The 57082-nt window shown below is 62.4% G+C and carries 53 protein-coding genes and 1 pseudogene (2 of these 54 cut by a window edge); 18 read left to right on the top strand and 36 right to left on the bottom strand.

Features of this window, described 5'->3' with window-relative positions; genetic code table 11:
* Both G3N95_RS11305 and G3N95_RS11300 read left to right on the top strand, forming a co-directional pair.
* Positions 1-359 carry the 3' end of an NAD(P)/FAD-dependent oxidoreductase gene (locus G3N95_RS11305; protein WP_205970069.1) on the top strand. It extends 1123 nt beyond the left edge of the window, so only the last 359 of its 1482 coding nucleotides appear in the window; the start codon falls outside the window, past its left edge; it ends in the stop codon at positions 357-359.
* A gap of 116 nt (positions 360-475) precedes the next feature.
* Positions 476-904: pseudogene (locus G3N95_RS11300) on the top strand (alpha/beta fold hydrolase); the annotation flags it as partial.
* On the opposite strand, the gene G3N95_RS11295 reads toward G3N95_RS11300, so the two are convergent.
* Positions 901-1674: a class I SAM-dependent methyltransferase gene (locus G3N95_RS11295; protein ID WP_205970068.1), complete on the bottom strand. Its 774-nt coding sequence runs from the start codon at positions 1672-1674 to the stop codon at positions 901-903. The pseudogene G3N95_RS11300 and the gene G3N95_RS11295 sit on opposite strands and share 4 nt — an antisense overlap.
* Positions 1675-2174: 500 nt before the next feature.
* On the opposite strand from G3N95_RS11295, the gene G3N95_RS11290 reads away from it, so the two are divergent.
* The gene (locus G3N95_RS11290; protein ID WP_205970067.1) at positions 2175-3587 is read left to right on the top strand and encodes a methyl-accepting chemotaxis protein; all 1413 of its coding nucleotides are present in this window, start codon (positions 2175-2177) and stop codon (positions 3585-3587) included.
* A gap of 86 nt (positions 3588-3673) precedes the next feature.
* Here the strand turns inward: G3N95_RS11290 and G3N95_RS11285 are convergent, their stop codons facing one another.
* The 4 genes from G3N95_RS11285 to G3N95_RS11270 form a co-directional block, all read right to left on the bottom strand.
* Positions 3674-4492: an ABC transporter permease subunit gene (locus tag G3N95_RS11285; protein WP_205970066.1), complete on the bottom strand. Its 819-nt coding sequence runs from the start codon at positions 4490-4492 to the stop codon at positions 3674-3676.
* Entirely contained in the window at positions 4492-5421 is a 930-nt protein-coding gene (locus G3N95_RS11280; protein ID WP_205970065.1) for an ABC transporter permease subunit, read from the bottom strand. Before G3N95_RS11280 ends, G3N95_RS11285 begins: the two co-directional genes overlap by 1 nt.
* A complete protein-coding gene (gene potA / locus G3N95_RS11275) occupies positions 5418-6581 on the bottom strand; it encodes a polyamine ABC transporter ATP-binding protein (protein ID WP_205970064.1) in 1164 nt (387 codons plus the stop codon). Before potA ends, G3N95_RS11280 begins: the two co-directional genes overlap by 4 nt.
* A gap of 104 nt (positions 6582-6685) precedes the next feature.
* Positions 6686-7786, bottom strand: coding sequence for a polyamine ABC transporter substrate-binding protein (locus tag G3N95_RS11270; RefSeq protein WP_205970063.1), 1101 nt, complete (start codon positions 7784-7786; stop codon positions 6686-6688).
* Positions 7787-8312: 526 nt separating this feature from the next.
* Between G3N95_RS11270 and G3N95_RS11265 the strand changes: the two genes are divergently transcribed.
* Both G3N95_RS11265 and G3N95_RS11260 read left to right on the top strand, forming a co-directional pair.
* Positions 8313-9614 (top strand): Nramp family divalent metal transporter, encoded by a 1302-nt coding sequence (locus tag G3N95_RS11265; protein WP_205970062.1) that lies wholly within the window; start codon positions 8313-8315, stop codon positions 9612-9614.
* A 118-nt stretch (positions 9615-9732) separates the two neighbouring features.
* Positions 9733-9936, top strand: a complete 204-nt coding sequence (locus G3N95_RS11260; protein ID WP_205970061.1) for a DUF1289 domain-containing protein — start codon at positions 9733-9735, stop codon at positions 9934-9936.
* Between the two features lie 125 nt (positions 9937-10061).
* Here G3N95_RS11260 and G3N95_RS11255 read toward each other — a convergent pair whose 3' ends face one another.
* From G3N95_RS11255 to G3N95_RS11235, 5 genes are all read right to left on the bottom strand, one after another.
* A complete protein-coding gene (locus G3N95_RS11255) occupies positions 10062-10706 on the bottom strand; it encodes an OmpW family outer membrane protein (protein ID WP_205970060.1) in 645 nt (214 codons plus the stop codon).
* Positions 10707-10798: 92 nt separating this feature from the next.
* Positions 10799-11989 (bottom strand): nitronate monooxygenase family protein, encoded by a 1191-nt coding sequence (locus G3N95_RS11250; protein WP_205970059.1) that lies wholly within the window; start codon positions 11987-11989, stop codon positions 10799-10801.
* Positions 11990-12175: 186 nt separating this feature from the next.
* A complete protein-coding gene (locus G3N95_RS11245) occupies positions 12176-13612 on the bottom strand; it encodes an aldehyde dehydrogenase family protein (protein ID WP_205970058.1) in 1437 nt (478 codons plus the stop codon).
* A gap of 168 nt (positions 13613-13780) precedes the next feature.
* A complete protein-coding gene (locus G3N95_RS11240) occupies positions 13781-15373 on the bottom strand; it encodes an ABC-F family ATPase (RefSeq protein ID WP_205970057.1) in 1593 nt (530 codons plus the stop codon).
* A gap of 97 nt (positions 15374-15470) precedes the next feature.
* A complete protein-coding gene (locus tag G3N95_RS11235) occupies positions 15471-16379 on the bottom strand; it encodes an NAD(P)-dependent oxidoreductase (RefSeq protein ID WP_241018379.1) in 909 nt (302 codons plus the stop codon).
* Between the two features lie 166 nt (positions 16380-16545).
* Here G3N95_RS11235 and G3N95_RS11230 point away from each other — a divergent pair, with 166 nt between their 5' ends.
* On the top strand, positions 16546-16755 hold the full coding sequence (locus tag G3N95_RS11230; protein ID WP_205970055.1) for a dodecin: 210 nt from the start codon (positions 16546-16548) through the stop codon (positions 16753-16755).
* 205 nt (positions 16756-16960) lie between these two features.
* Here the strand turns inward: G3N95_RS11230 and G3N95_RS11225 are convergent, their stop codons facing one another.
* The 4 genes from G3N95_RS11225 to G3N95_RS11210 form a co-directional block, all read right to left on the bottom strand.
* Positions 16961-18055 (bottom strand): BMP family ABC transporter substrate-binding protein, encoded by a 1095-nt coding sequence (locus G3N95_RS11225; RefSeq protein ID WP_205970054.1) that lies wholly within the window; start codon positions 18053-18055, stop codon positions 16961-16963.
* A gap of 66 nt (positions 18056-18121) precedes the next feature.
* The gene (locus tag G3N95_RS11220; protein ID WP_205970053.1) at positions 18122-19051 is read right to left on the bottom strand and encodes an ABC transporter permease; all 930 of its coding nucleotides are present in this window, start codon (positions 19049-19051) and stop codon (positions 18122-18124) included.
* Positions 19052-19082: 31 nt separating this feature from the next.
* The gene (locus G3N95_RS11215) at positions 19083-20183 is read right to left on the bottom strand and encodes an ABC transporter permease (protein ID WP_205970052.1); all 1101 of its coding nucleotides are present in this window, start codon (positions 20181-20183) and stop codon (positions 19083-19085) included.
* A gap of 59 nt (positions 20184-20242) precedes the next feature.
* Positions 20243-21829 carry an ABC transporter ATP-binding protein gene (locus tag G3N95_RS11210; RefSeq protein ID WP_205970112.1) on the bottom strand — a complete coding sequence of 529 codons (1587 nt, stop codon included), beginning with the start codon at positions 21827-21829 and terminating at the stop codon, positions 20243-20245.
* 328 nt (positions 21830-22157) lie between these two features.
* On the opposite strand from G3N95_RS11210, the gene G3N95_RS11205 reads away from it, so the two are divergent.
* Positions 22158-23087, top strand: coding sequence for a LysR substrate-binding domain-containing protein (locus G3N95_RS11205; protein WP_028370402.1), 930 nt, complete (start codon positions 22158-22160; stop codon positions 23085-23087).
* Positions 23088-23149: 62 nt separating this feature from the next.
* Here the strand turns inward: G3N95_RS11205 and G3N95_RS11200 are convergent, their stop codons facing one another.
* Entirely contained in the window at positions 23150-24559 is a 1410-nt protein-coding gene (locus tag G3N95_RS11200) for an 8-oxoguanine deaminase (protein WP_205970051.1), read from the bottom strand.
* Positions 24560-25178: 619 nt separating this feature from the next.
* Between G3N95_RS11200 and uraH the strand changes: the two genes are divergently transcribed.
* Together uraH and G3N95_RS11190 are read left to right on the top strand one after the other, a co-directional pair.
* A complete protein-coding gene (gene uraH, locus G3N95_RS11195) occupies positions 25179-25532 on the top strand; it encodes a hydroxyisourate hydrolase (RefSeq protein WP_205970050.1) in 354 nt (117 codons plus the stop codon).
* 228 nt (positions 25533-25760) lie between these two features.
* On the top strand, positions 25761-26951 hold the full coding sequence (locus G3N95_RS11190) for a urate hydroxylase PuuD (protein ID WP_205970049.1): 1191 nt from the start codon (positions 25761-25763) through the stop codon (positions 26949-26951).
* Positions 26952-27815: 864 nt separating this feature from the next.
* On the opposite strand, the gene G3N95_RS11185 is transcribed toward G3N95_RS11190, so the two are convergent.
* From G3N95_RS11185 to G3N95_RS11140, 10 genes are all read right to left on the bottom strand, one after another.
* Complete coding sequence (locus G3N95_RS11185; RefSeq protein WP_205970048.1) at positions 27816-28325, bottom strand: ureidoglycolate lyase; 510 nt, start codon at positions 28323-28325, stop codon at positions 27816-27818.
* The gene (alc, locus tag G3N95_RS11180) at positions 28322-29335 is read right to left on the bottom strand and encodes an allantoicase (protein ID WP_205970047.1); all 1014 of its coding nucleotides are present in this window, start codon (positions 29333-29335) and stop codon (positions 28322-28324) included. Before alc ends, G3N95_RS11185 begins: the two co-directional genes overlap by 4 nt.
* Before the next feature lie 77 nt (positions 29336-29412).
* Complete coding sequence (uraD, locus tag G3N95_RS11175) at positions 29413-29934, bottom strand: 2-oxo-4-hydroxy-4-carboxy-5-ureidoimidazoline decarboxylase (protein WP_205970046.1); 522 nt, start codon at positions 29932-29934, stop codon at positions 29413-29415.
* Positions 29931-30884, bottom strand: coding sequence for an allantoinase PuuE (gene puuE / locus G3N95_RS11170; protein ID WP_205970045.1), 954 nt, complete (start codon positions 30882-30884; stop codon positions 29931-29933). Before puuE ends, uraD begins: the two co-directional genes overlap by 4 nt.
* Positions 30885-31029: 145 nt before the next feature.
* The gene (locus G3N95_RS11165) at positions 31030-31887 is read right to left on the bottom strand and encodes an aspartate/glutamate racemase family protein (RefSeq protein ID WP_205970044.1); all 858 of its coding nucleotides are present in this window, start codon (positions 31885-31887) and stop codon (positions 31030-31032) included.
* 42 nt (positions 31888-31929) lie between these two features.
* Entirely contained in the window at positions 31930-33426 is a 1497-nt protein-coding gene (locus tag G3N95_RS11160; protein ID WP_205970043.1) for an NCS1 family nucleobase:cation symporter-1, read from the bottom strand.
* 385 nt (positions 33427-33811) lie between these two features.
* The gene (locus G3N95_RS11155) at positions 33812-34528 is read right to left on the bottom strand and encodes a GntR family transcriptional regulator (protein ID WP_205970042.1); all 717 of its coding nucleotides are present in this window, start codon (positions 34526-34528) and stop codon (positions 33812-33814) included.
* 330 nt (positions 34529-34858) lie between these two features.
* Positions 34859-35785, bottom strand: a complete 927-nt coding sequence (ldcA, locus tag G3N95_RS11150; RefSeq protein ID WP_205970041.1) for a muramoyltetrapeptide carboxypeptidase — start codon at positions 35783-35785, stop codon at positions 34859-34861.
* Positions 35786-35798: 13 nt separating this feature from the next.
* Positions 35799-36335 carry a tRNA adenosine(34) deaminase TadA gene (gene tadA / locus G3N95_RS11145; protein WP_241018394.1) on the bottom strand — a complete coding sequence of 179 codons (537 nt, stop codon included), beginning with the start codon at positions 36333-36335 and terminating at the stop codon, positions 35799-35801.
* Positions 36336-36460: 125 nt separating this feature from the next.
* Positions 36461-36862, bottom strand: coding sequence for a DnaJ family domain-containing protein (locus tag G3N95_RS11140; protein ID WP_205970039.1), 402 nt, complete (start codon positions 36860-36862; stop codon positions 36461-36463).
* 275 nt (positions 36863-37137) lie between these two features.
* On the opposite strand from G3N95_RS11140, the gene G3N95_RS40865 reads away from it, so the two are divergent.
* Both G3N95_RS40865 and G3N95_RS11135 read left to right on the top strand, forming a co-directional pair.
* Positions 37138-37272, top strand: a complete 135-nt coding sequence (locus tag G3N95_RS40865) for a hypothetical protein (RefSeq protein WP_277398006.1) — start codon at positions 37138-37140, stop codon at positions 37270-37272.
* Positions 37273-37428: 156 nt separating this feature from the next.
* The gene (locus G3N95_RS11135) at positions 37429-38121 is read left to right on the top strand and encodes a glycine zipper 2TM domain-containing protein (protein WP_205970038.1); all 693 of its coding nucleotides are present in this window, start codon (positions 37429-37431) and stop codon (positions 38119-38121) included.
* 78 nt (positions 38122-38199) lie between these two features.
* Here G3N95_RS11135 and G3N95_RS11130 read toward each other — a convergent pair whose 3' ends face one another.
* Positions 38200-39018: a helix-turn-helix transcriptional regulator gene (locus G3N95_RS11130; RefSeq protein ID WP_205970037.1), complete on the bottom strand. Its 819-nt coding sequence runs from the start codon at positions 39016-39018 to the stop codon at positions 38200-38202.
* A gap of 160 nt (positions 39019-39178) precedes the next feature.
* Between G3N95_RS11130 and G3N95_RS11125 the strand changes: the two genes are divergently transcribed.
* The 5 genes from G3N95_RS11125 to G3N95_RS11105 all read left to right on the top strand — a co-directional run bounded on the left by G3N95_RS11125 (position 39179) and on the right by G3N95_RS11105 (position 44983).
* Positions 39179-40024: a carbon-nitrogen hydrolase family protein gene (locus G3N95_RS11125; protein WP_205970036.1), complete on the top strand. Its 846-nt coding sequence runs from the start codon at positions 39179-39181 to the stop codon at positions 40022-40024.
* A 148-nt stretch (positions 40025-40172) separates the two neighbouring features.
* Positions 40173-41513, top strand: coding sequence for an APC family permease (locus G3N95_RS11120; protein ID WP_205970035.1), 1341 nt, complete (start codon positions 40173-40175; stop codon positions 41511-41513).
* Between the two features lie 205 nt (positions 41514-41718).
* Positions 41719-42930 carry a putative DNA modification/repair radical SAM protein gene (locus G3N95_RS11115; protein ID WP_205970034.1) on the top strand — a complete coding sequence of 404 codons (1212 nt, stop codon included), beginning with the start codon at positions 41719-41721 and terminating at the stop codon, positions 42928-42930.
* A gap of 16 nt (positions 42931-42946) precedes the next feature.
* Positions 42947-44419 carry a UdgX family uracil-DNA binding protein gene (locus G3N95_RS11110; protein WP_205970033.1) on the top strand — a complete coding sequence of 491 codons (1473 nt, stop codon included), beginning with the start codon at positions 42947-42949 and terminating at the stop codon, positions 44417-44419.
* Between the two features lie 51 nt (positions 44420-44470).
* On the top strand, positions 44471-44983 hold the full coding sequence (locus G3N95_RS11105; RefSeq protein ID WP_205970032.1) for a GNAT family N-acetyltransferase: 513 nt from the start codon (positions 44471-44473) through the stop codon (positions 44981-44983).
* A 53-nt stretch (positions 44984-45036) separates the two neighbouring features.
* Here G3N95_RS11105 and guaA read toward each other — a convergent pair whose 3' ends face one another.
* From guaA to guaB, 4 genes are read right to left on the bottom strand one after another with little or no spacing between them, the layout of a single operon-like run.
* Positions 45037-46620: a glutamine-hydrolyzing GMP synthase gene (gene guaA, locus G3N95_RS11100; RefSeq protein WP_205970031.1), complete on the bottom strand. Its 1584-nt coding sequence runs from the start codon at positions 46618-46620 to the stop codon at positions 45037-45039.
* On the bottom strand, positions 46613-46828 hold the full coding sequence (locus G3N95_RS11095) for a hypothetical protein (protein WP_205970030.1): 216 nt from the start codon (positions 46826-46828) through the stop codon (positions 46613-46615). The genes guaA and G3N95_RS11095 overlap by 8 nt, the downstream gene beginning before the upstream one ends.
* Positions 46821-47636, bottom strand: a complete 816-nt coding sequence (locus G3N95_RS11090) for a hypothetical protein (RefSeq protein WP_205970029.1) — start codon at positions 47634-47636, stop codon at positions 46821-46823. Before G3N95_RS11090 ends, G3N95_RS11095 begins: the two co-directional genes overlap by 8 nt.
* Positions 47637-47642: 6 nt before the next feature.
* On the bottom strand, positions 47643-49103 hold the full coding sequence (guaB, locus tag G3N95_RS11085) for an IMP dehydrogenase (protein WP_205970028.1): 1461 nt from the start codon (positions 49101-49103) through the stop codon (positions 47643-47645).
* A 295-nt stretch (positions 49104-49398) separates the two neighbouring features.
* Between guaB and G3N95_RS11080 the strand changes: the two genes are divergently transcribed.
* The gene (locus G3N95_RS11080) at positions 49399-50373 is read left to right on the top strand and encodes a DMT family transporter (protein WP_205970027.1); all 975 of its coding nucleotides are present in this window, start codon (positions 49399-49401) and stop codon (positions 50371-50373) included.
* A gap of 104 nt (positions 50374-50477) precedes the next feature.
* Here the strand turns inward: G3N95_RS11080 and G3N95_RS11075 are convergent, their stop codons facing one another.
* Both G3N95_RS11075 and G3N95_RS11070 read right to left on the bottom strand, forming a co-directional pair.
* Positions 50478-50810, bottom strand: a complete 333-nt coding sequence (locus G3N95_RS11075) for an RnfH family protein (RefSeq protein ID WP_205970026.1) — start codon at positions 50808-50810, stop codon at positions 50478-50480.
* Positions 50807-51244: a type II toxin-antitoxin system RatA family toxin gene (locus G3N95_RS11070; protein ID WP_041763392.1), complete on the bottom strand. Its 438-nt coding sequence runs from the start codon at positions 51242-51244 to the stop codon at positions 50807-50809. Before G3N95_RS11070 ends, G3N95_RS11075 begins: the two co-directional genes overlap by 4 nt.
* A 131-nt stretch (positions 51245-51375) precedes the next feature.
* Here G3N95_RS11070 and smpB point away from each other — a divergent pair, with 131 nt between their 5' ends.
* Positions 51376-51822 carry an SsrA-binding protein SmpB gene (gene smpB, locus G3N95_RS11065; RefSeq protein ID WP_201650230.1) on the top strand — a complete coding sequence of 149 codons (447 nt, stop codon included), beginning with the start codon at positions 51376-51378 and terminating at the stop codon, positions 51820-51822.
* A gap of 800 nt (positions 51823-52622) precedes the next feature.
* On the opposite strand, the gene G3N95_RS11060 is transcribed toward smpB, so the two are convergent.
* From G3N95_RS11060 to ppsA, 4 genes are all read right to left on the bottom strand, one after another.
* Positions 52623-53576 carry an IS5 family transposase gene (locus tag G3N95_RS11060; protein ID WP_205970025.1) on the bottom strand — a complete coding sequence of 318 codons (954 nt, stop codon included), beginning with the start codon at positions 53574-53576 and terminating at the stop codon, positions 52623-52625.
* A gap of 226 nt (positions 53577-53802) precedes the next feature.
* Positions 53803-54732, bottom strand: coding sequence for a stomatin-like protein (locus G3N95_RS11055; protein WP_205970111.1), 930 nt, complete (start codon positions 54730-54732; stop codon positions 53803-53805).
* Positions 54733-54834: 102 nt separating this feature from the next.
* Complete coding sequence (locus tag G3N95_RS11050; RefSeq protein ID WP_205970024.1) at positions 54835-55287, bottom strand: NfeD family protein; 453 nt, start codon at positions 55285-55287, stop codon at positions 54835-54837.
* Positions 55288-55406: 119 nt separating this feature from the next.
* Positions 55407-57082, bottom strand: partial view of a phosphoenolpyruvate synthase gene (gene ppsA, locus G3N95_RS11045; RefSeq protein ID WP_205970023.1) — the 3' portion only. It continues 730 nt past the right edge of the window; 1676 of the gene's 2406 nt are visible here — the last part of the coding sequence; the start codon falls outside the window, past its right edge; it ends in the stop codon at positions 55407-55409.

Below are 57082 nucleotides of genomic sequence, written 5' to 3'. Positions count from 1 at the left end.
CGTACCTTGGCACGAGCATCGCGGACTTTCCGAACTTCTTCATGATGGCCGGCCCGAACACGGGCCTCGGTCACAACTCGATGATCTACATGATCGAGTCCCAGGTGCAATACATTGCCGACTGTCTGCGCGAACTGCGGCGCCGCGGCGCGCGCACGATGAATCTGCGTGCCGACGTGCAGCGCGCATTCAATGAACGGCTGCAACTCGACATGCGGCAAACAGTTTGGGCCAGCGGCTGCCATAGCTGGTATCAGACGAAGAGCGGCAAGGTGACCGCTATCTGGCCGGGTTTCACGTTCAGTTTCCGCCGCCGCACGCGACGCGTGCGCGGCGGCGAATACATCTATTCACGTTAGGAGTGTGCACCACAGACCGGCAATGCCATGTTGCAAACAACGGGAGACAAACATGAAGAACGTCGACACGAGCCCGTCAATGCATGCACCGCTGCCGCCCCGCTCACTTGCGGCGCGCCTCGGCCGTGCGCTTCAGCGCGCCGTGGTGCTTGCCGGAAGCGATCATCACGAGCGCTGTGCACAACGTCTATGGCGACTCAAGCAAGATCGCGCCGGATGTCTTGCGCCGCTACGTCGATTTCTTTCACGGTGAAGGTACGCGTGAAGCGATCGGCAAGATGGTGCCGTCGCTCCACTTCGCCGATCTCGACACCACCGTGTTGAATGCACTCGATGTGCCGACGCTAATACTGTGGGGTGCAAAAGATCGCTGGATTCCGCCTGCACATGCAGCGGAGTTCACGCGCCGGATTCCTGGTGCACGATCGATCATGTACGATGGACTCGGACATATTCCGATGGAAGAGGCGCCGCAACGGGTACTACAGGACCTGCACGCGTTTCTCGGCACGCCCGATTCCGTACGCACTCCGTTTCACGTCTAGCGCCCGTTCTGCGGAAAACCAGCATATACGCGCGTCTCATAGACGAATTCGACTGTGCCGTCCTGTGCGGCATGGTCGAACAGTTCATGCAACGCCGCGAGCATCGGTTCATGATTCGGATGTCCGGCTTTCGGCGCGTAGGACGACGACAACAGCCTGCCCTTCAGCCCTTCGAAGTCCAGTTTCTGCGCGTTGGGCATCCGCGCGGTGTGAGCGAGACCGTCGCCGAACCAGCCAGCCATCGACGCGTCGTCTGCATAGCGTTCGGAGACGGACTGATAGTCGTCGCTGAAACGGCGCAGCAGTGCTTCGTAGCCTGCAAGGAACGCCGTGCCTTCGAGCAGCCGGCTATTCCAGATCAACGCGATCAACCCGTTCGGCTTCAGAATGCGTGCAAATTCGCGTCGCGCCGCAAGCGGATCGAACCAGTGAAACGCCTGCGCTGCGATCACGAGATCGACGCTCGCGCTATCCAGCGACGTCGATTCGGCTGTGCCGGCTACGCTGCGATAGCCTGCGTAATCCTTGAGCCACGCATCGGCGGCGGCGCGCATTGCCTGATTCGGTTCGACGGCGACGACGGGATGCCCGGCAGCGAGAAAAAGGCGTGAAGAGATTCCCGTGCCCGCGCCGATATCGGCGACCCGCGCACCGTCAGCCAGCCCGCAGCTCGAATGGAGGAACGTAACAAGTTCGCGCGGATAGTCCGGCCGGTATTTGACGTAGTCAGCGACGCGGTCAGTGAAGCGCTGGGTGGAATCATCGTTCATCTTGGACTGGCGCCGGCGAGGTGCGAAGAACGTCAGCTTACTGCAGTTCATCCTGCACTGCGTGACAGTGCATGGCATTGCGCTTCATGTTCAGCCGCCGCCCAGCAGGCGCAACAGCCCCCACAGGAACTTGCAGACCATCACGATCAGTTCCCACAGATACACCAGCTGTTCCCAGCCCGACACGCGCGCGAAGGTTTCAATCATCAGTCGTTGGTTGGAAGGATTCGAAAGACACGCAGCATCGTTTGCGCACGCGCATCGGCGATCCTACCCGATCCGGATGCGGGATAGTCCCTATCAAGTGCTCCCGTAAGGCGCCGTAGAGAATCCATCAGCGTGAACGACGGGTGCAATTCGTGTGCCGCCATTCATCCGCAGGATGCAGATCCATGAACCCGATTACCCGCAACATGCACTGACACGCATGCGTTGATACGCACATCAGACAGACATCGAGACAGCGCACGACAGTGCCGTGCCGCTCAGGAGACTTGATCATGACGGGCTTTTTCAATCGCCGCTCGCGCCGCAATGGCGGCACTTCTTCCGTGGTCGGTGAGATCGCCGCGCAGGCGGGCAAGCTCGGCATCGAAATCTGCGACGTGTCCGGTCATATCGAAGAAGTCGCCGCGCGGGTCAAACGGCAGGCCGACGTGTGCCACACGTTGCGCCGGTCGGCGGCGGCAACCCTCGCGGGCAACCACCGCATCGCCGCGGCGGCCCGCGAAATGAGCACGGTGACGGCACAAGCCGCGGGGGATGTCGAAAGCTCGCAGCAGACGCTCGACGGATCGCTGTCCGATATTCACGGACTGGTTGAAGGCGTGACCGTGATCGAGAGCCAGATCGGCGCATTGCGCGCCGCGCTCTCGCACGTGAGCCGCGTGTCTGAGGAAATTTCGCTGATCGCACGTCAAACGCACCTGCTCGCGCTGAACGCAGCGATCGAAGCCGCGCGCGCCGGCGATTTCGGCAAGAGCTTCGCGGTCGTCGCCGCCGAGGTGAAGACGCTGTCCGCCAAGACGGCGCAGGCAACCGGCCAGATCGAAACGACGCTCGCCCAACTCACCGAACAGACAGAACGTCTGATCGCCGAGGGCGCCGAAAACACCGCACGCGCGCAACGCGTGCGTGAAGGCACGCGGATGATCGGCGACGTCGTGCATTCAACCGGTCACGCGATCATGCAGTTGAATGCAGAGGCGAACCAGATTGCCACGTTGTCCGGTGAAATCGAAGAGCAATGCAATGCATTCGAATCTCAGGTATTGGAGATCGCGACGGACGTCGAGCACTCCGGCGAAAATTTCGTGCAGGCGAAGAACCAGCTAGGCAGTCTGCTCGGCGTATCGGAGAATCTGATCGAACTGACGGCGGCCACGGGCGTCGCCACCGCCGACACACGCTTCATCGACGCCGTCGTACAGGCCGCGGCAAAAGCCGGCAAACTGTTCGAAATGGCCATCGCGCGTGGCGAAATGACGATGAACGACCTGTTCGACGATCGCTACGTGCCCGTGCCCGGCACGAATCCGCCGCAGTTCGTCACGCGCTTCACCGAACTGAGCGACAGGATCCTGCCGCTCATCCAGGAGCCGATGCTCGAACTGGACCCGCGCGTCGCGTTCTGCGCAGCCGTCGATGTGCGCGGCTACCTGCCCACTCACAACCTCAAGTTTTCGCAGCCGCAACGCGACGATCCCGTCTGGAACGCCGCGAACTGCCGCAATCGACGGATCTTCAACGACCGGACGGGCCTCGCCGCCGGCAACAGTACGAAGCGCTTTCTGCTGCAGACGTACCGGCGCGACATGGGCGGCGGCGAGTATGCACTGATGAAGGATGCATCGGCACCGATCTTCGTGAATGGCCGGCATTGGGGCGGATTGCGCATCGGCTATCGGATCTGAGCCCGCACGCCCGTCCTCATCATGAAAAAAGCCGGCGTCCTCTCGGACGCCGGCCATCTGCATTGAATTTCCCGTAGCGGGCTGAACTAGATTGCCATCGCCAGACGCCGCTTCTCCGCGCGCTGCATGAAGTGATTCGCCACCACCACGCCCACCGTGACGACGGCAATGAACAGCGTGGCCAAGGCGTTCATTTCAGGATTCAGACCCAGACGCACGCGCGAGAACACAACCAGCGGCAGCGTCGTTGAACCCGGGCCTGACAGGAACGCGGACAGCACCAGATCGTCGATCGACAGCGTGAACGACAGCAGCCACCCGGCCACCAGCGCCTGCGAGATCAGCGGCAGCGTGATGAAGAAAAATACACGCAACGGTGTGGCGCCGAGATCCAGTGCCGCTTCCTCAAGCGACGGATGCAGGTCACGCACGCGCGACTGCACGATAATCGCGACGTAGGAAATACACAGCATCACGTGGCCGATCCAGATCGTGAAGATGCCGCGCCCCGCCGGCCAGCCTAGCCACTTGCCCATTTCGATGAACAGCAGCAGCAGCGAAATGCCCTGGATCACTTCGGGAATCACGAGCGGCGCGTTGATCATCCCGGTGTACAGCGTGAAGCCGCGAAACCGCCCCATGCGCGCGAGCACGAAGCCCGCCCACGTGCCGATGATCACCGACGCGAACGCCGTCAGCAACGCCACCCGCAGCGACAGCCAGGCGGCATTGATCAGCTCCTCGTCCTGCAGCAGTGCCGCATACCAGCGCGTCGAAAAGCGCGTCCACACTGTCACGAGCTGCGACTCGTTGAACGAATACACCACGAGGCTGATGATCGGCACATAGAGGAACGCAAAGCCGATCGCGAGCGCGATGAACTGCAATACACGATTGGGCTTCATCAGCGTTTCTCCTCCAGTTCCCTGGCCTGCGAGTACTGGAACAGCGCCATCGGCACGAGCAGAAGCAGCACCATCGCGCAGGTGACGGCGGATGCCATCGGCCAGTCGGCGTTGTCGAAGAACTCATTCCACATCACGCGGCCGATCATCAGCGTGTTCGCGCCGCCGAGCAGTTCAGGAATCACGTACTCGCCCACCGCGGGGATGAACACCAGCAGGCAGCCCGCGATGATGCCGTTCTTCGACAGCGGCAGCGTGATCCGCCAGAACGCGGTCCACGGCTTCGCGCCGAGGTCGTACGCGGCCTCGAGCAGCGTCAGGTCCATCTTCACGAGGTGCGCGTAGAGCGGCATCACGAGGAACGGCAGATACGAATACACCATGCCGATGTAGACGGCCGTGTTCGTGTGATACAGCTCGATGGGCGAATGAATCAGCCCGATCGACATCAGGAAGTTGTTCAGCAGCCCGTTGTTCTTCAGGATGCCGATCCACGCGTACACGCGGATCAGGAACGACGTCCAGAACGGCAGCATCACGGCCATCATCAGGATGTTGCGCGTGGCCGGGTTCGAGCGCGCGATGTAATACGCCATCGGATAGCCGAGCAGCAGACACAGCAGCGTCGAGATCGCCGCGACGACCACCGAGTTCACATAGGTCGCGAAGTACAGACTGTCGGTCAGCAGAAACGCGTAGTGCGACAGGTCGAGCGCGATGTGAATCACGCCTTCCTTGAACGTCGTCAGTTCCGTGTACGGCGGAATGCCGAGCTGCAGGTCGGCGAAGCTGATCTTCACGACCAGCAGGAACGGCACGAGGAAGAACAGCAGCAGCCAGATGAACGGCCCCGCGACGACAGCCGTGCGCCCCGTCAGATGGAAGCGGCGCACGGGCCACATCATGAAGGAATGCAGCGCGCTTTTCATGACGTCAACACCACGCCCGCCGACGCGCTCCAGCGTACATACACCTCATCGCCCCACGTCGGCGTTTCGATTTCGGACAGCGCAAGGCTCGACACGTTCGCGATCACGGTCTTGCCGCCGTCGAGCTTCACGTGATACAGCGAGTAGCCGCCCATGTACGCGATGTTCGTGACGGTGCCCTTGCCCCAGTTGAATGCGCCTTCGGGTGGCTTGCGCGTGAGCGCGATACGCTCAGGGCGCACCGAGATCGTCACGGGCATGCCGAGCGGGCCGGTGATGCCGTGACTCACATACAGGCGCACGGGCAGGTCCGGCGTTTCGATGTACACGTGATCCGGTTCGTCCTCGACGACATTGCCGTCGAACAGATTCGTCGAGCCGATGAACTCCGCCGAGAAGCGGCTGTTCGGATATTCGTAGACTTCGTTCGGCGTGCCGAGCTGCACGATCTCGCCTTCGCTCATCACGGCGAGGCGCGCAGCCATCGTCATCGCTTCTTCCTGGTCGTGCGTGACCATGATGCAGGTGACGCCGACCTTGTCGAGAATGTTGACGAGTTCGATCTGCGTGCGCTGGCGGATCTGCTTGTCGAGCGCGGACATCGGCTCGTCGAGCAGCAAGAGCTTCGGACGCTTGACGAGCGAGCGCGCGAGCGCAACGCGCTGCTGCTGCCCGCCCGACAGCTGATGCGGCTTGCGCTTCGCAAAGCGGCCCATCTGCACGAGTTCGAGCGCGGACTGCACACGGTCCTTGAGTTCGGCCTTCGCCACGCCTTCCTGCTTGAGGCCGAACGCAACATTCGATTCGACCGTCATATGCGGAAAGAGCGCATATGACTGGAACATCATGTTGACGGGACGCCGGTACGGCGGCATCTGCGCAAGGTCTTCGCCGTCGATCAGGATCTTGCCCGACGTGACCGTTTCCAGCCCTGCGAGCATGCGCAAGAGCGTCGACTTGCCGCAACCGGAACTGCCGAGCAGCGCGAACAGCTCGCCCTTTTTGACCGACAGGTTGACGCCCTTGACGGCGACCGTCTCGCCGAATTTCTTCACGACGTCGACGATCTGCACGAAGTTTTCCGCTGCATTCTGCGCAGCGGCGGAATTGCCCGAGGACGACACGCCGGCCCCTGCCAGCACGTTCGACTGGTCACTCATGATCTGCTGCTTCTCTCCCTGCATTTAGACGAACAAAGCCCCCGGCTGGATACCGAGGGCTTCATGATGATGCTTTCCTGCACGACCGCCTGCTTCAGACAGGCTTAGCGGCCGGACTTGAACTCGGTCCACAGCCGCGTCTGCAGACGCTGGATTTCAGGCGGCAGCGGCTTGAGCAGGAACAGCGTCTTGACGACGTCCGCCGGCGGATAGACGGCGGGATCGTTCGCGACATCCTTGTCCACGTACTTGCGCGCTTCCGCATTCGCGCTCGGGTAGTACACGGCGTTGGTGATGGCTGCGTGAACCTGCGGCGTCTCGATGTAGTTGATCCACTCCGCGGCCGCTTCCTTGTTCTTCGCGTCCTTCGGAATCGCCATCACGTCGAACCACACGGGCGCGCCGCCCTTCGGAATGTAATAGTCGATCTTGTACGGCTTCTTCGCTTCCGCTGCGCGATGCTTCGCGATCACGACGTCGCCCGACCAGCCGTACGCGAAGCAGACGTCGCCGCCGACCATGTCGTTGATGTAGCCCGACGAGTTGAACTGCGTGATGTACGGACGGATCTTCTTCATCATCGCGAGGGCTTCGCGATAGTCGGCGGGATTCGTGCTCATCGGATCCTTACCGATGTAATGCAGCGCGGCCGCGAACATCTGGTCCGGCGCGTCGAGCACGGAGACGCCGCATGCCTTGAGCTTCGAGATGTTTTCCGGCTTGAACAGGATGTCCCAGCTGTCGAGCGCAACGCCCTTGCCGAGGATCTGCTGTGCCTTCGTCACGTTGTAGCCGAGGCCCGTCGTGCCGTATGCCCAGGGCACCGTGAACTTGTTGCCCGGATCGGCGCCCGCGACGAGCGCCATCAGCGCGGGATCGAGGTACTTGAGGTTCGGGATCTTCGACTTGTCGAGCGGCGCGAAGATGCCCGCTGCGATCTGCTTGCCCGCGTAGTTGCTGGTCGGCACGACGATGTCGTAGCCGGAGTTACCCGTCAGCAGCTTGGCCTGCAGCGTGTCGTCGCTGTCGTAGTTGTCGTACTTGACCTGGACGCCCGTCTGCTTGGTGAAGTTCGGAATCGTGTCCTTGGCGATGTAGTCCGACCAGTTGTACACATTCAGTTGTGTATCTTTTGCCGCCGCCGTCATGAAAGGCGTCGCGCACAGTACCAGCGCAGCCAGTTGGCCCACCACCCGTTTCTTCATTCCGTTCTCCGTTCTGACCGGCGCGAAACCGGTCGCTAACCCCGCTTCAAGCCGCTGCGAACCCGCGGCGGCTACCCTTGAAAAACCCGAAAACTACCATCAATCACTGCACGATTCAAAAAAAACCGCCAGATGTCGCGCAAAGGGTACAGCGCGCGGCTTTCCGTGAGCCTGGTTCGGCTGCAATCCGGTTCCTGTCGGTGGTGCTGGCATCCGGTCAGGCATCGTCCGCCGCCGCGTTCCCGCCGACCTGCACTCTTCCGGGAAGGCTGTCACGCCGCTGCAAAATTTGGCCGCAATTTTATCGGGTTATCGCGTCCTGTCCACCCGAAAAAAACCTCGCTTCCTGCAACGGGACATCCGTGCAATGCAGGTCCGCTGAACCGGACTGCATCGCGCCGGAAACGCGCGGTCCATCATCACTATAGACTGTCAAATAAGCCCAGATGGTGGCGCATCGAGATGTAACCGATTGCATGGCATATGGCTTGCCCACGCGGACGGTGTCTTTCGCCGTCGAAGAGCGATGAACACGAACCCGTTCACATTGAATGCCTTCCGCCGCCGGCGCCGCCGCGGTGCGGGGTCGCCACGCCCCCAGAACCGGCTGTCGTTCGTCGGCGCGGGCGCGCTCGTCGCGGTGGGCTACATGGATCCCGGCAACTGGGCCACGGCGCTCGCAGGCGGTGCAAGTTACGGCTACACGCTGCTGAGCGTCGTGGTCGCATCGAGCCTGATGGCGATGCTGCTGCAGTGGGTGTCGTCGCGCCTGGGCGTCGTGACGGGTCTCGACCTCGCGCAACACTGCCGTGAACACACGAGCCGGCGCATGACACTGTTTCTGTGGGTAACGAGCGAGATCGCGATCATCGCCTGCGATGTCGCCGAGGTCGTCGGCAGCGCCGTCGCACTGCAACTGCTGTTCGGCGTGTCGCTGACCGCGGGCGTTCTGATGTCGGCCGTCGGCACCTTCGCGATGCTCGCGTTGCAACGGCATGGCCGCCGCACGCTGGAGACGGCCGTTATCGCGCTCATCCTGTTCGTCGGCTTGTGCTTCGTGATCGAACTCGCGCTGGCGCGGCCGGACTGGCGCGCGGCGCTGGCGGGCGCGGCGCCCAGCGCCCAGCTGCTGCGCAACGCCGGCATGGTCTGGCTGGCGGCAGGCATTCTGGGGGCGACCGTGATGCCGCATAACCTCTACCTGCATTCCGCGCTCGTCAAGACCCACGCGCGCTCGGCCAGCGACACCGATATCGGCGATGCGCTGCGCGGCGTCAACTTCGGGACCTTCAGCGCGCTTTCATTGGCTTTCGTCATCAATGCGGCCTTGCTGATCGTGTCGGCGGCCGTGTTTCATGCGAGCGGCCACCGCAACGTCACGGACCTCGCCGACGCGCACCGGCTGATCGCCCCCATCGTCGGCTCACACTGGGCAGCCATCCTGTTTGCGGCCGCGCTGCTTGCCTGCGGACTGAGCGCGACCGTCACGGGCACGCTCGCGGGCCAGGCGGTGATGGAAGGGTTCCTGCAGATCCGGCTGCCGCGCTGGCAACGTGCGCTGCTCACGCGCTCGCTCGCGATCGGGCCGGCGCTCGTGGCAGTCGGCCTGTTCGGATCGAACGGCTCGGCACAACTGCTGGTCGCAAGTCAGGTCGTACTGAGCCTTCAGTTGCCGCTCGCCGTCGTTCCGTTGATCCGCTTTGCATCGGATGCGCGACTGATGCGTAACTGGCGTGTGCGTGGCGTGCCGCTCATGCTCGCGTGGGCGTGTGCGGCGGGCATCGTCGCATTGAATGGCGCGTTGATCTGGGAAACGGCGACGGGTTGACCGCATCGCGCGATGAACGGCAATGCATGTCGCTTGAATGAAAATTGGGCGCCGGAAGCCGATTTCGCTTTTGGTTTACCATAGCGGACCGCACGCATCTCCCGCTCAAGGTATTCCGATGTCATCGAATCTGCACGACCTCCCCGACAGCCCCTGCATCGGCGTCTGCTCGACGCTCTTTGACGACGTCTGCAAAGGCTGTGGCCGTACGGCGGCGGAAGTGTCGAACTGGGTGTTTCTTACTGACGAGGAAAAACGCGCTGTCTGGACGCGCATCGAAAGCGAAGGTACCGCGATGCGATTCAAGTACGACAAGCTGTGATGCCACGCATCCGGACGAGGCTCCTTGCGTGCACTGACCTGATCAACAGGATGTGCAACGAAAAAAACGCCGGCTCATGACAAGGCCGGCGTTTTTTATTTCACATCCGTTCAGGCAAACGATACTCAGAACTTCATCCCGACACCCACGCCCACGATCAACGGATCGATATGCAGCGTGCCGAGCGACGTACCATTGAGCGATGCATCCGTTTTCATCCAGACCTTCTTCACATCGACGTTGGCGAACACCGATTTCGTCACTTGCACGTCGACGCCCATCTGCAATGCCGGACCGAAGCTGCTGCGCTTGACCGAAATCTGCTGGTCGCCCGCATGCAGTCCGTCGTTATAGAAGTACGTATAGTTCACGCCCGCGCCGACGTACGGTCGTACCTGTCCTTGATGATTGAAGTGATATTGCAGCAGCAGTGTAGGCGGCAGCACGTTGACGCCGCCGAGCCCGCCGAGGCTCGACGTCACCTGATGCCGAGATGTGCCGAGAATCAGCTCGACGCCGATGCTATCGCGGATCATGTAGGTGAAGTCGAGTTCAGGCACAGTCGCGTTGTTGACGCCGACGTTCAGCGCGGACAACGTGTCCGTGGTGCGTACCTGCGGCACGATGGAGATGGCTCGCAGGCGAACGAGCACGTCGCCGGCATGGATGCCCGACGTCGGGTCGCTGTCTGCGGCGAATGCGTGCGCGGAGATCAGCGCCAAGCCTGCCGTGCACAGTGCAGCCGCGATTGATCGGAGTGTGGTGTTCATAAGCTACCCTGATTTTTGTGTGATTGCGCGAGCTGCAAAGCATCGCGCGAGAGCATTGTCGAAGCTCCCCGACCTGATCTCCTTGACTCCCGTCAACCCAGGGAAAACGCAAGTCGCCCTGCGACCGCTGGTCGCGCCACACCCGTCAGCAGCAGTTCGAGCAGATCGCGCACGCTGCGGATCGCATTGCCGAACGGCAAGGCCTCACGCCCACGGAAAAAGAGGCCATTGTTCACATCGCCGCGCAGTGCAGCTGCAAGCCGCGTGTCGATGCAGAAATGCCCGAACTTTTCGATGCCGTCGCGCAAGCCGCATGCACTCAGGCATTCCAGTGCAGTGGGACAGGCCCGCTTGAGTGCACCGATCTTCGTGCGAATACGCGTTTCGTTACGCAGATAGCGTTCGAGCCACGGCGTCTTCACAGCACGCGCCGGCAAGCCCGTCACGCTGACGAATTCCACGATGTCGTCCGGCGTCGCGTCGGCCAGCACGCGCTTGAAGCGAGGATGCGCATCGCCTTCTTCCGTAACCGCGAACGGTGTGCCGATCTGCACGCCGTTCGCGCCGGCTTCGAGGCATGTCCGCACCGCCTCGTGACTGTTGATGCCGCCTGCAACGATCACAGGCACTTGAGTTCTGCTGATCTGCAGTGAAGTGAAGAGTTCGTCGACCTCCTGCAGGACACGTGTGAACTCGAAACGCGTGTCATGCATATCGTCGAGGTTCGTCACGCCGAGATGACCGCCCGCGTGCGCCGGATGTTCGATCACGATGGCGTCGGGCAAGCGGCCTTTCTTCATCCACTTTTTCAGCACCACGCCGACGCCACGACTGTCCGAAAGAATCGGAACCAGCGCGATATCGTGTCCTTGCGTGAGATCGGGCAAATCGAGCGGCAGACCTGCGCCCATCACGATCGCGTCCGCACCTTCTTCGCAGGCGATACGCACGTAGTCCGCGTGCGCGTTGACGGCCTTCATCACATTGACGGCGATCATGCCGCGCCCTTCACTGAGGTTTCGCGCGGCCCGGATTTCACGCACGAGCGCGGTGCGGTTTGCGTCTTCGAGCGTCGCGCGATCGGGCGTTGCGCGGCAGCGTTCGAGCAGGTCGTCGTGATGGTGGCGCAGATCGATGCTGGCGATCGTGCCGAGCGCGCCTTCGCGCGCCACGCTGCCCGCAAGCCGGTGCGCGGACACACCGACGCCCATACCGCCTTGCACGATGGGCAACAGCGAACGCCCGCGAATCACAAGCGGAGCGAAAGGATGAGAAGGAAACATAAGAGGCCTCCGTCGTCGACGGGTGTCGACGAAAAGCCTCGATGGTCGCAACTGGCGGGTGCAGTACCTTGCGTGAAATCAAACAAAAAGCGCGTGCCGTTTACCGACACGCGCTTTCATTGCGCTTCGTCATCCGTCGTGCGCGCCTTGTCAACGTGAACCGACTCGCGAAGCGCACATGCAAATTTATGCAGGCTTGCTAATCTTCAACTGCATCGACTTGTACTCGAGATACTCTTCGAGCCCGTAGGTGCCGTTCTCGCGGCCATGTCCCGACTGCTTGAAGCCGCCGAATGGCGCGACCATGTTCCATGCACCGCCGTTGATGTCGACCTGCCCCGTGCGCATCCGCCGCGCGACGCTCATCGCGCGCTCGTCGCTACCGGCCCACACGGCTCCCCCGAGTCCGTACACCGAGTCATTGGCGATCCGCACGGCTTCCTCTTCGTCCTTGTACGTGAGGATGGTCAACACCGGCCCGAAGATTTCCTCCTGCGCGATCGTCGCCTTCGGATGCACGCGGCCAAACACAGTCGGCTTCACGAAGAAGCCCTTCGAGATGCCATCCGGCATGCCGGTGCCGCCCGTAACGAGTTCGGCGCCTTCCTCGATGCCACGTGAAATATATTGCTGCACGCGAGACTGCTGCGCAGCCGAAGCAAGCGGACCGAGACGCGTCGTCTCGACGCGTGGATCGCCCGCGACGAATGCCTCAGCCGCTTTCTTCGCCAGTTCGCGTGCTTCGTCGTAGCGCGATTCCGGCACGATCATGCGTGTGTGCGCCGAACACGTTTGACCCGAGTTCAGGAAGCACGCGCTAACGGTACCCTTGATTGCAGCCGCGAAGTCGGCGTCGTCGAGAATCACCGATGCCGACTTGCCGCCCAGTTCCAATGCAATCCGCTTCACCGTCCCGGCCGCGAGTTCCGATACGCGTTTCCCGGCGCGTGTCGAACCTGTGAACGACACCATGTCGACGGACGGATGACTGGCGAGCACTTCACCGACCACCGGGCCATAACCGCTGACGAGATTGAACACGCCAGCGGGCAAGCCCGCTTCATGAATCGCTTCCGCGAGTACGAACGCATTGAGCGGCGCCACTTCCGACGGCTTCAGCACGATAGTGCAGCCAGCCGCAAGCGCGGCGGCAACCTTCAGCGTGATCTGATTCAGTGGATAGTTCCAGGGCGTAATCGCGGCGACCACGCCAACGGGTTCGCGCACGACGAGCGAATTACCGACCCGTTCCTCGAACTGGAATTCACCCGCGAGCTTTGCGTAGGTATTCCAGTTGTACACGGGACCGCCGACCTGGATGGCTCGCGCCAGCTTGATAGGCATACCGACTTCACCGCAGATGTAGCCTGCCAGTTCATCCGTACGTGCCTTGAGGTTGTCTGCAATCTTTTGCAGGTAAGCGCCGCGCTCTTTTGGCGGCGTCGCAGCCCAACCGTCGAAGGCAGCCCGCGCGGCGGCAATCGCGGCTTCAGCATCGGCCTCGATCCCCTCGGGGATGCGGCCCATCACTTCTTCCGTGCCCGAATCGATCACGTCGATCGTACCGGTGCCGCAAGGCTTGATCCATTTGCCGTCGATGTAGAAGTGCTCGAAGGTCTTCATTTCTTGCGTCCTGTCTCCTGGATAGTCCGTTTATTTTACTCACGGACCACAGACGGGATCGGACACATGCCAGAGACGTCCGTATGAGAAGGCGAACGAATCGGCGACATCCAATAAAAAACCCGCTTCTTGCGAAGCGGGTTTATAGAGAATTCGCGACCGTGGCGCTTACTGCAAGCCCTGGCTCGACAGGAAGTCTTCGTAGTTGCCGCCGAAGTCATTCAACGTGCCATCCGTCTTCACTTCGATAATGCGGTGAGCGAGGCCGCTCACGAACTCACGGTCGTGTGAAACGAAGATCAGCGTGCCGTCGTACTTCTCGAGTGCGATCTGCAGCGATTCGATCGATTCCATGTCCATGTGGTTCGTCGGCTCATCCATCAGCAGCACGTTGTGGCGGCCGAGCATCAGTTTGCCCCAGATCATGCGGCCCTTCTCGCCGCCCGACAGCACCTTCACCGACTTCCTGATGTCGTCTGCATTAAAGAGCAGGCGGCCGAGCGTGCCACGCACCATCTGTTCGTCGTCACCTTCCTTGCGGTACTGGTCGATCCAGTCCATCAGCGTGACGTCGCTCGGGAACTCTTCGTACGTGTCCTGCGGCATGTAGCCGACATTCGCGTTCTCGGCCCATTTGATCGTACCGTGCTCGAGCGCCAGATTGCCGAGCAGCGAGCGCAGCAGCGTGGTCTTGCCCGCGCCGTTTTCGCCGATGATTGCGATGCGCTCGCCCGGCTGCACGCTCAGGTTGAAGTTGTTGAAGATCGTGCGGTCGTACTTCTTCGTGATGCTGTCCGCGACCACTGCAATATTGTGCAGCTTCTTCTCGTACTCGAAGCGAATGAACGGATTCTGACGCGACGACGGCTTGAATTCCTCGATCTTGATCTTGTCGATCATCTTGAGACGGCTGGTCGCCTGCCGGGCTTTCGACTTGTTGGCCGAGAAGCGGCGCACGAAGTCCTGCAGATCGGCGACACGTTCCTTCGCCTTCGCGTTCGCAGCCTGCTGGCGCTCGCGCGCCTGCGTGCTCGCGAGCATGTAGTCGTCGTAGTTGCCCGGATAGACCTTCAGCGTGCCGTAGTCCATGTCCGCCATGTGCGTGCAGACCTGGTTCAGGAAGTGACGATCGTGCGAAATGATGATCATCGTCGAGTCGTACTCGTTCAGCACGTCTTCGAGCCAACGGATCGAGTTGATGTCCAGGTTGTTGGTCGGTTCGTCGAGCAGCAGCACGTCGGGCTTCGAGAACAGCGCCTGCGCGAGCAGCACGCGCAGCTTCCAGCCGGGGGCGACGTTGCTCATCGGACCATTGTGCAGGTCTATCGAGATGCCGATGCCGAGCAGCAGTTCGCCCGCGCGCGCTTCTGCCGTATAGCCGTCGTATTCGGCGAACTTTGCTTCCAGTTCGGCGGCGTGCATGTAGTCGTCGTCGGTCGCTTCCGGATTCGCGTAGATCGCGTCGCGCTCGGTCATCGCCGCCCACATCTCCGTGTGGCCCATCATCACGACGTCGAGCACGCGCACGTCTTCATACGCGAACTGGTCCTGACGCAGCTTGCCGAGACGGACGTTCGGCTCGAGCATCACGTTACCCGAACTCTGCTCGAGATCGCTGCCCAGGATTTTCATGAACGTCGACTTGCCGCAACCGTTCGCGCCGATCAGGCCGTAGCGGTTACCTTCGCCGAATTTGACCGAGATGTTCTCGAACAGGGGCTTCGGCCCGAATTGCATGGTGATGTTGGCAGTAGACAGCACGGCGCGTCCCTTTGAATGATAGATCGGCGAAAAACCAAGTATTTTAGCAGGTTATCGCGTCACGCGCGCCGCGCTCCGGGCGGCTGCGATAGCCCCGCTATCCGTTTTTACGTGGCGTCTGCAACACGTCGATGAAACCGGACAGATCCGCGTCCGCGAGTCCCATCGCTGCTCCGAGACGCAGCAATTGCTGCACCGCGCCCGAAACCGGCATTGGAGTGCCTGTTTCGTATGCGGCCGCTGCAATCGTGTCAACGTCCTTCTGGAACGTACTTAGTGCACCGATGGGAGGCTGGCCGGCCTGCGTCATGCGAGGCACGAAGGTCTGCAGCAGCACCGAGTCGGCCCAGCCGCCCGCGAGCGCCTGCGTCAGCCGCGCGGCATCGATGCCGCTGCGCTGCGCAAGACTGACGGCCTCGGCAATGGCCGCCACCGTCGACGTCACGATCGCCTGATTGCATAACTTGGTGGTCTGTCCAGCGCCCGCGTCACCCATATGCGTGACGCGGACCGCATAGGCCTCTATCACGGGCGTCACGGCGGCGACATCGGCCGGCTCGCCGCCCGCCATCACGGCGAGCGTTCCCGCAATCGCGCCCGCCACGCCGCCCGAGACGGGCGCGTCGATCCAGCCGATGCCCGCTTCGGCGGCGCGCCTGGCGAAAGCACGCGTCGCGGACGGCGGGATACTGCCGTGATCGACGATCCAGCGGACGGGGCTGTCGCCGCCCTGCTGCATCACGGCTGGCACGATTCCATTTGCCCCGAACACGACTTCCTCCACGGCTCCTGCATCCAGCACACACAGGAAAATCGCTTCCGCCCGACTGACGAGTTCGGCAGGTATCGACGCGACCGTGGCGCCATCCGGCACGAGCGCTTCCGCTTTCGCGCGCGTGCGATTCCAGACCTGCACTGCATGACCTGCACCCAGCAGATGGCGAATCATCGGCGCCCCCATCAGGCCCGGTCCGCAAAAACCGATCTCCACTTTCTTCTCCTTCATTCGATGCACTGCATGCATCGGATTGCATCCACCGCACGTCGTCGGTCTCGAACCGTTCATGATACCGGCCGCATCGCGTTGCAGCACGTCGGGCACGCGACGTGCATTCTGGTTCGTTCACTCGAAGCACATTGCCTATACTTTTTCGACCACCAGGAGGTGCATCATGAGCGACCACGTGTACAAGCACATCGAGCTGACGGGTTCGTCCACGAAATCCAGCGATGACGCGATTCGCTGCGCGATCGAAAAAGCGGGGAAGACGGTGCGCAATATGCACTGGTTCGAAGTCGTGGAGACGCGCGGCCATATCGAAGACAACAAGGTCTCGCACTGGCAGGTCACCCTGAAGGTGGGCTTGCGCATCGAGGATTGAGGCAGCGCCGGACCGCGTGTGGCAAGCGACACGAAGCGGACAGCGCGCGTCGTTCGCTGCAAGTTCGTGGGCCCATGAAAAAAGCTGCATCCGTCGTGACACCGGATGCAGCTTTTCACGCGCGCGCGGTTCGCAGGCGCATGCGTTGCGATGCAACTGTCGCGCCGAACGAACCTTCGTGCGGCGAGCAGTTTAGTTCAGCACGTCACTTCGGCAGCGAACCGTCCACGCCCTCGACATACCAGTTCAGGCGCTGCAGTTCCGGATCAGCCAGCGTCTTGCCTGCAGGCACCTTCACGGCGCCCGTCTGATCCTTGATCGGACCCGTGAACACATCCCACTTGCCGCTGGCCAGTTCCGTGCGTTTGGCATCGACATCCTTCATCGCATTGGCCGGAATCGCGGTCGTGTTCAGGTCTTCGAGATTGACGGCCTTTTGCGGAATGCCCCACCACACCGGGTCGTTCTTCCACTTGCCGTCCAGCACCTGCTGGATGGCCGCCGTGTAATACACACCCCAGTGCGCGACGACCGAACCGAGGTGCGCATCAGGACCGAACTTCTTCATGTCCGAATCCCAGCCGAATGCATGCACGTGCTTTTCGGAAGCCGTAGCAAGGGTCGCGCTCGAATCGGTGTTCTGCAACAGCACGTCGGCACCCTGGCCGATCAGCGTTTCGGCCGCCTGCTTCTCCTTGCCCGGATCGAACCAGCTGTTGATCCAGATGACCTTGGTGTGCACCTTCGGATTCACCGAGCGCGCACCGAGCGTGTATGCATTGATGTTGCGCACCACTTCAGGAATCGGCACCGACGCAACGAAGCCGAGCGTATTCGTCTTCGTCACATAGCCGGCTGCGACGCCCGCGAGATAGGCCCCCTGATACATGCGCACGTCGTACGTGCCGAAGTTTGCCGCCTTCTTGTAACCCGTCGCGTGCAGGAAGACCGTGTCCGGGAAATCCTTCGCGACCTTCAGTTCGAAATCCTGGAACCCGAAGCTCGAACCGAAGATGATCTTGTTGCCTTTGTTCGCCAGATCGCGGAACACGCGCTCCGAGTCGGCAGATTCGGGCACGTTCTCGACGCGCGTGATCTTGATCTTGTTGCCGAACTTCGCTTCCGCTTCCTTCGAGCCCTGGTCGTGCGCGTAGGTCCAGCCTGCATCGCCCGCATTACCGAGATAGACGAACGCGACGCCGGGCGCATCGGCGGCCTGCGCCGTCGACATCAGCGCGCCGCCCGTGGCGAGCGACGCCGCAGCAAGCGCCAGCGCGCTCAGCATGGTTCTTTTTTTCATGTTCTTCTCCTGTCGTTGGATTGGATGTTTTGATTGATGAACTGTTATGCAGTATTCGACACGCGCTCAGCCCGCCCCAAAGAACGGCTTGCCGAGCGACGCGGGCGCATTCAGGCGAATCGTGTTCGGATTGCGCGAGATCAGCACGAGCACGACGACGGTCGCGACATACGGAAGCATCGCGAGGAACTGCGTCGGCACGGGAACGCCGATCGCCTGTGCATAAAACTGCAGGCCCGTCACTGCACCGAACAATAGTGCACCGATGAGCAGGCGGCCCGGGCGCCACGTCGCAAACACGACGAGCGCCAGTGCAATCCAGCCACGACCTGAAGTCAATTGCTCCTGCCACAAGTGCAGATTGACGATCGAGTAGTAGCCGCCTGCGAGGCCCGCCATCGCACCACCGAAGAGCGTCGCGCCATAACGCACGCCGATCACTGGAAAACCGACCGAGTGCGCGACCTGCGGCGATTCGCCGACCGAGCGCAGCACGAGCCCGGCCCGCGTGCGATACAGGAACCAGCCGACGACACCGAACATGATGAACGCGAGATAGTCGAGCGGCGTAAGGCTGAAGAGCGCCGGGCCGAGCACGGGAATCTTCGACAGACCCGGAATGACCCACGCGCCGATCGTCTCGCGCACGGCCGCCGACGTGTACGGCTTGCCGACATAGGCGGACAGGCCGATGCCGAAGATCGTCAGCGAGAGTCCCGTGGCCACCTGGTTGGCGAGCATCGACAGCACGAGAAACGCGAACAGCAGCGACATCGCGATGCCCGCGCCGATCGCCGCGAGTACGCCGAGCCACGGATTACCCGTGATGGCCGTCACCGCGTAGCCCGAGACGGCTCCCATCAGCATCATCCCTTCGACGCCGAGGTTGAGCACGCCCGACTTCTCGGTGACGAGTTCGCCGACGCCCGCGAACATCAGCGGAATCGCGGCGACGACCGCGCTCGACGTTAGCGCGCTGGCTTGTTGAATATCCATATTGACCTGATTGGATCCGGGTTCGTGCGTGTTACAAAGCCGCGATGCCGCGACGGCGCACGCGATAGTTGACGAACATATCTGCGCCCAGCAGACAGAACAGCAGCAGTCCCTGGAACACGCCCGACAACGCCTGCGGCAACTGCATCGACGTCTGCACAGCTTCACCGCCGAGGTAAAGCAGCGCCATCAGCAGACTCGCGAGCACGATGCCGACGGGATGCAACCGTCCGACGAACACGACGATGATCGCGGTGAAGCCGTAGCCCGGCGACCATGTCGCCTGCAACTGCCCGATCGGACCGGCGATCTCCCCCATGCCGGCGAGACCCGCCAGACCGCCGCTGATCAGCAGAGACGTCCAGATCGTCTTCTTGTCCGAGAAGCCTGCATAGCGCGCGGCCAGCGGCGCGAGCCCGCCCACGTTCATCCGGAAGCCCGCAAAGCTCTTGCGCATGAAGAGCCACACGAGCGGGATCGCGATGACGGTTACGAAGATCGATGCGTTCAGACGCGTGCCCTTCAGGAATTTCCAGTGCCAGTCGCCGTAGAGCGTCGGGTACAGTGCGTCGCCCGAGAACATCTCGGAGAGCGGGAAGTTCATGCCCTGCGGGTCGCGCCACGGGCCGCTCACCAGATAGATCAGCAGCTGCGTGGCGACGTACGTGAGCATCAGGCTCGTGAGAATCTCGTTGGTGTTGAAACGGCTCTTGAGCAGCGCGGGAATCGCGGCCCACGCCATGCCGCCGAGCACACCCGCGATCATCATGGTCGGCAGGATCCACCAGCCCGTCGCCTGATCGAAGTAGATCGCAACGCCGCTCGCCGCGATGCCGCCCAGCAGCATCTGGCCTTCGGCGCCGATGTTCCAGACGTTCGCGCGATAGCCGATGGCAAGGCCGAGTCCGATCAGGCACAGCGGCGATGCCTTGAGCAGCAGCTCCGTCCAGCCGTTGACGCTAGCTAGCGGCTCGATGAAGAACGCGTACATCGCCTGCGCGGGATCGCGCCCGACGAGGCTGAAAATCAGAAAACCGATGGCCAGCGTGAGGAGCGCGGCGATCAGCGGCACGGCGAGCTGCATCGTTCGCGATGGCGTCGTGCGGGCTTCGAGTCGATACGGAAGAATCATTGTGCGTTTTGTCGCGTATGTCGATGTGGTCTCTGCAGTTACTTTCAATGCACTTCAGTTCACGCGTGCGCCGGCTGCTCCGACGACGGCGGCGCGCCCTCGCGCTCGCCGAAGAGTCCCGCCATCCAGCGGCCGATCTCCTCGGCGTTCGTGTCCCCTGTCTTGCGCACGGGCGACATACGTCCGCGCGCGATCACGGCGATGCGGTCGCAGATGTCGAACAGTTCTTCGAGTTCCTCGGAGATCACAAGGATCGCGACGCCACGCGCCGACAGATCGAGCAACTGCTGCCGGATGAACGCGGCCGCGCCGACGTCGACGCCCCAGGTCGGCTGGGCGACGACCAGCACCTTCGGCGCCTGGAGGATTTCGCGTCCGACGATGAACTTCTGCAGATTGCCGCCCGACAAGCTTTGCGCAAGCGCGCCTTCGCCGCCGCAGCGCACGTCGAACGACTCGATACAACGCTTCGCGAACGCGCGCATCGCGGTTGCATTGATCCAGCCCGAACGCACCATCCGCTGGCGGTGTGCTGTCAGCAGCGCGTTTTCGGCAAGTGACATCGCCGGCACCGCGCCGCGCCCGAGCCGTTCTTCGGGCACGAACGCAAAACCCAGCCTGCGGCGCGCGGCTGCATTGAGCTTGCCAGCGGGCTTGCCACAGATCGTGACGGCATCGGCGTGATGGCCCTTGTGTTCGCCCGACAGCGCGGCCAGGAGTTCCGCCTGGCCGTTGCCCGACACGCCCGCGATGCCGAATATTTCACCTGCATGCACGCTGAATGAGACGTCGTGAAGCGAAGTGCCGAACGGATCGTCGCTTGCAGATGAAAGATTCTTCACGTCGAGCAGCACGTCGCCCGGCGAGTGCGTGCGCCGCTCGTAATCCGGCAGCGAATGACCGACCATCAGTTGCGCGAGCGACGCATGCGTCTCGTCACGCGGCGTCACGCGGCCCGTCACCTTGCCCCCACGCATCACGGTGGCCGTGTCGCACAGCTCCTGGATTTCGTCGAGCTTGTGGCTGATATAAAGGATGCTGCACCCTTCCGACGCGAGGCGGCGCAGCGTCGCGAACAGCTTGCGCACGGCTTGCGGCGTGAGCACCGACGTCGGCTCGTCCATGATGAGCAGACGCGGATTCTGCAACAGACAGCGCACGATCTCGACGCGCTGGCGCTCGCCCACCGTCAGGCTGTGCACATGGCGCTGCGGATCGATGTCGAGCCCATATTCGGCCGACACGTCGCGAATGCGCTTGCCCAGCGCTTTCAGATCGAAGGGCTCGTCTAGCGCCAGCGCGATGTTCTCGCCGACCGTCAACGTCTCGAACAGCGAGAAGTGCTGGAACACCATGCCGATGCCGAGCTTGCGCGCTGCCGCTGGATTCGCGATATCGACGGGCTGGCCTTCCCAACGGATTTCGCCTGCATCCGGCCGCACCGCGCCGTAGGTGATCTTCATCAACGTGCTCTTGCCCGCGCCGTTTTCGCCGAGCACTGCATGAATTTCGCCGGGCGCGACGATTAGTGTGACGTCGTCATTCGCACGAACTGCAGGATATTGCTTGCTGATGCCCGTGAGTGCGAGGCGCGGTGTCGCGCCGTCGCTACGGTGCGCGCCGTTTGCGTGTGGGGTGCGGCCCATCAGGCTGCCTGTCGATGTGTCGATCATGTTGTTCCGTGTTGCGCGTGTAGTCCGCGGCACGCTGCGTCCGGCGTGCTTTCCGCGTCAATATCCGTTGATTTCCGGGTAAACGTCGCTCGGATCCGGATGGGCACACGCGTGTCGTGCTACCGCAGCCGATCGACAATACCGAAATCACCCCGCTCAGTCGAGCCGCCAAAATTCCCGCAAAGCCGCGCCGCTGCGTGGTTTGCGGGTATCCCTCCCTTGACGGTTTTTTATCTCTATATTAAAACGCATATACCCCCAAGCCAGATCGATCAGCCAGAACATATATTTCGGAGAAGTCATGAGTCAGCAACGCGAGGCGATCGACACTTACCTATTGCGCGTCTTGCACACCCTTTTGATGGAGCGCAGCGTCACGCGCGCCGCGGTCAAACTGAACCAGTCCCAACCCGCGATCAGCGCTGCACTGCGCCGGCTGCGCGATATCACCGGCGACCCGCTTCTGGTACGCGGCAAGTCCGGCATGGTGCCGACCGAATACGGACTGCGTCTGCTCGAACCCGTGCAGAATGCACTGCGCGAAATCGAACGCATTAAATTTCAGCAGCACAACTTCGATCCGGCGACGTCAATTCGCTGCTACCGGATCGGCTGCCCGGACTACCTGAACGTACTGTTCGTGCCGACTGTCGTCGAGCGCTTTCGTCAGGCCGCGCCGAACGCGACACTCGAGTTCCACTCGCTCGGCCCCGCGTTCGACTACGAACTGGCGCTCGAAGACGGCAAGCTCGATATCGTCGTCGGCAACTGGCCGGAACCGCCAGAGCAGTTGCACCTGTCCAATCTGTTCGTCGATCAGATCGTGTGCCTGATGAGCAACACACATCCGTTCGCCAAGCGCGGCGGGCTGACGCTCGACCAGTACCTGAACGCGCCGCACCTCGCACCGACGCCCTATTCCGTCGGCCAGCGCGGTGCGATCGACGTGCATCTCGCGCGCGAGCGCCTGAAGCGCCACGTCGTCGTCACGCTGCCCTACTTCAATCTCGCGCCGTACGTGCTGATCAAGTCCGATCTCATCTTCACGACGACGCGCCTGTTCGCCGACTACTACGCGAAGTTCCTGCCGCTGACCGTCGTGCCCGCGCCGCTGGACTTCCCGCCGATGCAGTACTACCAGCTATGGCACGAGCGCGTCCATTATTCCGATGAAGTGCGCTGGCTGCGCAGTCTCGTCGCCGAAGCGACCAAGACGTTAATCGACAAATAACGCACGGGCACTATCCTGCAGGCGGCGGCCTCGAACCGCCGCTTTGCGTTTTAGTGCATCACTCAAGCTGCACTTTCATACAACGTCTTTGCGAGACGGTTGTGTCGCTCGATCACCGGGCCGAGATCGACGGTGGTCAGCACGCCGTCCTTCACCGCTACCTTTCCACCGATCACGCTGGTCGATACCTGTGACGGCGCGCAGAACACCAGTGCCGCGACGGGATCGTGCAACGCGCCCGCGAAGAGCGGCTGGCGCAGATCGAACGACACGAAGTCCGCCGCCATACCGGGTGCCAGCGCGCCGATATCGTCGCGATTCAGCACTTTTGCACCGCCGAGCGTCGCGATCTCGAGCGCCTCGCGCGCGGTCATCGCATCCGGACCGAAGCCGACGCGCTGCAGCAGCAGCGCCTGACGTACCTCGGCGACCATCTGCGCGCCGTCATTCGACGCCGATCCGTCGACACCCAATCCTACGGGCACGCCCGCCAGCCGCATCTTCTTCACGGGCGCGATGCCCGACGCGAGGCGCATGTTCGAACACGGGCAATGCGCGACACCCGTCCCCGTGCTCGCGAACAGCCGGATGCCGGCGTCATCGAGTTGAACGCAGTGCGCATGCCAAACGTCGGGGCCGATCCAGCCGAGATCCTCTGCATACTCTGCCGGCGTCATACCGAACTTCTCGCGGCTGTATGCAATATCGTTCACGTTCTCGGCGAGGTGTGTGTGCAGCGACACGCCGTATTTGCGCGCCAGTACCGCTGACTCGCGCATCAGATCGCGGCTCACCGAAAACGGCGAGCACGGCGCAACGACGATGCGCAGCATCGCGTAGCGACCATCGTCGTGATACGTCTCGATCAGTCGCTGCGTGTCCTTCAGGATGTTCGCTTCCTGTTCGACCACGGAATCAGGCGGCAGACCACCGTCCTTCTGCCCGACGCTCATGCTCCCGCGGCTTGCATGAAAGCGCATGCCGATACGGCGTGCGGCCAAGATGCTGTCATCGAGCCGGCTGCCGTTCGGATAGATATAAAGGTGATCGCTCGACGTCGTACAACCGGACAACAGCAGCTCGGCCATCGCCGTCAGCGTCGACACCTCGATCATTTCCGGCGTGAGGTTCGCCCACACCTTGTACAGGTTCGTCAGCCAGCCGAACAGCTCCGCATCCTGCGCGGCCGGAATCGCGCGCGTCAGGCTCTGGTACATGTGATGGTGCGTATTGACGAGGCCGGGGATGACGAGGTGTCCCGTCATGTCGAGGATCTCGTCGGCAGTGTCCGGCAAGGCATCCGTCGGACCGACGGCGACGATCCGGTTGTCTTCGATATACAGGCCGCCGTCGCGCAATTCGCGCCGTTCGCCGTCCATCGTGACCAGCGCGTCCGCATGCCGGACCAGCATCGTCCGGCCGCGCGGGCCGCCCGTTTGGGTCACGCCGGTTGCATTGGTTTGCATCGTCATTCGTTTCTCCAGTGCTGCCCTCTGTCGCCGCCAATGAGGCCGATGCACGATGCTGCCCCTGAACCACTCCGCTGCACGTGGTCACCAACAGCTGCATCGTTGTGCCGTCGCCGCAGCGCGCGGCTTTCCGGGCAAGTGCAAAAGTCGTTCGAACGCGATGTCGCCGGCACGCCACCGTGCCGCCGCGTCTGTTCGAACGCAGTTGGCCCGGTTACCCAGCGTGTTCCGCCGTCTTCGGGATGCGCAGCCACACCGCGCATGGACGTAACCTTCAGGCGACAAAATTGTGCTGACAACTCGCGCCGGCGCGATACCGGAGTTCAGGCTGCGCATATGACCGGCATTTTTGGCGCCAGTACGATCGGAACCGTTCCGCGCCGTCCGTCGCGCATGCAGTGGATTGCCTGTCCAGCGGCCCTCGGCGGCGCTTCATGCGTCAGCGATTATCTTTCCTATCGCTCGCTCGCGGAGGTGAACAATGTTTCTACAATGGATGTCACGGCGCTCGCTTCAATCCGCCGACGGGTATGTAGCCACTGACGTGGAGCCTCGATCCGCCGCAACGTGTCATGGATCGGGCCGCCGCTGAAACCTCGCATCTACACAAGGACAATCGCGAATGGGCAAGCTCACTACCCACGTGCTCGACACGGCAAACGGCCGTCCCGGCGCAGATATCAAGGTCGAACTCTTTGCGCTCTCCGGCGACGCGCGCCGAGCGCTCAAAACCACCACCACCAATCACGACGGCCGCTGCAACGAGCCGCTGCTCGAAGGCGACGCGCTCGCTGTCGGCGAATATGAACTCGTGTTCCATGCGGGTGACTATTTCGCGTCGATCGGCACGAAAGTGCCGGAACCGCGCTTCGTCGATCGAGTCGTGCTGCGTTTCGGCGTGGCCGACGCCGGCGCGCACTATCACGTGCCGCTACTGGTGTCGCCGTGGTCGTACAGCACCTATCGCGGAAGCTGAAGCGAAACGGTGTCGTATGCACGATCGTGCGCAAGCGTGCCTTTCGCAGATGACATGGAGACATACGCGAAGCGCAAGCAGATAACAGCAGCCGATCGGCATCCGATTTCACCCGACTGCCGTTGCATGCATTGATCCTATAACGGACATGCACCGGCGCAATAACCCCGCATGCCGCGCAACACTCGAGATGCTGCGCGAACAACGAATCAGGAGTGGAGGAGTTTCATGGAAGGCTTCGTTACCGACTGGCTGAATCTCGCGATTCGCTGGTTTCACGTCATCGCCGCGATCGCATGGATCGGCGAGTCGTTCTATTTCGTCGCGCTCGACAACAGCCTGAAACCGCCGACCGACCCGAACCAGCGCCGGCGCGGCGTGTTCGGCGAACTGTGGCATGTGCACGGCGGCGGTTTCTACAACATGCAGAAGTACACGGTCGCCCCGCCCGAAATGCCTGACGACCTGCACTGGTCGAAGTGGCCGTCCTACACGACGTGGCTCTCGGGCTTCGGTCTGTTCACGGTGCTGTACCTGTTCGCGCCGAACACGTATCTGATCGACAAGAACGTGCTCGACATGGGCCCGGTCGTCGCGATCTTTTCGGCGCTCGGTTTTCTTGCCGCGGGCTGGATCGTCTACGACTCGCTGTGCCGTCTGCTCGGCAGCAAGGACAAGGTTCTCGGCATCTGCGTCGGCCTCTATGTGCTGATTGCCGCGTATCTCGCGTGCCACATTTTCGCGGGCCGCGCCGCCTATCTGATCATGGGTGCGATGCTGGCGACCATCATGTCGGCGAACGTGTTCTTTGTGATCATTCCGGGTCAACGCAAGATGGTCGACGCGATGCTCAAGGGCGACACGCCGAACCCGATCTACGGCAAGCGCGGCAAGCAGCGCTCGGTGCACAACACGTATTTCACGCTGCCTGTGGTGTTCGCGATGCTGTCGAATCACTACGCGATGACGTATACGCATCCGTACAACTGGGCGGTGCTCGTCGTGATCATGCTCGCGGGCGCGCTGATCCGTCAGTTCTTCGTGATGCGTCATCGTGGGCAGGTGTTGTGGTATCTGCCGCTGGGAGGCATCGCACTGATGTTCGGCGCGCTGTTCTGGACGATGCCGCGGCCCGTCGTGCCCGTTGCCGAGGCCGCTAATGCACCTGTCGTGAAGGTCGCCGATATCGTGCCTGTGTTGCAACAGCGCTGCGTTGCATGTCACTCTGCGCATCCGTCGATGATGGGGAGCGCGCCTGCAGGTGTGCTGCTCGATACGCCGGAAGAGATTTCGACGAACGCACAGCGGATCTATCAGCAGGCCGTGACGTTGAAGGCGATGCCGCTCGGCAATGTCACGCATATGACTGACGACGAGCGTCAGAAGATCGCTGCGTGGTTCCAGGGCGGAGCACACTAAGGCGTTCACTGGCGTGAGGTTGGGTTTTCAAGGTCGGGCTGTCCGTGGATGCGGCGGCCCGTTTTTTTGTTTGTCGTTGGCGGCTCTTTTCGGGCTGGCGTCCGCGTGTTGCTCGTTTGCTTTCGCTGGCATCCGCGGTTTCGTGTCGGTATTCATGCGTTGCCCCTGTGCGGGGCGGCACTTACTTTCTTTGCCGCCGCAAAGAAAGTAAGCAAAGAAAGCGGGCTCACACCGCCAGTGCTAGTGATCGCCTGCGGGCCCCCAACAGTTCTTACACTTCACGCGGCAACGTGCTCGTTCGCGGCCGTCGCCAGCGTGCTAACTGCACGCATCACCCGCTTCACACTCCAGCGTCACGGGCCACGTCACCAGGAAGTCGACGGCCGCCCAGGTGGCAAACAGTGTGCAGGCTGTCGCGACGGAGGTGCACCACTCCGGACTGAAAAGCGGGATCGGTGTCGTAGGATCGCTAACGCATACGGTGCGACAAGCTACACACAGTTTGCCACCTGGGCGGCGCAAACGAGTCGCTGCCGCTGGCTGCGCTATGGGTGACTGGCGTGGGTGATGCGTCTATTCAAGGCGTTGGCAACGCGCGTGAAAAAGTGCGTTGCCGTGTGAAGTGCGGGACCGGTGGGGGGCCCGCAGGCAGGAACAAGGATTGGCGGTGTTAGCGGCTTTCTTTTGCCTACTTTTCTTTGCCGCTGCAAAGAAAAGTAGGTGCCGCCCCGCACAGGGGCAACGCCAGCAGACCAGAAACATCACGCGGATGCCAACTCATAAACCGGCAAAAAACAAAAAAGCCCATCGCAGATATCCATCCGCAATGGGCTTCCATGATCAAACCGCCGCAGGCAAAAAAAATCAAACAACGACGCTCAACGCCTCCTCGGTCAGCCAAAGGGACTCACGCAGATCAAGCTCGTTGAGATTAACCCCTTCCCCACCCCGATCAACGACGATGAAATCGCTCACATCCCCCAGCGAGAGCAGCGGATGATGCCACACACCCTTCGCGTAGTTCACACCCTGCCACCCGCTAGTAACAAAAGCACGAATCTGAGATTCATCCAGCTCGCCGACAGGCGCCACCACCACAAGGTACGGCTTGTCGTTCAACGGAATGAACGCCTGCGACCCGAGCGGATGCCGCTCCATCATCTTCACTTCGAACGGCAGCACACGCGGTTGCCCGCGAAACAGATTGACGAGCGTGCGGCCGCCTTCATCCGTGACATCGACATTCGCGAGATCGTGATAACGGATCGTCGTGCCGAGATTGATCGGAATCTGCTTCGCGCCTTCCAGTTCGATCACATCGCCGAAGGGCGCAAACGACTCGCGTGTCAGCGGTTCGATGCCGAGTGTCTTCATGATGCGAGCGTGCCCCACAGACGCAGGCGCGACACGCCGCCGTCCGGAATGATGTTGAAGCGGATATGCGTAACAGGACCGAGCGCGGCGATCTCGCTTTCATAGAAGTGCTGCTTGTCCATCTGCAGCTTCTGCTCGCCGAGCAGCACCGGCCAGAACATCGCCTGCGTGATGAGCGAACTGTCGGTGCCGCCCGTCACGAACGCGGCCTGAATCGAACAGCGGTCCGGATAGTTGCCCTTGAAGTGCGCTGTATCGACTTCGATCTTCTTGATCACGCCAGGTTGCGCGAGCGCGACGATCGCCCAGTCGTTGCCCGGCTCGCGGCGGCGGCGTGTTTCCCAGCCATCGCCCATGTTGACACCGCGGCCCGGCATCAGCAGCGTCGATGCGGCGCCGAAGTGCTGGTTGTTCGCACCAACCAGATACGCGCCGTTTTCCATCGCGGCGAGATCGAATAGATCGGTGCGGCTCGCGCCTGCCCAGTCGACCTGCGGCTGGCCATACACACGCAGACGTGCGATGCCGCCGTCCGGATAGATGTTCACGCGCAGATGCGTATACGCGTTCGCGTCGCCCACGCCGATGTAGTGATGGCTGTTGCCCTGCAATGTCGTCGACGGCACGATCTCGGTCCATTGCGTCGACTGGTTCGGCGCGCCATCGACCACGCGCGCCGCTTCCACCGACGCCGCCGGCGGGAAGTTGCCCGTGAAGTGGCTCGTATCGATATCGAGGCCCTTGATCACGCCCGGACGCGCGAGCTTCACGATGCACCAGTCATAGCCCGTCGTGCGCTTGCGGCGCGTTTCCCAGCCGTCCATCCACTTGCCATGTTCGTCGTACTTGCCGGGAATGAAGACGGCCGGCTCCGGATTCAACATGCGGTCTTTCGGCGCGAAGAAATCGTCGCTGGATTCGAGCGCCTGGGCGCCGAGACGCGGGTCCGCGAGATTCACGAAACGGCGTGTGAACTCGGGTGCGTTGGGATCGAGAATCGGGAGTGCCATCGTTGTCTTCCTTCCAGTCTGGTTGTTGCCTTGTGTGTGCGTGAACACGCGTCGCTTTCGTGTCGATCAGGCGACGATCACGCGTCGATCAGATCGTCGAGCCGGAACCGCGCGATGCGATAGATCTGGTCCAGGCTCGCGCGCAGTTCGTCGGCGCGGCTGTGGTTCACGCGCGCTTCGAAGTTTGCGATGATGCCGTGCCGGTCGTAACCGCGTACGGCGAGAATGAACGGGAAGCCGAATTTCTCGCGATACGCCGTGTTCAGATGCAGCAGCTTGTCGAACTCTTCCTGCGTGCATTGATCGAGTCCGGCACCGCTCTGTTCACGCGTCGATTCGGCCGTCAGTTCGCCGCGCACGGCCGCTTTGCCCGCGAGTTCCGGGTGAGCGTTGATGAGCGCGAGCTGCTTCGCTTCGCCCGCTGTTTCGACGGCATTCGACATCGTCTTGTGCAACGTGTCGATGCTCGCGTACGGACGCTGCGCCGCCGCCACTTCGGCGACCCACGGTGAATGTTCGAAGATGCCCGACAGCGCTGCGACGAACGCGTCGGCCGAGATGCTGTTCAGTTGATCCAGTGTGTATTGCATCGCCTTCATGCGGCCGCCCCGCGGTTGTCCTGTTGCTGGTAAGGATGATGTTCGCGCCAGTGCCGCGCGATATCGACGCGACGCGTGACCCACACGCGCTCGTGCTTCTCGATGTGATCGAGGAAACGTTGCAGTGCGCGGAAGCGTCCCGGACGGCCGAGCAACCGGCAGTGCATGCCGATCGACAGCATCTTCGGCGCTTCGTCGCCTTCTTCATAGAGCACGTCGAACGCGTCGCGCAGATACGTGAAGAAATGGTCCGCCGTATTGAAGCCCTGCGGCGTCGCGAAACGCATATCGTTGGTGTCGAGCGTGTACGGCACGATCAGATGCGGCACCTTCACACCGCCCGTCACGTCGACATCCATCCAGAACGGCAGATCGTCGCCGTAGTTGTCGGAGTCGTACAGGAAGCCGCCGTATTCGGCGACCAGTCGATGCGTATTGGGACTATCGCGGCCCGTGTACCAGCCGAGCGGCCGCTGGCCCGTCACGCGCTCGATCGCTTCCATGCCAAGGCGCATATGCTCGGCCTCGCGCTCGGGCGACATGTCCTGATAGTGAATCCAGCGATACCCATGACACGCAATCTCATGCCCCAGTTCGACAAACGCGCGCGCCACTTCGGGATGACGCTCGATCGCCATGCCGACACCGAACACCGTCAGCGGCAGGCCGCGCTTTTCGAACTCGCGCAGAATGCGCCAGACGCCCGCGCGCGAGCCGTATTCGTAGATCGACTCCATGCTCATGTGACGCGCCGGATACGACGCCGCACCCACGATCTCCGACAGGAACTGCTCGGAACCGGGATCGCCGTGCAGCACGCAGTTCTCGCCGCCCTCTTCGTAGTTGAGTACGAACTGGACCGCGACGCGCGCGCGTCCTGGCCAGTTTGCCTGCACGGGGTGGCGGCCGTAGCCGATCAGATCGCGCGGATAGTTCGGGTCGAGTGACATGATGTGAATGGCGCAGCGGTTGACGTAGAGATGCGCCGGCGGGCGTCGTGCAAGCGGGAAAACGCGCTACGGCAAGGCCGGCATGATTGAACCAGTGTAGCGAAAACGCCCGGGTGCGCCCATACACCCGGGCAGATAGTGCATGTCAGACAGAGTGTATGTGCGGTGCAATATCGGCGGCGGGATCGGCGCGCAAGGCGCTCGCGTTGACCCGCAGCAGTGCGTCGCTCGCGGCATGCTGCGCCGGGGCGGCCGCAGCCGGCTGCTCGCCTGCGGGGCTGAAGCGCGCGAACTCGCCGTCATAGCGCTTGCGCAGCGGTCTCGCGTAGTCGCCACGCTTGGCTGTCGCGAGGCGCAGCGCGACGAGCGCCTCCACCCACTTCACGGCCGCCGTCACGCCTTCGACGACGGGCGCGCCCAGCGCATCCTCGATTTCCCTGCACAGCTCGGCCATCCCCGCGCAGCCAAGCACGATCGCGTCCGATCCGTCCTCGTCGAGTGCGCGGCGGCATTCGTCGAGAATGATGCGCCTTGCGGCCGAGCCGGGTTGATCGAGTTCGAGCACGGCGACGTCGGTTGCGCGAACGTTGCGGCAGAAGCGCTTCATGCCGTAGCGCTCGGCCAGATGCCAGGCCATGCCGCAGGTGCGCGACAGCGTCGTCACCACCGAGAAACCCGGCGCCAGCACGCTCGCTGCATGCATCGCCGCCTCCGCGATGCCGATCACCGGGCCGCGCGCCAGTTCGCGCGCCGCATAGAGGCCGGGATCGCCGAAACATGCAATCACATAGCCATCGAAGCCTTCACGCTCGCCCGCTTCGATTTCCGCAAGCAGCCCGGGCGTGGCGAGCGCCTCGTCGTAATAGCCTTCGATCGACGGCGGCCCCATCGTCGGGCTCACCGCCACCAGCTCCGTGCCCGGCGCCACGACGTTGCGGGCACAACGGCCCATCGCTTCCGTCATCCGTTGCGTCGTGTTCGGGTTGATCAGTTTGATACGCATGTCGACTCCCGTTACTGCATTTAATGAACTGTCATGCTCGCTTCATGCACCGCGTTGCAGGTTGCGGGCGAGTACGCCGTAGAACACTGCGCCGAGGCCTGCGCCGATGAACCACGAGAAGTTCGCGAGCGTATTCAGCGACGGCACCATCACACAGATCACGGCGATCACTGCAGCCGGCAGCAGCGCGGCGACTGCACGATAGTTCACGCCATTGTGATACCAGTACTTGCCCTTCTCCGACACCGTGTACAGGTCGTCGAGCACGATCTTCTGGCGCTTCACGAGGAAGAAATCGACGATCAGGATGCCGTACAACGGTCCGATGAAGCTGCCGAGCACGTCGAGCGTGTAGTGGATCACTGCCGGGTTGTTGAACAGGTTCCACGGCGTGATGAAAATCGATGCCACTGCAGCCAGCATGCCGCCTGCGCGCCAGCTGATGAGCTTCGGTGCAACGTTCGAGAAATCGAATGCAGGCGACACGAAGTTAGCGACGATGTTGATGCCGATGGTCGCGATCGTGAACGTCAGCGCGCCGAGGATCACAGCCGTCGGATAGTCGATGCGGCCCACGGTTTCGACGGGATCGGTGATCAGTTCGCCGAACACGGGCAGCGTCGCAGCCGTCGTGACGACCGTCACCAGCGAGAACGCGAGGAAGTTGACGGGCAGACCCCAAAAGTTGCCGCGCTTGACGCTGCGAAAGCTCTTGCCATAGCGAGAGAAGTCGCCGAAGTTCAGCATCGGTCCCGAGAAGTACGACACCACCAGCGAGATCGCCGTGATCATCACGGGGATCACTTCCATGCCGTGATACTTCACGCCGCCGAGGTTGATGCCGATGTTCTTCCAGCCCGCACGCCAGATCATGTAGCCAGCCAGAATGAACATCACGACATACACTGCAGGTCCGGCGAAGTCGATGAACTTCTTGATCGTTTCCATGCCGTTCCAGAACACGAGTGCCTGCAACACCCAAAGCAGCATGAAGCCGGCCCAGCCGACCGCCGACAGGCCCATGAAGCCATGATGATGCACGTCCGCATAGGGCAGCAGTTGCGGCAGGAACTTGAGCACGACGATCACGAGCGCACTCGATGCCAGGTAGGTCTGGATGCCGTACCACGCGACGGCAATCAGCCCGCGGATCACAGCCGGAACGTTGGCGCCGAGCACGCCGAACGTCGCGCGGCACGCAACGGGATATGGCACGCCGTTCTGCTGGCTCGGCTTCGCGATCATGTTGCACAGCACGTTCACGATCGTGATGCCGACCAGCAGCGCGATCAGCACTTGCCAGCTCGTGAGACCGAGCGCGAACAGGCTGCCTGCGAACACGTAGCCGCCGACGCTATGCACGTCCGACATCCAGAACGCGAAGATGTTGTAGGCGCCCCACGTCTGATGCTTCAACGGCGCAAGGTCTTCGTTGTACAAACGTTCGCTGTAGCCTGCGGGCAGCGCATGACCGCCTTGACCGCCGCTCTCGTAATCGGGAATTGCCGAACTATCCGGTGCTGCACTGAACTGAGCCATGAACTCCTCCAAAGATGGGAACGTCGACGTCGATCGACGGGCACTGCATCGTGTATGCCAGGCGCACGGCAAGCCCACTATGTGGCTTTCACCGGGACGCATCGCTTACAGGTTGCCGCGGATGTCTCCGTACTTACGTACTTGTTTTGATGGCCCGGCAGGCATTCCGCGCATACCTGCAAGGCTTTGCCGCGTGAGCGTGGCCGCCTGATGAGCGGCCCTCGCCTTACGGTCTTTCGGTCTCGATACGAGCGGGTGTGGCTCGCATCTGTTCGGGTCTCGATCGCCCTGTGGATGGACAGGTCGACTTTCTGGTCACTTACCGTTCACTTCTGTGCGGCGCGCACCGCCAGTGGGCGGGCGTCGGCGCGCACGTCGGAAACCTTCAGCCGGCGGCGGCCCTCGTGGCACGCATGCCGAATACTTCGTGCAGATCGGTCCCACCGCTAGCGGGCCGATCCAGCATCTTCAACTCGACGCTCTGCAGATGACGCGACATCAGCGCGCCCGCCGCGTTTGCATCGCCCGCGTCGAGCGCGGCAAGAATCGCTTCGTGGTCTTCGAACGAACACGGGCTGCGGCCCAGCGATTCGTACAGCGCCGAAATCAGCGTCGAGCGCGCCACCAATCCGCCGAGGCAATCGCACAACACCGTGTTGCCCGTCAGCGACGCAAGCTCCGTGTGAAACTCGCCCGACAATCTGATCCACGCCGGAAAGTCGCGCGATTCGAATGCCTTGCGCTCCCGCGCGATCATTCCGCCGATGTTCTTCAAGCGCCGCGAGCCCTGGCTCGCGCAAATCTTGTCGACCACGGCCAGTTCGATGATCCGGCGCATCTCGAACACTTCGTGCACTTCCTGTAGCGACGGGCTCGCGACAAACGCGCCGCGGTTCGGCTCCAGATCGACGAGGCGGTCAGTGGCCAACATGGCCAGCGCCTGGCGGATCGGCCCGCGCTTCACGCCGAACACTTCGCACAACTGGGCTTCCGTCAATTTCGCGCCAGGCGCGAGCCGATGCTCGAGGATCGCGGCGCGAATGCGTTCGGCGATCGCTTCGGGTTTCGTGCTGCTCAAGGCGGCGTTGGATGTCTCTGACATGATGGGCGTGCTGTTATGTGATCCATCTTAGGATGGACATAAAAATTGTCAACAATTTAGGCCGCCGATTTCCGACAATTTTGGTTAGGACTGACATGCCCAAAATGTGTCGAAATCGTGTACCAGCCTTTCCTGGTGCGGTTTTCCGCGCGAATGGACCGCTCACCCACCTTCCGTTCTGCAAGCGCTTTTGTCAACAAAACCTGGCCACGTGGAGTGCGGCGCGCATTCGGGTATCGTGAAAAATCAGACCGTTAGTTGCATTCGATGCTCAAAAATAAAGGCGAGTCAAACTCGCCTTCTCTCTACAACGCTACCCAAACGCCGCTGTCAGTCGAGCACCGGATGCCCCGACACCGTCAGCTTGAATCCATGCGCACCCGCGACGAGATGCGCGTCGGCGCCGACGGGCAACGTCACCATATCGGCAATATGGCCGAATTGCAGGCCGGTCACGATGGGGATGCCGATCGCCGATCGCACCTGCTCGATCATCGCGCGCAGGTCGTAGCCGTTGTCGTAGTCGAACGACTTGCCGCCCGAGAAGTCGCCGAGCACGAGCGCCTGCTGCCGCTCGAGGATACCCGCCAGATGTAACTGATAGATCAGCCGCTCGATGCGGAACGGCTGCTCGTTCACGTCCTCGACGAACAGAATCCCGCCTTCCACGGGCGGCATATACGGCGAGCCGACCAGCGACGCGAGCACGGCCAGGTTGCCGCCCCACAGCGTGCCCGTGACATCGACGGTTTGCGCCTGCGGCGTCGTGCTGGAAATCGTGAACGTCTCCGACGTCAGCGCGTGCCAGAAGTTTTTCATCGTGAAGTCGCTGACGTTTTCCGCGCCGAAATCGACTGCGAGCATCGGGCCGCCAAACGTCGTCACGCCGGCCTGCGACAGCAGCGCAAGCTGCAGCGCGGTGAAATCGCTGTGGCCGCAGAACGCGATTGGCTGATCGCGCAGGCGGCGTTGCAGGCCGCGATAGTCGAGGCCGTGCAGGATCCGTACTGCGCCGTAACCGCCGCGCACGGCGAGCACGATATCGGGCAGTTCCCGCGACGGGTCGACCAGACGATTCAGTTCCGCTGCGCGCTCGCCATCCGTGCCGGCGAAACGCTGAAACCGCCGCTGCGTCGCGCTGACGTTCTCCACGTGATGCCCTTGCGCGCGCAAGCGCTTGAGTGCGAGATGAATCGCATTCGGATCGTGCGGATAGCCCGAAGGCGCAATCAGTTCGATGGTGCGATGTCTGGCCATGTGCAGTAAGCGGTCAGTTGATCGGGTGGCTGTCCTGGAGCGCGTCGGTGGCGCCGGGGTCGTTCTTCAGTGCGGCGCGTGCTTCCCGCGCGGCGCGTCGGCGGTCCGCGAAAAACGAGCGCAGCGCAGCGCCGCACTCCTCTTCGAGCACGCCGCCAGTCACGGTCGTGTGATGGTTCAGTTGCGGGTTGGCGAAGGCATCGACGACGCTGCCGCACGCGCCCGTTTTCGGATCGCGCGCGCCGAACACGACGCGTGCGATGCGCGCGTGCATGATCGCGCCCGCGCACATCAGGCACGGCTCCAGCGTCACGTAGAGTTCGCAGCCCGGCAGCCGGTAGTTTTCGAGCTTCTGCGAGGCGGCACGCAGCGCGGCCATTTCAGCATGCGCGGAAGGATCGTGACCGCCGATGGGATGATTGAAGCCCTTCGCGATCACTTCATCGCCGTGCACCAGCACCGCGCCGACGGGCACCTCGCCCGCGGCGCGCGCCTCTTCGGCGGCGGCCTGCGCAAGCGCCATGAAGCGGCGGTCGCGCTCGGAGAACATGACGGGTTCTGGCGTGATGCCACTCACGGCGGCCGTCGTCGCGCAGGGCTCGACGGCGTCGGCAGGCAAATCATCAGAGGAAACAGAAACGGCCGACGGCGGATCGGCCGGATCGACGCCGATGCTCACGCCGGCCCCGCGTCAGGGACCGGTTCGTCGGCGACGCGCTCCGACAGGCGCTCCGCGATCCGGCGGCAGTACTCGCGCGGCATCACGAGCGGTCCGCCGCGCAGCGATTCCAGTGCCATATCGAGCGCCAGCATCTTCGCCTGCAGGCGGCAGCGCGTGCTGCGGTCGCTGACGGCATCCAGGTCGTTCTGCAGGTCGCGCAGCGCCCGCAACTGTTCGACGGCAGGCGGCACAAAGCCCGCATTCTTCAGAATGCGGTTCGCTACTCGAACTTCTTCGGGCACCAGTGCGTCGTCATCGAGAATCTGCGGCGCGCCGGCTCCCGGCAAATCGTCGAACTCGCCACGCGCGGCGGCGGCGGCAATCCGTTGTTCGACAAGTGCATCAAGCAATCTCATTTGCAATCCACTACGTTGCGGCTCCGCCATTTTATCAGGGTGCTGCAAAATGGATTTGTCAGACGCCTAGAGGACACACCCAGGTTTAGGATTTGTCGTATGGGATGGCTTTCTGAGGCGAGATATGGTTGTCGGTTTTGCGCACTCGTCGCTCTAACATGTCCTTTTCCCCATTCTCGCCCGCGATCGTCTCGATTCATCAGAAACGGGCTGCCCGGCACCGTCTGCGCGTCGTCGTTCCGGCGACAAGGCGCAGCCGCCATCCGTTTCGGCTCATGCGGCGTCGTGCTCTCGCGGCGATCGTCACCGTTGCGTTGTCGGTCGCGCTGTCAGGCTGTGGCGTGTTCTGCGGCATTGCGGGCGGAACCGGCGGCTTCGGCGGCAATTGCGGCATCGGCTTCCACTTCTGATTCCCGCTCCCCCTCCTCGCGCGCGATCGTTTCGCAAAGCGTTTTTATCGGACGCGCAATTTACACACTGTTACGCGGGCCGCGCGTCAATAACGATGCGCGTTTCCCTATACTCGTCGCCGTCCACAGCTCGTGGCGCTACGACAACCACGTAACATGACCCACACCCGTTTTGCTCGCCCTCTTGTCCGAACGACATTGCTCGCGCTCTGCATCACGCTGCCGCTCGCCGGCTGCGTCGTTCCCGGCAATTCGCCCTACGGCTCGCAGTACGGCTCGACCTACGGTTCGAGCTACGCCACGCAACCCGCGTATGCACAGCCGGCGCAACCGGCCTATGCGCAGCCCGGCTACGTGCAGCAGCCGCAGTATCAACAGCCCTATCAGCAGCAGCCGTATGCACAACAGCCGCAGTATCAGCAGCCCGGCTACGACGATCAATCCGACTGGCAAAACAACCAGGCCTATCAGCAGCAGCAACCGCAACAAGGCTACGGTTATGGCGAGCAATACGGCGTGGTCTCGTCGATCCAGCCACTGGCGAATCCGGGAGCCGTGACGGCGGGTGGGGTCGCGGGCACGGTGATCGGCGCGGTCGTGGGCGGCGTGATCGGCAACCAGTTCGGACGCGGTCACGGGCGCGATGCAGCGACGGCAATCGGCGTGCTGGGCGGCGCCGTTGCGGGCAATCAACTAGGGCAGCAGGCGGGTGCGTCGTCGCCGGGCGGCTACCGGATCGCGGTCCAGCTGAACGACGGCTCGTCGCGTGCGTTCGATGTCGGCTCACCGGGCGATCTGCATCCCGGCGATCGCGTGCGCATTGCGGGCAACCGCCTCGACCGCTACTAGCCGCACACGGATTCGACGCGTGGGCGCTCGCGCAACACGAGCGCCGCGCGCACTATGAGAGACATCCGGATCAAGCGTTCACTCCGGCTCGACCGTTCTCCCCGGCTCGTAGAACATTGCAAATAGTTCGGACTGCGATCCGACGCCTAGCTTCGCGTAGATGTGCTTCTTGTGCGCGCGCACGGTTTCGAACGAGATCGACAGCTTCTCTGCAATCGCACGCGACGAAAACCCGCTCAACGAGAGCATCGCCACTTCGATCTCGCGAGCCGTCAACGCGCCGCGCCCGTTCTTGCCCGTCAGCATGCCGAAGCGCGCATGCAGATCGGGCTCTTCGCTCTCCGCCGCGGGCATGGCTTCTTCGACGACGAACTTCTCGAAGCGCAAGCGCTGCTGCATCAACGCGAGCACCCACGGCGAATACAGCGTGAGCAGCGCGATCTCGCGCTCGTCGTAGCGGCTCGTCTTGCCGAGCGAAAAGCCCATCGTGTGATCGCGATCGATCACGACATTGAAATGCACCTCGTCGCCGACGATGTTTTTCTTGAAGTACCGCTGGTAGTACTCGGTCATCCGGAAGTTGTCGGGCGCGACGTCGGCGAGCGTGTAGAAGCCCGACGCCTGCGTTTCGAACGCGGCAAGATAGAACGGATCGAGTTGATAGAGTGCGGCCAGATAGTCCTGAAACATCAGGTCGATCTTGCCGTCGGGCAGCGCCTGTTCGGCTAGCACGAGCGGCGCGGCATCGCGATGAAAACGCAACGCGACCCAGCTGTCGAAACCGACATGCCGTTCGAGCACGCGCGTGAGACGCGCCCAGAAATGCGGACCATCGAGGGCGTCGATGGCCGAACCGATCTCCCGATGAAAAGCGAGATCTCGCCATTCGAAGTCCATCGTGTCCTCCAGCGAGGGTAACCCTCGTGGGTAATTTGCGGACAAAAATAATACCCCGATAATCGCTCCCAATACGAGGAATGGCGGCGCACGCACTGTTCCAATCAGTACAAGAATCACATCGCGCATCGCTGAAAGGCATCTGGAAGGAGGCAACATCATGCAGGTAGAACTGGCGCAACTCGCGCTGCTCGACAGCGACGTCGCGCACAACACCCGCAAGGTCATCGAGGCGATCGAACGCGTCGACACGGCGGGCGGCACCAAGCTGATCGTGTTTCCCGAAACCACGCTGTCGGGCTTTCCGACGCGCGACAACGTCGCCGACATCGCACAGACGCTCGACGGCGCCGCGCTCTCCGCCGTCCGCGACGCGGCCCGCCAGAAAGGCGTCGCGGTTGCGGTCGGCCTCGCGGAACGCGACGGCAACCGCTTCTACAACACCACGGTGCTGGTCGACGAACGTGGCGAGATTGCGCTGCGCTACCGCAAGACGCATTTGTGGGCATCGGATGTCGGCGTATTCACGCCGGGCGACCGCTTCGAAACCTGCATGTGGAACGGTCTCACGGTCGGCCTGCTGATCTGCTACGACATCGAATTTCCCGAGTCGGCTCGCGCCGTCGCCGCGCTCGACGCCGATCTGCTGATCGTCACGAACGGCAACATGGATCCGTTCGGCCCCGTGCATCGCCGCGCGATCCAGGCACGCGCAATGGAGAACCAGATGTTCGCGCTGATGGTGAACCGCTGCGGTTCGGGCGACGACAACCTCACGTTCCCCGGTCTGTCCGCACTCGTCGATCCGTTCGGCGAGACGGTGCTCGAACTGGGCGTCGACGAAACGGTAACGAAGGCCAACATCGATCTCAAGCGTCTCGAAGCGAGCCGCGAGCACTACAACTATCTGCACGATGCGCGCGTGCCGCTCGGACTCGTGCCCGTCGAACAGTCGAACGGCCATCGCGCGCTGATGATCGAAGCGCGCCGCCGGCGCAACGACTAGACGCATTCAGCCATTTCGTTCGAAACACAACGCGTGAGGCCCGGCGCCTCGCGCGCGCGGACTCACGTCCGGCGAAACGCAAAGCAAATGCCAGTCATAAGGCATCCAAACGACATCCATATCGGCCTTCGCGGGCTTAGGAGAAATCATGCAAGCGTCGTCTTCCCATGAACCGTCGCACCTGAAACGCACGCTCGGCTTGCCGTCCGTGCTGCTGTTCGGTCTCGCCTACATGGCGCCGCTGATCGTCTACGGCACCTACGGCGTGCTCGCCAAGGCCAGCGACGACACGGCCGCCCTCGCCTATCTGCTCGCGCTGATCGCGATCGCGTTCACGGCGCTCAGTTACGGCAAACTCGCGCGGCTCTTCCCCGTCGCCGGTTCGGCGTACACGTACACGCGCAAGACCTTCAACGCGCATCTCGGCTTCCTGATCGGCTGGGCGACGCTGCTCGACTATTTCTTCCTGCCGATGGTGATCTGGCTGATCGGCGCGGCATATCTGAACGCGGCGTTTCCGCATGTGCCGTCGTGGATCTGGATCGTCGCGTTCATCGTGCTGACGAGCGGCCTGAACATCGTCGGCATCGAACTCGCGGCGCGCTTCAACATCGTGCTGATGATCGTGCAGCTCGCGATCGTCGCGATGTTCGTCGCGCTGTGCTGGCACTATGCATCGGCGGCGGCCGCGCCGGGAGGCATCGCGCTGGCCGAGCCGTTCTTCAAGCCGCACGTGCCGCTCGGCGCGACGATGGCGGGTGCTGCGATTGCCGCGTACTCGTATCTCGGCTTCGATGCCGTGTCGACGCTGACGGAAGAAACCATCGATCCGAAAAAGAACATGCCGCGCGCGATTCTGCTGATCGCGCTGATCGGCGGCGCGATCTTCGTGATCGCGGCGTACACGATGCAACTCGCGCATCCCGGCGTCGAGTTCAAGGACACGGACTCCGCCGCATTCGAAGTCGCGAAGATGATCGGCGGCGATATCTTCGTGACCGTGTTTCTCGCGGGGCTGATCCTCGCGCAATTCGCGTCGGGCATCTCCGCGCAGGCGAGCGTCGGCCGCCTGCTCTACGCGATGGGCCGCGACGAGATTCTGCCGAAACGCATCTTCGGTTTCATTCACCCGCGCTTCAAGACCCCGGCGATCAACATCGCGATTGCGGGCATTGTCGGCCTGATCGCACTGAAGCTCGATGTGGCCACGTCGACGTCGTTCATCAACTTCGGCGCGTTCCTCGCGTTCACGGCCGTCAACCTGTGCGTGATCCGCGTGTATCTGTCGGGCGACCACGGCGATCGCAAGATCGGCGTGCTCGGCGGGCTGGTGTTTCCGCTGATCGGCGCGGTGTCCGATATCTGGCTGCTCGCGAGCCTCGAGAAGACGGCGCTCGTGCTCGGCGCGGTGTGGTTCGTGCTGGGCATCGTGTATCTGTGCTGGATCACGCGCCTGTTCCGCCAGGCGCCGCCTGAAGTGGCGATCTGATCTTTGAATGAAGCACGGTTCGTTGTTACGGACCGTGTTCAACGAACGCGGCGCATCTTGTGCGCCGCGTTTTGCTTTTCGCGCAGCGCTGTACGCGCTATTGGCTAAAAACTGAAACAAAGCCAGGACAGCCCCCGCGTTGCGCCTTGTGGGCATTCTGTGACCGCGTAGAATACTGTACATATATACAGCATCTCCATTCATCATGGAACTGCTCAAAAAGCTCGAAATACTCGCCGACGCGGCCAAATACGACGCATCGTGCGCGAGCGGCGGTGCGCCGCAGCGCAGTTCGCGCGACACGGACGGGCTCGGCGCGAGCACGGGTTCAGGCATCTGCCACAGCTTTACGCCCGACGGCCGCTGTGTTTCGTTGCTCAAGATCCTGTTGACCAACTTCTGTTTGTACGACTGCCAGTACTGCGTGAACCGGCGCACGAGCAACGTGCCGCGCGCGCGTTTCACGCCCGAGGAGGTCGTCAGCCTCACGCTCGACTTCTACCGGCGCAACTATATCGACGGGCTGTTTCTCAGCTCCGGCGTGATCCAGTCCTCGAACTACACGATGGAGCAACTGGTGCGCGTCGCGCAGTCGCTGCGAGAAGATCATCAGTTTCGCGGCTACATTCATCTGAAGACGATTCCGGACGCCGATCATGCGCTGATCGCGCAAGCAGGCCGTTACGCGGACCGTTTAAGCGTCAATATCGAACTGCCGACGGAAATCAGTCTGGAACGGCTCGCACCCGAAAAAAGCGCGCGCACGATCCGCCTCGCGATGGGCTCGATCCGTCTCGCGCGCGAAGAAGCCGGGAACGACGCGAAAGCGCCCCGCTTCTCGCCAGCGGGACAAAGCACGCAGATGATCGTCGGCGCGGACGAAACCAGCGACAGCACGATCCTGCAAACGGCGGAGACGCTGTACGGCTCGTACCGACTCAAGCGCGTCTATTACTCCGCGTTCAGCCCGATTCCCGACAGCCCGACTTCCCTACCTGCGAAAGCGCCGCCGCTGCTGCGCGAGCACCGTTTGTATCAGGCGGATTTTCTGCTGCGCGGCTATGGCTTTCGCGTCGACGAACTGTTCGACAAGCCCGGCAATCTCGCGCTCGATATCGATCCGAAACTCGCGTGGGCGCTCAATCATCGCGACAGTTTTCCCGTCGATCTGAATCGCGCCCACGCGCGCATGATCGCGCGCGTGCCGGGCATCGGCATGCGCAACGCGAAGCGGCTGGTGGAATTGCGGCGCTCGCGACTCATTCGCTATCAAGATCTCGTGCAGCTGCGCTGCTCGATGGAGAAGACGAAGCCCTTCGTCGTGACAGTCGACTATCGTCCGGCGCAGTCTGATCTATCGACCGAACGGTTGCGGCACGCGTTGACGCCACCGCCCACGCAGTTGTCGCTGCTTTGACGCGGGGCGTTCGCGTATGCATGTGATCGCGATCGACGACACGTTCGCCGCGTGGCGGGAAGCGGCGCTACAGGCGCTGGCGCAGCGCGTCGTACCTGAGAAAATCGACTGGCGCATTCGCGACGACGCTCATGCTGCCGCTCACACGCTGTTCGACGATGAAGCTGTTACACCGTTTGCACCGACTGTGCCCGCTGAAGTCCGCCTATCCCGCGAGCTTGCTGAACTGCTGAACGACGCCGCGCTGTATCGCGAGCCGGCCCGCTGGGCGTTTCTCTATCGCGTACTCTGGCGATGGCATGGCGGCGACCGCTCGGTCGCGTCGCCTGCCGATACCGACGGCGCCCGGCTCTACAAGATGGCCAAGGCCGTGCGGCGCGCGAAACACGACATGATCGCGTACGTGCGGTTCCGGCTGCGCGACGCCGCTGACGATACGCCCACTCCCGATCTGCCCGAATACGTCGCGTGGTACGAACCGGAACACGATGTGCTCGCGTGGTCGGCCGAGCACTTCGCGCGACGCATGGGCCGTTCGACCTGGCTCATCTCGACACCCGACGGCGCGGCATGGTGGAACGGCAGCGCGCTGCGGCTCGAACGTGGCCCCGCACGATCCGGCGATCATGCTGCCCACACCGCCGACGAAGCCGAAGCGCTTTGGCTCGCCTACTATCGCAGCACGTTCAATCCCGCGCGCCTGAACGAGAGCGCGCTCGAACAGCACATGCCCGTGCGCTTCTGGAAAGCCTTGCCCGAAGGCAGCCTGATTCCATCGATGATCAGCGAAGCGAAAAGCGGCGCGCGACGGATCGCGCAGGCGAGCGGCGTCGGCATGCTCGGCGGTAAAAGCGTGCCCGTCGATGCGCACAGCGCGCAGCCCGCGCGACAACACCCGTCGACGCTCGACGCTTGCCGGCGCTGCGAATTGTGGCGGCACGCGACGCAGGCCGTCGACGGCATCGGTCCCGGCGATGCGGGCATCATGCTGATCGGCGAGCAGCCCGGCGATCTCGAAGACCTCGCGGGCAAGCCGTTCGTCGGCCCGGCAGGCCGGCTGCTCGATGTGGCGATCGAGCGCGCGGGTCTGGCGCGTGACAGTCTATATCTGACAAACGCCGTCAAGCACTTCAAATGGATGCTGCGCGGCAAGCGGCGTCTGCACAAGACGGCGGCGCAGCAGGAAATCGACGCGTGCGGTTATTGGCTGGAACGAGAACTCGAACGCGTGAGGCCTGCCGTCGTCGTCACGCTGGGCGCGACCGCGTTGGGAGCGTTGCTGCACGAGAAGGTCGGCTTGAGCGATTGCATCGGCGAAACGCTCGATGTGAACGGTATGCAGGTGATCGCGACGTATCACCCGTCGTATGCGTTGCGGCAGCAACATGACGAGGACCGTCAGCGGGTGCTGGCATCGATTGCGGACGCGCTGGTTCGGGCGCGTGAACTAGCGGATGCGGTGAAGGAACAACAGCGTGCGCCGGACTAGCGTTGCGTCGGCGAATGCGCGAGCATGGACGGCAGCCACGGACGACACGCCATGCGAACCCCGCTCGAAACTGCGCGGCTGCGCCTCGAACCATTCGACGAAACCCATTTCGCCGGACTTCTCGCGCTCAATTCCGATCCTGTTGTCATGCAGTACCTCGGTGACGGTTCGATTGCGACTGCGATGGAAGTACAGGCGACTATCGATAGCGCGAGACAACGCTGGGACCAGTTCGGCTTTTCGTGGTGGTCGATCATCAGGAAAGACAACGGCGAAATCATCGGCGCGGGCTGCGTTCAGCACATCGAGAACGAACCGCGCAATCCCGTCGAAGTCGGCTGGCGGCTGAAACGGGATCACTGGGGCCACGGCTATGCGACGGAAGCGGCGCACGCGATGATCGCGTTTGCTTTCGATGTTCTTGGTCTTGCGTCGATCCACGCGACGACGCATCCGTCGAATGAACGATCGATCAAGGTAGTGAAGCGGCTGGGGATGCGGTGTCTCGGTTTGCAGCCTTACTATGGGACGATGGCGGCGACGTATGTGCTGAAGAGGCCGTAGGCGCCGGCGATAAAAAAAGGGCGCCGCAGCGCCCTCTTCTTTTCAACCCGACCTCACTCCCACTCGATTGTAGCCGGCGGCTTCCCCGAAATGTCGTACACGACACGATTGATCCCGCGCACCTCATTAATGATCCGGTTCGACACATGTCCGAGCAGATCATGCGGCAGATGCGCCCAATGCGCCGTCATGAAATCCAGCGTCTGCACAGCGCGCAGCGCAACGACATACTCATACGTGCGTCCGTCGCCCATCACACCGACGCTCTTCACAGGCAGGAACACCGCGAACGCCTGGCTCGTCAGGTCGTACCACGACTTGTCCGTGTCCTTGTCGATGAACGTGCGCAGCGATTCGATGAAGATCGCGTCCGCGCGGCGCAGCAGATCGGCGTATTCGCGCTTCACTTCGCCGAGAATCCGCACGCCGAGGCCAGGGCCAGGGAACGGATGGCGATACACCATCGAAGGCGGCAAGCCCAGCTTCACGCCCAGTTCGCGCACTTCGTCCTTGAAGAGCTCGCGCAGCGGTTCGAGCAGCTTGAGGTTCAGGGTTTCCGGCAGACCACCGACGTTGTGGTGGCTCTTGATCGTGTGCGCAGCCTTCTTGCCCTTGCCCGCCGACTCGATCACGTCCGGATAGATCGTGCCTTGCGCGAGCCACCTGGCATCCGTGAGCTTGCCCGCTTCCGTCTGGAACACTTCGACGAATTCCGCGCCGATGATCTTGCGCTTCGCTTCCGGATCGGTGACGCCCTTGAGCTTCGACATGAACGCTTCGCTCGCGTCGACATGGATCACCTTCACGCCGAGGTTGTCCGCGAACATCGACATCACCTGCTCGGCTTCATTCAGACGCAGCAGACCGTGATCGACGAACACGCAGGTCAGCTGGTCGCCGATCGCGCGATGCAGCAGCGCCGCCGCCACCGACGAATCCACGCCGCCCGACAGACCGAGAATCACATGCTCGTTGCCGACCTGCTTGCGGATGTTCTCGACGGCTTCGTCGATGTAGTTGCCCATTTCCCAGTCGGGCTTCGCGCCGCAGATCTTCAGCACGAAACGTTCGAGCATCGCGCGACCCTGCACAGTGTGCGTGACTTCCGGGTGCCACTGGACGCCGTAGAAATGGCGCGTCTCGTCCGCCATCGCGGCGATCGGGCACGATTCCGTCGATGCCATCAGCTGGAAGCCTTGCGGCATTTCCAGCACCTTGTCGCCGTGGCTCATCCAGACCTTCAGCATGCCGTGGCCTTCGGGCGTCGCGAAGTCCTGAATGCCGTCGAGGAAGCTCGTGTGATTGCGCGCGCGCACTTCCGCGTAGCCGAATTCGCGCAGATGGCCGCTGTCGACCTTGCCGCCGAGCTGCTCGGCCATCGTCTGCATGCCGTAGCAAATGCCGAGCACGGGCACGCCCGCTTCGAACACGGCTTGCGGCGCGCGCGGCGTGTCGGTCTCGGTCACCGAGTTCGGGCCGCCCGACAGGATGATGCCCGTCGGTTTGAATTCGCGGATGAATTCGTCGCTGACGTCGTGCGGATGGATTTCCGACAGCACGTGCGCTTCACGGATGCGGCGTGCGATCAGTTGGGTGACTTGCGAACCGAAGTCGAGAATCAGGATCTTGTCATGCATGGCAGCGGACGGAATCTAAAAGGAACGGATAGGGGAAGCCGCGCTTGTCGCAACGCGACAGGACGGCGTTGTATTCAAAACGAACCGGCTGGTGCGGCGTCAACACGCTAAACAGCGCGTCGCAGCGTTGCCGCGCTCGATCAAGACCTGCGCGCAGACGGATTCTGGTTGTGTCGGCAGTGGGCGTGCGCTTGCTCGCGTCAGCCATGAAACGGCGGCCGTGGCGTGCCGGACTTCGCTTCGGCGGCGCGGGCGTCGGCTTCGCTACGCTCGGCCGCGGCACGTTCGCGCGCGGCGGCGTCTTCGTGGGCGCCGGCCCGGCGTTCATGCGCCAGCGCGTCTTCGCGTGCGGCGGCTGCTGCCTCCGGCATCATGGCGCGCGGCGCTGCAGCCGTCAGGCCCGGCTCGACGGGATGGCCCGTCGCAGGGCTCACCGGTCGCGAACCGCTCGCCGTCGGCGTGACGCCCAGCGTCGGCTCGACGTGCGCTCCCGTTGCCGGATAGACGACACCCGGACGCGCGACATTACGCTCCCGCTCGGCCTTGCGCGCTTCGTTCTCGGCCTCGCGCGACGCGACGCGATCGGCACGTTCGGCAGCAGCCGTACCCGCTAGCCGCTCGCGCCGCTTCACGGCGCTCGAAAGCTTCACACCGCCCAGACCGATCACGAGCAGCACGACGCCCGTCAGCACCGCCACCAGCTGACCGAAACCCGTCAGCTGCGGCGTATGCAGCCCGACCAGCCAGACCAGCATCAGCACGCCTGTCAGCCAGTTCACGTGCCCGACGACCTTGGCCGTGGTCGCCGTCATCGCACCGTCGATCGACGCATGCAGCGCCAGCCAGGCGAGACCGATCAGCGCAATGCCCGCCCCCTGCCCGACCAGCACAGGGTCCGTCTGCACCAGCTGCAGCGCGTCGTACAACGATTTCCACGGCGTGAGCAGGAACAGCAGCCCGAACGCCAGCAACAACAAGGCATCGATGATCAGTACGGCACGCAGCAGCGGCTTCATCGGCAATTAGTCCACGTGGTAGTTGGGGGCTTCCTTCGTGATCTGCACGTCGTGCACGTGCGATTCGCGCATGCCCGCCGCCGTGATTTCGACGAACGAGGCCTTCTCGTGCATTTCGTCGATCGTGCGGCAGCCGCAGTAGCCCATCGACGCGCGCACGCCGCCGATCAGCTGGAACAGGATCGCGCCGACCGAACCCTTGTACGCGACGCGGCCTTCGATGCCTTCCGGCACCAGTTTGTCGATGTTCGCGGAGTTGTCCTGGAAGTAGCGATCAGCCGCGCCGTCCTTCATCGCGCCGACGGAACCCATGCCGCGGTACGACTTGTACTGGCGACCCTGATACAGGAACACGTCGCCCGGCGCTTCTTCCGTGCCGGCGAACATGCTGCCCATCATCACCGCATTGGCGCCGGCCGCCAGCGCCTTGCTGACGTCGCCCGAGAAGCGCACGCCGCCGTCCGCGATCACGGGGATGCCCGTGCCCTTGAGCGCCGCCGACACATTCGCGATTGCCGAGATTTGCGGCACGCCCACGCCCGCGACAATACGCGTCGTGCAGATCGAACCGGGGCCGATACCGACCTTCACGCCGTCCGCGCCGTATTCGACGAGCGCCTTGGCCGCGTCGGCCGTGGCGATGTTGCCGCCGATCACCTCGACGTGCGGGAAGTTCTTCTTGACCCACTGGACGCGCTCCAGCACGCCCTTGCTGTGGCCGTGCGCCGTATCGACGACGATCACGTCGACGCCCGCCTGCACCAGCAGCGACACGCGCTCTTCGTTGTCCGGGCCGACGCCGACAGCGGCGCCTGCGCGCAGCTTGCCATGCTCGTCCTTACAGGCGTCCGGGTGTTCCGTCTGCTTCGTGATGTCCTTCACCGTCATCAGGCCGCGCAGTTCGAATGCGTCGTTGACGACCAGCACGCGTTCGAGGCGGTGGCTGTGCATCAGCGCCTTCGCTTCGGCGAGCGGCGTGCCTTCCTTGACGGTGACGAGGCGCTCGCGCGGCGTCATGATCGTGCGCACGGGCTCGTCCAGACGCGTTTCGAAGCGCAGGTCGCGATTCGTGACGATGCCGATCAACTGGACGCCTTCGACGACAGGGAAGCCCGAAATGCCATGCTGGCGCGACAGCGCGATCACGTCGCTCACCTTCATTTGCGGCGGAACGGTGATCGGATCGCGCACGACGCCCGATTCGAAACGCTTGACCTTCGCGACTTCGCGAGCCTGCTCGGCCGGCGTGAGATTCTTGTGGATGATGCCGACGCCACCCATCTGCGCCATCGCGATGGCAAGGCGAGCTTCCGTGACGGTGTCCATGGCGGCGGACACGAGCGGCATATTCAGGGAAATGTTGCGGGTCAGCCGGGTTTTGAGGCTGGTGTCGCGCGGCAGAACGTCGGAGAAAGCCGGGACGAGGAGCACGTCATCGAACGTGAGTGCTTTTTGGATCAGACGCATGGCAAATCCTATAGGCGCAAAAGCGAATTATACGCGATACCTCCCCGGTTTTCACTGCGCGAACAGTCAGTTAGCGAAATTCTTCAATGTTTTTTCGCGTCGAACGATCGTCCGATTTCGCTTCTGCGTTCGGCTCGGGTTCGAACGGGTTTCGTTTATCCATTCGAACGTGCGCGCGTCCAGGGAACGCTTCCCAGCATAGACGACGCGAGCCAAAGTGCAGAATCGAACAAGACGCCCACCCATCCGACCGGCTATGCTTCGCGCACTTTCAGTTTTCGATCGGGGCAAGGCAATGCAGCGCGGTGTGGTGTACGGGATGTTGGCGGGAGCGTTATGGGGCATGGTGTTTCTGGTGCCGCGCCTGTTGCCCGATTTTTCGCCAGTGCTGCTGAGCGCCGGCCGCTACGCGATGTACGGCGTCGTGTCGCTGGTCGCCGCGCTGCCGTCGGCGCGCTCGCTGCTGCGCCGGCTCACTCGCGAAGACCTGCATGCGCTCGTCAAGCTCGCGCTCGCGGGCAACCTGCTCTACTACCTCCTGCTGACGGGCGCCGTGCATCTGGTCGGCATCGCGCCGTCCTCGCTGATCGTCGGCGTGCTGCCCGTGACGGTGACACTGCTCGGGCGGCGCGATCACGGCGCCGTGCCGCTCGCGCGTCTCGCGTGGCCGCTCGCGCTCGTGGTGGCGGGCATCGCTTGCATCAACGTCGACGTATTCGGCACGGCGGGCGAAACGTCCGGCACGATCGCAACGAAGCTGATGGGGATTGCCTGCGCGGTCGGCGCACTCGCCTGCTGGACATGGTTCGCCGTCGAAAATGCCCGCTATCTGCAGCGTCATACGCATTTCAGCGGCAATGAGTGGTCGGTGCTGTGGGGCGTCGTGACGGGACTGCTCGGGGCGCTATTGTGGCTCGTGGTCGCAGTGCTGCCGTCGTCGGCCGTCGATACGTCGCATGTCGACATCCGCTGGCATCTGTTCTGGATGCTGAACCTGGGGCTCGCGATCGGCGCGTCGTGGCTCGGCAACGGCTTGTGGAACGCGGCGTCCAAGCGTCTGCCGCTCACGTTATCGGGCCAGTTGATCGTCTTCGAGACGCTGTTCGCGCTGCTCTACGCGTTCATCTACGACCACCGTCTGCCCCGTCCGCTCGAACTGGCGGCCATCGTGCTGCTGGTGGCGGGCGTCAGCTGGTCGGTGCGCCAGCATGCCGACGACGATTCCGACCGCTCGACGCTCGAAGAAAAGGCGCAAGCGGCCGTGCACTGAGCCTATGCTGCGCCGTGGCAGCGTAGTTCAAGCGCCCAAAAGAAACGGCGCACCGCGTGATACGGTGCGCCGTTTGTCATTTGGCACTGCGCGTCGGCGAGACGTCAGCGCGAATCCTTGGGCAGCCACTTGCGCCCTTCGACGGATCCTTCCTGACGCGATTTCTCGACGCGCCGCTGCCGCGCGAGCTTCGGATCGACGATCAGCGGCCGGTAGATCTCGACACGATCAAGGTTGGCCAGCACGGCATCCAGCGGCTTGAGCTTGCCGAACACGCCTGTCTTCTGCTTCGTCAGATCAATCTCGGGATGCCGCGCGAGCACGCCGCTCGCGTCGATCGCCTGACGCAGCGTCGCGCCTTGCGGCAGTTGCAGTTCGATCAGCGTCTGTTCCTGCGGCAGCGCATAGCAGACCTCGATGGTCAGATTGGCGCTCATGGCTTGCCGTAGCGCTGGTCGGCGCGCTTCACGAACGATTCGACGAAGGTGTTGGCGATATGGCTGAACACGGGCCCGATGATCTTCTCCAGCAGGATGTTCGAAAACTCGTAGTGCAGCGCGAACTCGATCTTGCACGCGTCCGCGCGCAGCGGCGTGAAGCGCCAGTAGCCGGTGAACTTCTTGAACGGGCCGTCGGCGAAGTTCATGTCGATGCGGGTGGGCCGTTCCTGCGTGTTGTGCGTCGCGAAGTGCTGCTTGATGCCTTTGAAGTTGATGTCGATCTTCGCCTCCATCAGGTTTTCCTCCTGGCGGCGGATTTCCACGCCCCCGCACCACGGAAGAAAATTGGGGTAATCGGCGACATCGGTGACGAGGTCGAACATCTGTTCCGCCGAATGGCGTATCAACACGGTTTTCTGGACATCTGCCATAGATTGAACAGCGCGTGGCAACGGTGATTGGGAAATAGCGAACGGGTGACAACTGAATGACACCGCGGCGGGTTTTCGGCGGCCCGCTTTGCTAAAATCGTGATTTTAAACGAGTTGGCCGGTTTCCATTCATGAGCATCATCGACAACAGAAAAGCGTTCTTCGACTACTCGGTCGAGGAACGTTACGAGGCGGGGCTCGTGCTGGAGGGCTGGGAAGTCAAGGCGCTGCGCGCCGGGCGCGGGCAGATCAAGGAAGGCTACGTCGTGATCAAGAACGCGGAGCTGTTTCTGATCGGCACGCATATCAGTCCTCTGCCGGAGGCATCGAAATTCGCCAATCTGGATCCGGTGCGCACGCGCAAGCTGCTTTTGCACGCGGAAGAAATCAGCAAGCTGATTGGCAAGGTCGAGCAGCGTGGGTATACGCTCGTGCCGTTGAATTTCCACTACAAGAATGGGCGCGTGAAGTGTGAGATCGGGCTTGCCAAGGGGAAGAAGCTGCACGACAAGCGTGAGACCGAGAAGAAGCGGGATTGGGAGCGGGAGAAAGCCCGCTTGATGCGGACGCCGACGTAAAGGTTCTTGTCTTTCTGTCTGCGACGCAGTCGACATTCCTGGCTTCTCGGCGCGGGCTTTGCCTTTCGGTTTCCGCTCTGCGCTTTCGCTGGCATCCGCGTTATGCCCTCGTGCTTCATGCGTTGCCCCTGTGCGGGGCGGCACCTACTTTTCTTTGCAGCGGCAAAGAAAAGTAGGCAAAAGAAAGCCGCTCACACCGCTAGCTTTTGTACTTGCCTGCGGGCCCCCAACGGGTCCCGCACTCCACTCGGCAACACTTTGTTTTGCGCCCGTTGCCAGCGCTTCGAACAGGCGCATCACCCACTCCAATCACCCGTAGCGCAGCCAGCGGCAGCGACCCGTCCGCGCCGCCCAGGTGGCAAACTGTGTGTAGGTTGTCGCGCCGGACACATTCGCGCTCCTACGACACCGATCCCGCTTTTCAGTCCGGAGTGGTGCACTTCCATCGCGACGGCCTACACACAGTTTGCCACCTGGGCGGCAGTCGACGTCTGGTACCGCAGTTTGTGACGCGGGGGCGTGAAGTGGGTTAGGCGAATCCAGGGGCGCTGGCAACGAGCGAGGATTAGCTCGTTGCCGCATGAGGCGTAAGAACTGTTGGGGGCCCGCAGGCAATAACACGGGCTGGCGGTGTGAGCCCGCTTTCTTTGCTTAGGAAGGTCTGAACAACCCGTTTTCTGCTTTGGATACCGAAGTTGGGCGCTCAGAGTGAAGGGCGCGGCGTCACTCGCACCGTATTGAGCCGCGACCGGTGACGTCCTGGCCACCGGCGCTGCATTCATACGTTGCATTTTCGTCCTTCATTTCGCTTTGCACAGCGCCTTGCGCGCCAGCCAGAGATTGACCAGCGCGAACTGCGTTTCGATCTGAGCCGTGTTCTTCGCCAGTCCCCGATACCTCGCCTTCACATATCCAAACTGACATTTGAGCACCCGGAACGGGTGCTCTACCTTCGCTCTCACGCCCGCCTTGAGTCGCTCGATCTTGTCGTAGATCCGGTCGAGCCGCTTGCTTTTATCCAGCTTTCTGCGCTTGCTGGGCCTCATCGCGACATGCCACTGGACCGCGCCCGCTTCCTCCCGCTTCTCAATGCCGACATAGCCCGCATCGGCAAACGCAATCTCTTCTTTGCCGTGCAACAGCGCATGCGCCACCGTGATGTCATGGACGTTCGCTGGCGTGCATTTCACGGTGTGCACCAGCCCCGACTCCACATCGACTCCAATGTGTGCCTTCATGCCGAAGTACCAGTTGCCGCCTTTTTGCGTCTGGCGCATCTCCGGGTCTCGCGTGCCAGCCTTCTTCGTCGAACTGGGCGCCGAAATCAGCGTCGCGTCGACCGCCGAGCCCACCTTGAGCGTCAAGCCCTTGTCCTGCAGGAGCCTGTTGACCGTCGCCAGCATGCTGGCGGACAACTCATGGGCCTCGAGCAGGTGCCGGAAGCGCAGGATCGTGCTCTCGTCGGGCAGCCGCGTCATGCCCGTGCCCAGCAGCGCGAACTCGCGATACAGCGGGATATCGTGCAGCGCCTCCTCCATCGCCGGGTCCGAGAGGCTGAACCACTGTTGCATGAAGTGAATGCGCAACATCGTCGCGACTGGAAACGGCGGGCGCCCGGTCTTGCCTTTGGGGTAGTGTGGCTCGATGAGTGCAATCAGTTTCTGCCACGGCACCACGCGGTTCATCTCATCGAGAAACTCGCGCTTGCGCGTGCGCTTCGTTGACAGATCCAGACCAAGACCGAGCTGTGTCATCGCGCCACTCCTTGAATTCGACTGACCCCAGGATACTCCACGCGCGCGCTAACGCCAGGACTTTTGCAGAGATTCCCTTACTTTCTTTGCGGCGGCAAAGAAAGTAAGTGCCGCCCCGCACAGGGGCAACGCTAGCAAACCAGAAACAAAACGCGGATGCCGGCGAGAAAAAGGCGCTCGCCAGCAAAAAAACCAAACCGGCGACTGCGTCGCAGACCAAAAAACTTCAGCTCACAGTCTTGCCACCAGACTTAACAATAGCCAGCGCGGCAGAGATCATCGAACTCATATCGGCCATGTTCCCCGGCACGATCAAGGTATTCCCCGTCTTCGCCAGATTCGCAAACGCGCCTACATACTGTTCGGCAACCTTAAGATTCACGGCCTCCATCCCACCCGTCGACTGGATCGCCGCAGCGATCTTCTGAATGGCCTGAGAATTAGCCTCCGCAACAGCAAGAATCGCAGCCGCCTGGCCCTGCGCCTGGTTGATCGCGGCCTGGCGCTCGCCTTCCGACTTCTGGATCGCCGCCTCGCGTCCGCCCGACGCGATATTGATCTGCTCCTGCTTACGTCCTTCCGACGCCGCGATCAGTGCGCGCTTCTCACGCTCGGCCGTAATCTGCGCCTGCATCGCATGCAGAATCTCCTTCGGCGGCGTCAGATCCTTGATCTCGTAGCGCAACACCTTGACGCCCCAGTTCGACGCCGCTTCGTCGAGCGCCGAGACGATCGAATGATTGATGAAGTCGCGCTCCTCGAAGGTCTTGTCGAGTTCCAGCTTGCCGATCACCGAGCGCAGCGTCGTCTGCGACAACTGCGTGATCGCAAACACGAAATTGCTCGACCCGTACGACGCCTTCATCGGATCGGTCACCTGAAAGTACAGCACGCCGTCCACCTGCAACTGCGTGTTGTCGCGCGTAATGCAAACCTGGCTCGGCACGTCGAGCGGAATCTCCTTGAGCACGTGCTTGTAAGCGATCCGGTCGATGAACGGCAGCACGAAGTTCAACCCCGGCGTGAGCGTCGCGTGATAACGCCCGAGCCGCTCCATCACCCATGCATGTTGCTGCGGCACGATCTTGATCGTCTGCGCGGCCACCACGATAACGACGATCAGCAAAACCAGCCCAACGATGCTCGACGGTTCCATCATTCCTGCACCCCCAATCTGTTTTCGAGTTGTTGTGCGCATGCGGATGCGCTCAGGTCGCGTCCTGCCGACGCATGAATCCGTTCAGGCAACTGCAACGACTCAGGCCCTCGCCGCCGCGTGCCGGCTGGCGACGACGACCAGGCAATTGCCCCGCAACGCGGTGATTTCGTAGAGATTCGCGTCCTCCCGCTCGCCCGGCGCGAGTTCGACCTCCCATGACGCGCCGCGATAGTTCGTACGCGCGTGCCCGTCGTGCCACCCGGAGACCGTCAGCGTCGAACCGATATCGAGGTACACGTCGGGATTGTGCGCAGCCTCGGCGCGGTTTCGGGTCTTGCGCCCGAAGCGGGAGTTGCGAAGCAGAAGCACCGCCACGAGCGCGACGGCAGCCGCAATACCGAGTTGCAGCGAGAGATCGAGGCCGGCGAGATGTGCAATCGCCGCCGCGATGAATCCGAGCGCCACCATCAGCAGATAGAACGTGCCGTGCATCAGTTCGAGCACGATCAGCACGCCCGCGCCGATCCACCAGAACAAGCCGCTGTGCAACATCTGCGCCTCCACAAAGCAAAACACCCCGGAGCTACCGGGGTGTTTATAGCATGAAGCGTCTGCGTTTTATCGTTCGCAGAGGCACGTTTTACGCACCTCTACAAATCGATGCGCAATGCTTACCTGGCCGTCAGCTTGGCGAGCGCCTGCCACGTATCGATGATCGTGTCAGGGTTCAGCGAAATCGACGCGATGCCTTCCTGAACCAGCCACTCGGCGAAGTCCGGATGGTCCGACGGGCCCTGGCCGCAGATACCGACGTACTTGTTCAGGCGCAGGCACGTTTCGATCGCACGCTTGAGCATGAACTTGACGGCCGGGTCGCGCTCGTCGAAGTCGACGGCGAGCAGTTCCATGCCCGAGTCGCGATCGAGGCCCAGCGTGAGCTGCGTCAAGTCGTTCGAGCCGATCGAGAAGCCGTCGAAGTACTGCAGGAACTCTTCGGCGAGGATCGCGTTCGACGGCACTTCGCACATCATGATCAGGCGCAGGCCGTTCTCGCCACGCTTCAGACCGTACTTCGCGAGCAGGCCGACCACACGCTCCGCCTGCTTCAGCGTGCGCACGAACGGCACCATGATCTCGACGTTCGTCAGGCCCATCTCTTCGCGCACGCGCTTGAGCGCCAGGCACTCCATCTCGAACGCCTGCGCGAAGTCTTCAGCGATGTAACGCGACGCGCCGCGGAAGCCCAGCATCGGGTTTTCCTCGTCCGGCTCGTAGCGCGAACCGCCGATCAGCTTCTTGTACTCGTTCGACTTGAAGTCCGACAGACGCACGATCACGGGCTTCGGATAGAACGCCGCACCGATCGTGGCGATACCTTCCGTCAGCTTGTCGACGTAGAACGCACGCGGCGATGCATGACCGCGCGCGACGCTTTCGACAGCCTTCTTCAGGTCCTGATCGATGTTCGGGTACTCGAGAATCGCCTTCGGGTGAACGCCGATGTTGTTGTTGATGATGAACTCGAGACGCGCGAGACCCACGCCCTTGTTCGGCAGTTGCGCGAAGTCGAACGCGAGCTGCGGATTGCCGACGTTCATCATGATCTTCGTCGCGATCTCGGGCAGTTCGCCGCGCTGGACTTCCGTCACTTCCGTTTCGAGCAAACCGTCGTAGATCTTGCCTTCGTCGCCTTCCGAGCACGACACCGTGACGAGTGCGCCGTCCTTCAGCACGTCCGTCGCGTCGCCGCAGCCGACCACGGCGGGCACGCCCAGTTCACGCGCGATGATCGCCGCATGGCAGGTCCGGCCGCCACGATTCGTGACGATGGCCGACGCGCGCTTCATCACCGGTTCCCAGTTCGGGTCGGTCATGTCCGCGACCAGCACGTCGCCCGGCTGCACACGCTCCATTTCCGACGGATCGTGAATCACGCGCACGGGGCCTGCGCCGATCTTCTGGCCGATTGCACGGCCCGTCGCCAGCACCTGCGACTGCCCCTTCAGCTTGAAGCGCTGCTCGGCCTTGTTGCCGCCCTGGCTCTTCACCGTTTCCGGGCGCGCCTGCAGGATGAAGATCTTGCCGTCGCGGCCGTCCTTGCCCCACTCGATGTCCATCGGACGCTGGTAGTGCTTCTCGATGATGACCGCGTACTTCGCCAGTTCGATCACGTCTTCGTCGGTGATCGAGTAACGGTTGCGCTGCTCGTGCGCGACATCGACGGTCTTCACGCGGCCTTCCTCGCCTGCCTTCGTGAATTCCATCTTGATCAGCTTCGAGCCGATCGAGCGGCGGATGATCGGGTATTTGTTCTGCGCGAGCGTGGTCTTGAAGACATAGAACTCGT

It is taken from the genome of Paraburkholderia sp. Tr-20389 (genome assembly GCF_017104565.1).
Lineage (GTDB): Bacteria > Pseudomonadota > Gammaproteobacteria > Burkholderiales > Burkholderiaceae > Paraburkholderia.
Note: the sequence above shows the minus strand (reverse complement) of the source record. Positions and strands in the feature narration are given on the sequence as shown.

Bases quoted from the DNA above. Each gene is read 5' to 3' on its own strand.
- G3N95_RS11295 (WP_205970068.1), bottom strand. From the start codon at position 1,674: ATGAACGATGATTCCACCCAGCGCTTCACTGACCGCGTCGCTGACTAC.
- G3N95_RS11290 (WP_205970067.1), top strand. From the start codon at position 2,175: ATGACGGGCTTTTTCAATCGCCGCTCGCGCCGCAATGGCGGCACTTCT.
- G3N95_RS11285 (WP_205970066.1), bottom strand. From the start codon at position 4,492: ATGAAGCCCAATCGTGTATTGCAGTTCATCGCGCTCGCGATCGGCTTT.
- G3N95_RS11280 (WP_205970065.1), bottom strand. From the start codon at position 5,421: ATGAAAAGCGCGCTGCATTCCTTCATGATGTGGCCCGTGCGCCGCTTC.
- potA (WP_205970064.1), bottom strand. From the start codon at position 6,581: ATGAGTGACCAGTCGAACGTGCTGGCAGGGGCCGGCGTGTCGTCCTCG.
- G3N95_RS11270 (WP_205970063.1), bottom strand. From the start codon at position 7,786: ATGAAGAAACGGGTGGTGGGCCAACTGGCTGCGCTGGTACTGTGCGCG.
- G3N95_RS11265 (WP_205970062.1), top strand. From the start codon at position 8,313: ATGAACACGAACCCGTTCACATTGAATGCCTTCCGCCGCCGGCGCCGC.
- G3N95_RS11260 (WP_205970061.1), top strand. From the start codon at position 9,733: ATGTCATCGAATCTGCACGACCTCCCCGACAGCCCCTGCATCGGCGTC.
- G3N95_RS11255 (WP_205970060.1), bottom strand. From the start codon at position 10,706: ATGAACACCACACTCCGATCAATCGCGGCTGCACTGTGCACGGCAGGC.
- G3N95_RS11250 (WP_205970059.1), bottom strand. From the start codon at position 11,989: ATGTTTCCTTCTCATCCTTTCGCTCCGCTTGTGATTCGCGGGCGTTCG.
- G3N95_RS11245 (WP_205970058.1), bottom strand. From the start codon at position 13,612: ATGAAGACCTTCGAGCACTTCTACATCGACGGCAAATGGATCAAGCCT.
- G3N95_RS11235 (WP_241018379.1), bottom strand. From the start codon at position 16,379: ATGAAGGAGAAGAAAGTGGAGATCGGTTTTTGCGGACCGGGCCTGATG.
- G3N95_RS11230 (WP_205970055.1), top strand. From the start codon at position 16,546: ATGAGCGACCACGTGTACAAGCACATCGAGCTGACGGGTTCGTCCACG.
- G3N95_RS11225 (WP_205970054.1), bottom strand. From the start codon at position 18,055: ATGAAAAAAAGAACCATGCTGAGCGCGCTGGCGCTTGCTGCGGCGTCG.
- G3N95_RS11220 (WP_205970053.1), bottom strand. From the start codon at position 19,051: ATGGATATTCAACAAGCCAGCGCGCTAACGTCGAGCGCGGTCGTCGCC.
- G3N95_RS11215 (WP_205970052.1), bottom strand. From the start codon at position 20,183: ATGATTCTTCCGTATCGACTCGAAGCCCGCACGACGCCATCGCGAACG.
- G3N95_RS11210 (WP_205970112.1), bottom strand. From the start codon at position 21,829: ATGGGCCGCACCCCACACGCAAACGGCGCGCACCGTAGCGACGGCGCG.
- G3N95_RS11205 (WP_028370402.1), top strand. From the start codon at position 22,158: ATGAGTCAGCAACGCGAGGCGATCGACACTTACCTATTGCGCGTCTTG.
- G3N95_RS11200 (WP_205970051.1), bottom strand. From the start codon at position 24,559: ATGACGATGCAAACCAATGCAACCGGCGTGACCCAAACGGGCGGCCCG.
- uraH (WP_205970050.1), top strand. From the start codon at position 25,179: ATGGGCAAGCTCACTACCCACGTGCTCGACACGGCAAACGGCCGTCCC.
- G3N95_RS11190 (WP_205970049.1), top strand. From the start codon at position 25,761: ATGGAAGGCTTCGTTACCGACTGGCTGAATCTCGCGATTCGCTGGTTT.
- G3N95_RS11185 (WP_205970048.1), bottom strand. From the start codon at position 28,325: ATGAAGACACTCGGCATCGAACCGCTGACACGCGAGTCGTTTGCGCCC.
- alc (WP_205970047.1), bottom strand. From the start codon at position 29,335: ATGGCACTCCCGATTCTCGATCCCAACGCACCCGAGTTCACACGCCGT.
- uraD (WP_205970046.1), bottom strand. From the start codon at position 29,934: ATGAAGGCGATGCAATACACACTGGATCAACTGAACAGCATCTCGGCC.
- puuE (WP_205970045.1), bottom strand. From the start codon at position 30,884: ATGTCACTCGACCCGAACTATCCGCGCGATCTGATCGGCTACGGCCGC.
- G3N95_RS11165 (WP_205970044.1), bottom strand. From the start codon at position 31,887: ATGCGTATCAAACTGATCAACCCGAACACGACGCAACGGATGACGGAA.
- G3N95_RS11160 (WP_205970043.1), bottom strand. From the start codon at position 33,426: ATGGCTCAGTTCAGTGCAGCACCGGATAGTTCGGCAATTCCCGATTAC.
- G3N95_RS11155 (WP_205970042.1), bottom strand. From the start codon at position 34,528: ATGTCAGAGACATCCAACGCCGCCTTGAGCAGCACGAAACCCGAAGCG.
- ldcA (WP_205970041.1), bottom strand. From the start codon at position 35,785: ATGGCCAGACATCGCACCATCGAACTGATTGCGCCTTCGGGCTATCCG.
- tadA (WP_241018394.1), bottom strand. From the start codon at position 36,335: ATGTTCTCCGAGCGCGACCGCCGCTTCATGGCGCTTGCGCAGGCCGCC.
- G3N95_RS11140 (WP_205970039.1), bottom strand. From the start codon at position 36,862: ATGAGATTGCTTGATGCACTTGTCGAACAACGGATTGCCGCCGCCGCC.
- G3N95_RS40865 (WP_277398006.1), top strand. From the start codon at position 37,138: ATGCGGCGTCGTGCTCTCGCGGCGATCGTCACCGTTGCGTTGTCGGTC.
- G3N95_RS11135 (WP_205970038.1), top strand. From the start codon at position 37,429: ATGACCCACACCCGTTTTGCTCGCCCTCTTGTCCGAACGACATTGCTC.
- G3N95_RS11130 (WP_205970037.1), bottom strand. From the start codon at position 39,018: ATGGACTTCGAATGGCGAGATCTCGCTTTTCATCGGGAGATCGGTTCG.
- G3N95_RS11125 (WP_205970036.1), top strand. From the start codon at position 39,179: ATGCAGGTAGAACTGGCGCAACTCGCGCTGCTCGACAGCGACGTCGCG.
- G3N95_RS11120 (WP_205970035.1), top strand. From the start codon at position 40,173: ATGCAAGCGTCGTCTTCCCATGAACCGTCGCACCTGAAACGCACGCTC.
- G3N95_RS11115 (WP_205970034.1), top strand. From the start codon at position 41,719: ATGGAACTGCTCAAAAAGCTCGAAATACTCGCCGACGCGGCCAAATAC.
- G3N95_RS11110 (WP_205970033.1), top strand. From the start codon at position 42,947: ATGCATGTGATCGCGATCGACGACACGTTCGCCGCGTGGCGGGAAGCG.
- G3N95_RS11105 (WP_205970032.1), top strand. From the start codon at position 44,471: ATGCGAACCCCGCTCGAAACTGCGCGGCTGCGCCTCGAACCATTCGAC.
- guaA (WP_205970031.1), bottom strand. From the start codon at position 46,620: ATGCATGACAAGATCCTGATTCTCGACTTCGGTTCGCAAGTCACCCAA.
- G3N95_RS11095 (WP_205970030.1), bottom strand. From the start codon at position 46,828: ATGGCTGACGCGAGCAAGCGCACGCCCACTGCCGACACAACCAGAATC.
- G3N95_RS11090 (WP_205970029.1), bottom strand. From the start codon at position 47,636: ATGAAGCCGCTGCTGCGTGCCGTACTGATCATCGATGCCTTGTTGTTG.
- guaB (WP_205970028.1), bottom strand. From the start codon at position 49,103: ATGCGTCTGATCCAAAAAGCACTCACGTTCGATGACGTGCTCCTCGTC.
- G3N95_RS11080 (WP_205970027.1), top strand. From the start codon at position 49,399: ATGCAGCGCGGTGTGGTGTACGGGATGTTGGCGGGAGCGTTATGGGGC.
- G3N95_RS11075 (WP_205970026.1), bottom strand. From the start codon at position 50,810: ATGAGCGCCAATCTGACCATCGAGGTCTGCTATGCGCTGCCGCAGGAA.
- G3N95_RS11070 (WP_041763392.1), bottom strand. From the start codon at position 51,244: ATGGCAGATGTCCAGAAAACCGTGTTGATACGCCATTCGGCGGAACAG.
- smpB (WP_201650230.1), top strand. From the start codon at position 51,376: ATGAGCATCATCGACAACAGAAAAGCGTTCTTCGACTACTCGGTCGAG.
- G3N95_RS11060 (WP_205970025.1), bottom strand. From the start codon at position 53,576: ATGACACAGCTCGGTCTTGGTCTGGATCTGTCAACGAAGCGCACGCGC.
- G3N95_RS11055 (WP_205970111.1), bottom strand. From the start codon at position 54,732: ATGGAACCGTCGAGCATCGTTGGGCTGGTTTTGCTGATCGTCGTTATC.
- G3N95_RS11050 (WP_205970024.1), bottom strand. From the start codon at position 55,287: ATGTTGCACAGCGGCTTGTTCTGGTGGATCGGCGCGGGCGTGCTGATC.